The sequence below is a fragment of the Sinomicrobium soli genome (assembly GCF_003285545.1).
Taxonomy (GTDB): Bacteria; Bacteroidota; Bacteroidia; order Flavobacteriales; family Flavobacteriaceae; genus Sinomicrobium.
The window spans coordinates 57,672-115,342 of record NZ_QLNV01000007.1; the positions used below are offsets into that span (position 1 = coordinate 57,672).

A 57,671-nucleotide genomic window follows, 5' to 3' on the forward strand; every position below is an offset into this window, starting at 1 on the left:
GATCCTGCCTTCTATTTTCTCTCTTCCCAGGGCGGCCAGGTCTTCCAGCCCCTGCACTTCCACCACTTTGGCCTTCAGCCCGCCGGCCGGTGTAGCTACCGATCCCCCGAGAGCACATATCGGCACATTATTGGTCATTCCCGGGGAGGTTTCTATATAGGCGACCTCCGGGATACCCCTTACCCATTTGGGCACCATGACCGGTTGCAGCCATACCCTGTCCAGCCCGAGAGAATCCAGCTGTTCACGCATATAGGTCACCGCCCGTTCCGCATTGAGCGACCCGGAAAGTCTCGGGCCGATCTGATTGGACAAATGTTCGAGCCAGTCATATCCCCTGGCATCCAGCAGTGCCTTGTCATAAATCGCCCTGAGCTGTTTTTCATCTTCAGTCTGTCCATAAACACAAAAAGAGAACAGAAGTACGAGAAAGAGTAGTTTTTTCATTCGAATAAATTCAAGTTATTTACAAACAATAAATGTGGTGTTTAATTTTGTTTAAGCCTGTTTTGGTTGGAGTCGGAAATCCGAAGTCCGAAGCCGGAAGTAAAAACAATCTTCGCCTTCGCGTTTCTGATTTCCGGTCAAATATATTCATTAATGCCCGGCATGGCCTTCCTGCTCCAGCTGTTTTTTATAGGTTTCGAGATTGGCCAGGGTTTCCGCATCCGGTTCGGGCTCTTTTACGTCGGCGTACTTCTTCAGTTCATCATACAGTATCCCGGCCAGAATAAGCCTGCAGGCTTTTTTACTATCTGCAGGCAGCACATACCAGGGCGCAGTATCCGTGGAAGTGTGGTTTATGGCTTCCTCGTAGTATTTCTGGTATACATCCCACAGTTTTCTTTCGTCGAGGTCGCCGGCAGAGAATTTCCAGTTCTTGTTCTTCTTGTTCAGCCTCCTGAGAAGCCGTTTCCGCTGTTCTTCTTTTGACAGGTGCAGGAAGAACTTGAAGACGATGGTCCCGTTTTCCACGATATGCCTTTCAAAGTTATTGATTTGTTCAAATCTCCGGTCCCAGAAATCCTTTCCTATGTCATCGGCGGTATGGATACCCGGGATATTCTCGTGCAGTATATATTCGGGGTGCACCCTGGTGACCAGTACATTTTCGTAATGTGTACGGTTGAACACACTGAATTTTCCACGGTCGGGCAGGGCGATATAATGGCGCCAGAGGTAATCGTGGCGAAGTTCGGCAGCAGAAGGGGTCTTAAAACTGTGCACCACTACCCCCCTGGCATTGAGATCCTTAAATACTTCCCTGATCAGGCTGTCTTTCCCGGCGGTATCCATGCCCTGGATACAGATCAACACCCCGTATTTTCCGTGGGCATACATACGATCCTGGAATTCGGCCAGTTTCCTGCGTTCCTTTTCCAATGCTTTTTTCAGGTCCTTCTCAGAAGCTCCGAGGGTATTTAGTGTTGCCCGGTCCTTAAGGGATATATTTCCGGTAACGACATAATCGGAAGTGCTGATCTTTTCCATAAGAATAGTTTACGGTTAAAGATAAAGGAATTTTACCAAATACCCGTATTCACGAGGGAATCCGTATTACTATCCGGCCTGTTTGCAGATTAATTCCTATTTTTGCCCTCACAAATTTACACGTATTCCACTGCGGATTTTTTTAATAAAACAACAAGAGTCATGATCCACATAAAATCACCGGAAGAAATTGCACTCATACGGGAGAGTGCACTGATCGTTTCCAAAACCCTGGGCATGCTGGCCGGCGAGGTAAAACCGGGGGTCACTACCCTGCACCTGGACAAGCTGGCTGAAGCGTTTATCAGGGACCACGGGGCGGAACCGGGTTTTCTCGGGCTTTACGATTTTCCGAACACCCTGTGTATGAGCCCGAATGCACAGGTGGTTCACGGTATTCCCAACGATACCCCTCTGAAAGAAGGAGATATCATCTCGATAGACTGCGGGGCAAAGAAAAACGGTTTTTACGGGGATCACGCCTATACCTTTGAAGTGGGAGAAGTCAGTGATGAAGTGAAGAAGCTGCTCCGTATCACGAAAGAATCACTATACGAAGGCGTCCGGCAGTTCAGGGCCGGGAACAGGGTCGGTGATGTGGGGTATGCCATACAGCAATACTGCGAAAAGGAAGGATACGGAGTAGTTCGCGAACTGGTAGGGCACGGTCTGGGAGCCAAAATGCACGAAGATCCGAAAATGCCCAATTATGGCAAACGTGGAAGGGGAAAGAAATTTTCCGAAGGAATGGTGGTTGCCATAGAACCCATGATCAACATGGGTACGCAACGCATCAGACAGTTGCGTGACGGATGGACGATACTCACGGCAGACGGCAAGCCCAGCGCCCACTTCGAGCACGATGTGGCCATAGTGGACGGCAAGCCCGAACTCTTATCGACCTTTGCCTATATCTACGAGGCCCTGGGTACCCGCAGCGAAGAGGAAAACGAATTCCGCAAGGAGGCCCTGGTATTGTAATACAATCGCCCTTACCTTCTCCTTTCCGGAGAAAGAACGATATGAAAAAACTGTTTAAAACCATATTGCGGATCGTCCCGAGACCTCTGCTTATCAGGGCGAGCTATTGGGTAAAACCGGTGCTGGCCGCGGGAATGCGGGGGAATAATTATACCGATCCCATAGACGGGAAAAGCTATCGCTCCTTTCTGCCCTATGGCTATGAATCTCCCAGGGAAAACGTACTCGCCCCCGGTACCCTGTCGCTGGAAAGGCACCGGTTGCTGTGGCTTTACCTGAAAGAGGAGACCGATTTTTTTTCCGCCCCGAAAAAGGTACTGCACTTCGCGCCGGAACAGGCTTTTTACAGGAGGTTCAGAAAGCAGGATAACCTCGATTATACGACTACGGACCTCGAATCTCCACTGGCCGATATCAAGGCGGATATATGCGACCTTCCTTTTGAAGACAATACCTTTGATGTCATCCTCTGCAATCATGTACTGGAACACATCCCGGACGACACCAGGGCCATGCAGGAATTATACCGGGTCATAAAACCGGGAGGCATGGGCATCTTCCAGGTTCCCCAGGACCTGCACCGGGAAAAGACCTTTGAAGACGACTCCATCACCGACCCCAAAAAACGGGCCCGGATCTTCGGACAGTACGACCATGTGCGTGTGTACGGCCGGGATTATTTTGACAGGCTCCGCAGCATCGGGTTTAAAGTGGATGAAGTAGATTACACCAGAACATTGCCCCAGGAAATGATAACCCGCTATGCCCTGGCCCCGGGAGAAATCATCCCGGTTTGTTACAAGCCTGGGGATTAAGAGGGGGGAGTTTATAGTTTTTTAGTTTGTAGTTCTTAGTTGTTAGTTCGTAGTTTTTAGTTCTTAGTTGCTGGTTGGGCTCATCAAATGTCATTCAGAACGAAGTGAACCCGCCTGTCCGGCAGGCAGGGAATCTACCCCCAGGCACATAAGGAACTTCAACAGCATAACGGAAGCCCCGGAGATTCCTCCTATCGTCGGAATGACAAAGCCCTGTCATTCAGAGACCTAACGTTTGGTCAACCGCATCAATGGAGATGACGTTTTTGTCTTCATAGATCAAATTTGATAAACCTACACATAACTCCTCCCTTCAGATGAAGGGAGGTGGCTCATCTTCGATGAGACGGAGGGTTTTGAAAGCCCGGATCATAAGGATTAATCCCAAACCTTTGGGGATATACGCCAAAGTTCAGGCCGGTCAAAACTCCCCGGCCAGCGTAGCTGCCCACCCCTCTTCGTCTGAAGAGGGGAGTTTTTGAAATGGAGCAACTTACCATAGATACGTCATGGGTAGCGGAGCGCAGCGGAGGGAAGAATCTCCATCCCAGCTCAAAGGAACTTCAACAGCATTACCGAAAAACCGGAGATCCCTCCGCGATGGTCGGGATGACAATCCCCTGTCATTCTGAGCGAAGCCGAAGAATCCCAACCCAGGATCAAACCATCTTCAATCGACCAGAACGTCTTCAAACCCTGCGGTTGTATATTTCTGCATGGTATTATTCTCGTCCAGGTAGAGCATATAGGCCTGTATTTCCGGTTTTTTACGGAGAAATTCCTTTGTCCGTTCCAGTCCCATGACCATGAAGGTGGTCGCATAGGCATCGGCTTCCATACAGGTCTTTGCCAGTACGGTAACACTCAGTACATTGCCCTTTTTGGTATACCCGGTAATGGGATCTACGGTATGTACGTATTGCTCCCCGGTGATGGTGTCGGTAATGGTTTTCCTGTAATTTCCCGAGGTGGCCATTCCGAGATCCTCGAGTTTTATTTTGGCGATAAAACTCCTTTCCACCCCATCGGCGTGCAACGGATCATCTATGGCAATTAGCCAGTTCCGGTCCTGCACCGTATTTCTCCCGTGTGCCGCCAGTTCACCGCCAACTTCCACAACGTAGTCCCCGATCCCCCTGTCCCTTAAAAAATCTCCAATGACATCCACGGTATATCCCTGGGCGATGGAATTAAAATCGAACGTGATCTCCTCCCTGTCCTTATATATCCTGTTTTCCGGGGTAAGCCTTACCTTGTCGAAGCCGCAATACTGCAGGAGGCTGTCTACTTTTGTACTGTCCAGGGCCATGCGCTTGTGATCGGGGCCGAAACCCCAGGCACGTACCAGTTTGCCTATGGTGGGATCAAAACTTCCATCCGATGCTTCCCATATGGTACGGGACATTTCAAAAACGTTCCGGAAGTTATCATCCACCACTACCGTACTGTCTCCGGCATTGATCCTGGAAATATCAGAATCCGGCCGGTATGCCGACATCGACATGTCTATGGCCAGCAGTATGGAATCTACGGCCGGTTTCAGGTCTTCACCACTGCCTGAAACATAGCGTACCGCATAGGTACTTCCCTGTGCCTCCCCGGTGATCACATGGAGCGATGGGGCTCCTTCCCCGTTCCGGCATCCCGGAAAAATTGTCATTACAAAGAACAATATTGTTGCGCCGCTAATCAATTTCCTGTATCCCGTCATAATTTATAATATATTTTTCTCCTCTTATCACCGGTTTTTCATAGTCTTCGGCATTGGCAATGCCGACCCCGGCATAATATGTCCTGGCCTTAAACTTCAGTGCGTGTTCCCTGATGGTTTCCATAAATGAAAGGTCGTATTTTACCGGGTTATCCGGGTACAGCACTGCCTTTACCACTATAAAGTGCAGTTTTTTATTCCTGAGGCAGACAAACTGGGGGTTCACCCCGAGTTTACTGTTTACCCCCAGAAACTCGAAACCGTCGGATTCCAGCTGCTTGCCCACAATATTCATGGCCAGGCGATGTAATTCCTGTTCGTTTAGCATTTCCATAGCTGCAAAGATACTTAATTGTTGGGTTAAAGGGGGAATTAGGTTAATGGGTTATTGAGTATATGTTCCGGAATAATATCCTGACCATTCAATATGTAACCGCAGTTACAGAACGCTTTGAAAGATGTACGTACATTTGTTTTGAATAACCTGATGTATTATGGATTTTATCTTCAAACCTTTTCCCTGGTATGTTTCCGGGGTACTGATAGGAGCAGTAATGCTGCTTCTTATTTACATGGGCAGGAATTTTGGCATGTCGTCCAACCTGCGCACCATGTGCGCTGTTCTGGGAAGCGGAAAATTTGCCGGATTTTTCCGTTTCGACTGGAAAGCCCAGCGCTGGAACCTGGCCGTGGTTCTGGGGGCCATGATCGGAGGGTTTATCACCGTTCATTTCCTGTCTGACGGAAGCGGGGTAGATCTCAACCCGGATACCGTGGCCCAACTGGCCCGGATGAATATCGATGCGCCACAGGGCAGGTTATTGCCCGATGCCCTGTTCGGCATGGAACAGGCTTTAACCCCAAAAGGGTTGCTCATTCTCCTCGGAGGGGGCTTCCTGGTAGGTTTCGGGGCGAGATATGCAGGAGGTTGCACCTCCGGGCATGCCATCAGCGGGATCAGTAACCTGCAGCTCCCCTCGGTTATAGCGGTCATAGGTTTTTTTATCGGCGGACTGCTGATGTCACACCTGATATTACCGCTTATCTTCTGATCGTTATGATTCAAACCTGCAACCCGCTTATAAAATACCTTAATCTAAAATTATTCGCATGAAATATTTCAAATTTCTCCTCACAGGCATATTTTTCGGGATCGTACTTACCAAATCTGAAGCTGTTTCCTGGTACCGGATCTATGAAATGTTCCACTTCCAGTCCTTTCACATGTACGGTATTATCACCGTTGCCATAATTACCGGGCTTATTGGCATTCAGTTTTTCAAACGCAGGAAAGTAAGGGACACTGACGGAAACATCATCGAGATACAGGACAAAGACAAAGGCATTACCCGATATCTTGCCGGGGGTATGCTCTTCGGGTTGGGATGGGCTTTGGCAGGCGCCTGTCCGGGGCCCATGTTTATACTGTTTGGTGCCGGTTTCTGGAGTATGGGAATGGTCATTACAGGCGCCCTGGCCGGAACCTTTGTTTACGGCCTCCTGAAGGATAAATTACCTCATTAGACCGAAACCAAACAGGTCCGTAAAGCATATATTCCATTCAAAAAACTTCAACTTCGGTTTACCATTATATTCCCGAAGCAGGTACCGGAGCAATTTAACTCTCATTTTGGTTTAGCAATCCGAAAGCTCCGGAAAAGGCCATCCCCTGCGGATGGCCCTGCTTTGTGGCTGATGAGACTGTAATGCCGTACGAAGCAGTACTAATGGTTCGGCAAGTGGATGCACGCCATTCCACAAAAAAACCGGTAACACCAAGGGCATACCGGTTTATATCTTAAAATATATGATTCTAATTATCCTCCAAAGTCATCGAAACGGACATTCTCCGCCGGCACTCCGAAATCATCACACATTTTTTCTACGGCCTTATTCATCAATGGCGGTCCGCAGAAATAGAATTCGATATCTTCAGGGGCTTCATGATGTTCCAGATATTTATCGATCACCGCCTGGTGTACAAATCCGAGAAAACCATCTCCTTCTTCATCGTCAACGCCTTTCTTTTCCTTCCAGTTATCTTCCGGAAGGGGTTCTGACAGTACTACATAGAACTTGAAGTTCTCGAATTCCTCTTCCAGTTCCCTGAAGTGTTCCAGGTAGAAAAGTTCTCTCTTAGAACGCCCTCCATACCAGTAACTCACTTTTCTCCCGGTTTTAAGTGTTTTAAAGAGGTGATACAAGTGCGAACGCATAGGGGCCATACCGGCACCTCCACCTACATACAACATTTCAGCTTCCGAAGGGTTAATAAAGAATTCTCCGTAAGGTCCTGAAATCACCACCTTATCACCAGGTTTTTTAGAAAAAATATAAGATGAGGCTATTCCGGGATTTACATCCATCCAGCCATTTTTGGCCCTGTCCCAGGGTGGTGTGGCAATACGGACATTAAGCATGATCTCCCTACCTTCGGCAGGATAAGAGGCCATGGAATACGCCCTCTCCACGGTTTCATCATTCTTCATCACCAGCGGCCAGAGGTTGAACTTGTCCCATTCCATCTTAAATTTCTCCGGTTCTCCCGGATGTTCCTTGGGGTGGGCCGTTATATCGATATCCTTGTATTCCACCAAACATTTGGGGATCTCTATCTGGATATATCCTCCGGGCTGATAGTCCATATCTTCAGGAATTTCAACCACGAATTCCTTGATAAAAGAGGCCACGTTATAATTACGTACCACTACCGCTTCCCATTTCTTTATACCAAATACCTCCTCAGGCACCTCAATGGTCATATCCTGTTTTACCTTTACCTGGCATCCCAGTCGCCATCCTTCTGCAATTTCCCTACGGGTAAAATGAGGTTCTTCGGTAGGCAGAATATTTCCGCCCCCTTCCAGTACCCGGCACTTACACTGGATACAGGTACCCCCACCCCCGCAGGCAGAAGGTAAAAATATCTTATTATTTCCAAGGGTAGACAACAAGCTATTACCCGACGATACTTCCACATCCTTTTCCCCGTTGATATGGAGGGTTACCGGCCCTGAAGGTACCAGTCTGGCCTTGGCCCCCAGAAGGATGGCCACAAGTACCAAGATCAACAGCAGAAATACTACAATACTCGCTATGATTACTGAATAATCCATACTCTAAATATAAAACAATTTATAATGAAATTCCCATAAAACTCATAAACCCTATAGCCATAAGCCCCGTAATGATAAAGGTTATCCCTAATCCACGGAGCGGCGCGGGCACATTGGAGTATGTAATTTTCTCACGAATAGCGGCTATGGCCAATATGGCGAGGAACCAGCCGATCCCGGAACCAACACCGTATATGGCAGACTCTCCGACACCTCCGAAGTCTTTCTGTTGCATAAAGAGTGATCCTCCGAGAATAGCACAGTTTACGGCAATCAGGGGCAGAAATATACCCAGTGCGCCATACAGTGCCGGGGCAAATTTCTCCACGATCATTTCCACCAGCTGAACCATCGAAGCGATAACAGCGATAAACATGATAAAGCTCAAAAAGCTCAGGTCGACATTCTTATAGCTCTCGTCCAGCCAGGAAAGCGCTCCGGGCTTTAAGAGATAATTGTCCAGAAGATAGTTTACCGGAACGGTAATAGCCAGTACGAAAACAACAGCAGCCCCAAGACCAACAGCGGTTTTCACGGTTTTTGATACTGCAAGGTAAGAACACATACCCAGGAAGTAGGCAAAGATCATGTTCTCGATAAATATACTCCTTACAAAAAGATTTACGTAATCCATTTCTACAGGTTTTTCAGAGGAGACCCTCCCTATTCTTTTTCTATTAGTTCTCTGTTCTTAGAGCGCTGTACCCAGATGATAATCCCGACAACGATCAGGGCCATCGGCGGGAACAGCATAAATCCGTTGTTCTCATACCCCAGCGCATAAAGCCCGGTAGACTCGGCAAGGGTTACCCCCTTATGACCGAGCACCTCATAACCGAACAGTTTTCCCGAACCCAGTAATTCGCGGAAAAAAGCCACCAGTATCAGGATAAAACCATAACCTGCGGCATTCCCGATACCGTCGAGAAAAGATTTCCAGGGGCCGTTCCCCAGGGCAAAAGCCTCGAGGCGTCCCATCACGATACAGTTGGTAATGATAAGTCCGACAAAAACAGAAAGCTGTTTACTCACATCATAGGCATAAGCTTTCAGCACCTGGTCTACCAGGATTACCAGGGCAGCCACGATCACCAGTTGTACGATAATACGTATACGGCTGGGAATAAAATTCCGGATCATGGATACGATAACGTTACTGAAAGCCAGTACCGCCATTACGGCGAGGCTCATCACTAATGCCGGCTTTAACTGCACGGTAATAGCCAGGGCCGAACATATACCCAGTACCTGAACGGTAATGGGGTTGTCATCATTTAACGGATCGGTGATCAGTTTCCTGTTCTGTTTGGAAAAAAGAGGTTCCTTTTCCTCGGATACAAACAGGATGATCGGTGATTTTTTTGCTTTTTTACTCATGGCATGCCATTATTATTGCGTTCTTTCCTTTTTAAAATACGGCAGATAATGGGATAAGCGCTCTTTTATCATGGCTGTCACCCCATCTCCGGTAATGGTTGCGCCGGAAATAGCATCTACCGCGTTATCTCCCTTCGTACCGCTGCCCTTGGCAACGGTAACTCCGACAAGTTCATCATTCTCATCAAAGATCTTCTTGCCTTCGAACTGTGCCTGGAACCACGAAGTGGTGATCTCCGCACCAAGCCCCGGTGTTTCACCGGCATGGTCAAAATTGACCCCTTCAATGGTATTGAGGTCTTCCTTAAGGGAAACATACCCCCAGATCGCATTCCACAATCCGGCTCCCCGAAGCGGTACTATATAAAACTTCTCTCCTTCTACCTCCGCAATATATATCGGAAAATGCTGTTCCTCCACCGGTAATTTGAGCTCCCTGTTGAGATCTATCTCAAAGGCTTCCGAATTTTCATCGACACTCCCGTCGGCATTCAGTGAAAGTTCCTCCTTGATATAATCTCCGTACTTCTCTTTGGCAGCATCCCTCTCCACATCTACTCCGATGGTTTTGAGAATGTTCTGCATTTTTTCTTTCTCTACGTTCTCTCCCTGCCTGTCCTTAAGTGAAGTCGAAGCAAATGCCAGCAAAAAGGCGACAATGACGACCATACCTATGGCAAAGATAAATGTATATGAATTGCTCTCTCTGTTCATCATTAGGCAGTTTTAAGTTTTCTGGACGCAGTCAATCTTTTCTTTCTTCTTTTTATATTGGCCTCAATCACATAATGATCTATGGTAGGTGCAAATACGTTCATGAGCAATATGCCGAGCATCACACCCTCCGGGTATGCAGGGTTGAACACCCTGATCATAATACACAGAAAACCGATAAGTATACCGTATATCCATTTCCCCCGGGTAGTCTGGGCCGCCGAAACCGGGTCGGTAGCCATAAACACGATACCAAAGGCAAAACCTCCGATCATCAGGTGTTGATACCAGGGAAAGCTCATCAGGGCATTGGCGCTCCACAGGTTGAACAGGAGCCCCATGATAGCCGCACCTATAACGCCTCCCAGCATGATCCTCCAGCTCCCCACACCCGTGAGTATGAGAATGCCGGCCCCTACCAGTATCCACAGGACGGACGTTTCTCCTATAGATCCGGGAATGGCCCCGCTGAACATGTCAAACATACTGAAGTGAATATCGTGTCCGGCAGCCAGGCTTCCGAGGATGGTTTCTCCCGAAACCCCGTCGACATGGGAAGCTTCGGAAACCCATACCTTATTACCTGACATATATGTCGGATAGGCAAAAAAAGCAAAAGCCCTGGCCAGTAATGCGGGATTCAGTATATTCATCCCCGTTCCGCCAAAGGCTTCCTTTCCTATTAAAACTGCAAAAGCCACAGACAATCCCACCATCCAGAGCGGGATATCCACGGGCATGATCATGGGGACAAGCATTCCGGTAACCAGAAACCCCTCATTGACCTCGTGCCCCCTGTAAACCGCAAAGGCAAACTCTATGGCCAATCCTACCCCGTACGATACCACGATAATGGGCAGCACCTTCCACAACCCGTGCAGAAAGGCATCCATAAAGGCTACTTCTCCACCGCTTACCTGGTACAGGTATTGATATCCCGTATTGTAGATTCCGTATATCAATGCCGGAAGGAGTGCGATCACCACCGTGATCATCGTTCTTTTCAGGTCTACCGCATCGCGTATATGCGCTCCCTTCCTGGTCACGTGATCGGGCACATAGAGAAACGTATCGAGAGCATTGATCGCAGGAGCAAATTTCTCCCACTTTTCCCCTTTTCCAAAGGGCTTTTTCAGCTGGTCTATTTTCGTTCTTAAAAATTTCATATCTTACCGATTAACCTACTTCTTTAATCATTAAATCAAGTCCCTGCCTGATAATATCCTGCGCCTCGATCTTGGAGGTACACGCATAATCCACCAGGGCAAAGTCTTCCGGCGCCACTTCGTAGATCCCCAGATTCTCCATTTTCTCGATATCGTTTGCCATACAGGCTTTCAGCAATTGCATGGGATACACATCCATAGGCAGGACCTTCTCCATTTCCCCGGTAACCACCAGGGCCCTTTCTTCACCGTTCAGGTTGGTATTGACCACATATTTCTTTTTGGGGAACAGCCATGAAAAGGATGTATGGTGCATACTGGGTATGTTGTTGTCCTTAAAAGGCAGCCATCCGAACATCCTGTATTCGTTCCCTTCCGGTATCACCGTTACGGTACTGGAATAAAACCCGATAAAACCACCGGCAGACACCCGGGTCCCGGTAAGTACATCGCCGCTTATAATTCTCACATCAGCAGTAGCATCAGGTACAAGAGCACTTACCGCTGATCCTGTTTTCACCCTGTAATACTGCGGATTTGCAACTTCCGAACCGGTCAGGGCTACCGTACGTGTGACATCGAATTTACCGGTACGCAATACTTTTCCGATAATCGCCACATCTTCCGGGTTGATCACCCATACCCGTTCTCCGGAATTGATAGGGTCTATACGGTGTATCTGTACACCTACGTTCCCCGCAGGATGCGGACCGGAAACACGGTGAAGTTCCACGCCCTCTACAGTATTCAGAAAAGAAGACGATTGTTTGCCAACGGATAAGTGTACCTTACCCCCGGTCAACTTCGATATGGCGTCGATCCCGGCCTGAAAATCTTCTTCCTTTCCTTCCAGCAGAACATCTGTATCTGCCGCCAGGGGTGCCGTGGCATAGGCCGAAATAAAAATAGCCTTGGGAGTATCCTCCGGATTGGCCACAATATCATAAGGACGCTGACGTATAAAAGGCCAGCATCCGCTTTCGAGCAGAAACTCCTTCACCTCTTCCGAAGAGAGCTCCTTCGGATCCCTGGAACCGAATTCCTTATAGGTATCCTGCCCGTCTGCCGCGATGACTACTTCGAGTATACGGCGTTTTGCTCCCCGCCGGATCTCGGAAACCGTACCGCTAACGGGAGACACAAAATTAACCTTCTCACTGTACTTGGAATAAAAAAGCGGGTCGCCCGCTTTTACCTGCGCTCCTTCTTTTACTACCATTTTAGGAGTAACTCCATGAAAATCAGCGGGTTTTAATGCGAAGGTCCTGGAGCGGGGAGCATCGGAAATCTTCTTCTCCGCTTCCCCTTTCAAATTGATATTCAGACCTTTTCTGATGCGAATGTCATTGGACATGTTACAATTGGATTGTTTTGAAAAATACTGCGTTATTCAAAAATTCACGCAAATTTATAAATTTATGGTGTATTTATTACGTTGGATGAAGGACTGTTTTATCTATTTATATCCATTCTAAACAATGGAGAAATACCTGCTCTTATCCCGTAAAATCGGGCTACTTACCCCCTAAACCCGCCTCCTCATCTTTTCCTTAAACAATCCGTTTTTGCCAATTCCGCCTTTTTTCCTGAAAACCATATCACATTCTGTTTATTTTAACGGAAACAGGCCGGGATATGCAAAAGTTCCCATACCCTTCCGTTTTTCTTTTTTATGTATATATTTACCTCATGATTGCCATAAAAAACACAAACGGTATCTGCTTCCTGTTGCTGGGCATTTTTGCACTGGCATGCCCCGCAGCACACGCCCAGGTACTGACAGAAGAAAAGCCTCCCTCCCATATCCGGTCGATCGTTTTTAAAGGTGACGGAGAAAACGGGAATGGCCAGTTCCCGGTGATCCGGGCAGGGGATCTTTTTACGCTCTCGTTTGACGACCTCAATGCCAGTGAGAGCGACTATTATTACCGGATCGTTCACTGTAATTATGACTGGACCCCGTCAGACCTGCTCCGGTCTCAATATCTCAAGGGTATGGACAATCAGCGTATTCTCAATTACAGGAATTCGGTGACCACCTTACAGCCGTATTCCCATTACGAACTTACACTTCCCAATACCCGGACGGGACTAAAACTATCCGGCAATTATGTCCTGAGCATATACAACAACAGGGACGAACTGCAATTTTCAAGGAGGTTTGTGGTCTACAAAGAACAGGTACTGGTAGGAGCAGTGATCAAACGCTCCAGGGAATTGCCGGTTATCGATAAAAAGCAGGTTGTACAGTTCACCATCAGGAACAACGGTACGCCACTGGTAAACCCCCGGCAGGAAGTGAAGGTGGTCATTCTCCAGAATTACAACTGGAACACTGCCATTACCGGGTTAAAACCACAGTTCCATTCCGGCAATGAGCTCATATACAAATACGACAAGGAAACCACCTTTGACGGGGGCAACGAATACAATTACTTCGACAACAAGGAAATCCGGGCCTCTACCAACACCATAGCAGGCACCGAAATGCGCGACCTGTATCACACCCACCTCTTTACCCAGACCGTACAGGAGGGAAAACCTTATACCTACAACCCTGACATCAACGGTGATTTCCGGGTGAGGACCACAGACGGCAACGCGAGAGACAGTGATACCGAAGCCGATTATGCCGACGTTCACTTCAGCCTGGAATACAGCAGCGAGATCGGTCTGAATGAAGTTTATGTTTACGGAAAATTCAACAACTACGAGCTGGATGAAGACAACAGGATGTCCCTGAATGACCGGAACGGCAGGCTCGAAGCAACCATCAGGCTGAAACAGGGGTTTTACAATTACAAGTACGTCATGAAGGGACCCGACGGGGTCGACTATACCTATATTAACGGAAATCACTTCGAAACGGAAAACAACTATCTCATCCTGGTGTATTACCGCAATTTCGGCGATACGTACGACAGCCTGATCGGTATGGGCAGCGCTTCTTCGGTCAATATTTCCAATTAGCTTTGCACCAGGTACATCCCCGTATATAACGCCTTTGGCGATGCTTCTCCCGTGACCTTATTTTTTTATTCGCAAACTGAATATCATTAAATTAATTTTGTATCTTTGTTTGCAGGGGGATTACACACAGTACACAACTGGTCCCTGATTATGGCTAAAAAATTTTAATTTTTCTATGATCACACAAGTAACCAAAGGGATTAAAATTACGGTCATCACCAGTTTTGAAGGTACTTTCTTCAAGAACTACAGGGTGCATTTTGCTTTTGGTTACAGGATTACCATAGAAAACCAGAGCAACGACTCGGTACAGCTCACTTCAAGGCACTGGCAGATCATCGATTCCCTCAACCATCCGGAATATGTAGAAGGAGAAGGTGTTATAGGCAAGAAACCCGTTTTAAAACCCGGAGAGTCCCATACCTACAGTTCAGGATGCCTGCTGACCTCGCCCATTGGGGCCATGAGGGGGCATTACAATATGGTAAACTTTACCACAACACGCAAGTTCCGGGTCTACATCCCTACCTTTAAACTCTGCGCTCCCTTTGCACTCAACTAAACCGCTACAGAAAACGACTTGAAATTTACAGGTTCCGGCAAGCAATGAAATTGCCATTTGGTTACTGGTTATCAGGTTATCAAGCTGTTCAGATAACAACTCAATAACCCAATAACCCAATAACTCAATAACCAGGATTCTGCACGAGTTTATCATTCCTGTTCATTTCATCCCTGTGAATGGAGATAAAATACATCTTGTCCTGCCAGTTACGATTCTCAATACCCGGGTCCAGTGTCTGCGGGGTATACTCATAATCGTAACTCTCCGGATCGTAGTGGTACAACCGCACATCGGCACCCGGTTTGAGTTTTCCGGACACCCTGATGGTCCTTACCTGCTGCCCCAGGGTTTCGGGGGCTATCATCCATCTCCGGGCATCGTGAAAGCGATGTTCTTCGTAAGCGAGCTCTATCCTTCTTTCGTTCCTGTACCGCTCTTTCAGGTCCTCACCCGAATCAGACACGGCAGGCATCCCGGAACGGAAGCGTATCTTGTTAAGCCAGTTACGGGCTTCCTCTTCTTCCCCGAGCGCTATACAGGCTTCCACATAATTCAATACGGCTTCGGTATATTTCAGTACCGGCCAGGGAATCTGCTGCCTGGTGTTCTGGTCTACGATGGCCGGGTCGGGATCTATGAACTTACGCATGGTATACCCGGTATAACTCCCGTTCCAGTCTTCTATCGAACTGTTCCTGGTATCGAGTCCGTAATAAGTGATTTTCTGCCCGGATTCATTGAGGATCTCATAGCTTCCGGCCTGGATCTGGTTGAGTGAGTCTTTTTCCGCCACATCGTCCGTACGCGGTTTCCAGTCGGCCCCGTCGTGGAGTACAGTAGCGTAGAAACGCGGATCGCGGTCGGTATAGGGCGCTGCTGCATGAGCGGTATTATCCCAGTCGAAACGGCTCCCGTCTATCATCTCGTAATCATCTACCAGGTTCTGGGTAGGGGTATTCCCGGACCAGTTGTGGTAACCGTTCGGGCCATTGTTACGCCCTACCCAGGCTCCCCCCTCGTCCTTTTCATCCACAAAGAACCGGCCCATAAGCAATTCTGTTTTGGCAGCCGGGTCTGCCAGGGCACTTCCTCCCCCGAGGGACAGGGCTATATAGTTTTCTTTTCCTTCTTCGGGAGATACGGGCGCCGTAAGGTCCAGTTTATATCCGAGGTCCATATCGACCACCTCTTTTGCCGCAAGCCTGGCTTTTTCCCACCGTTCTGTCCTGCTCCCGGAGGTATACCCCAGGTATTCCGGGTTGGAGTACCCGGCGATCACGGAAGAACTGGCCGCTGCCGCAGCCATATCGTGCAGGTCGCTGGCCGCATAGACCAATACCCTGGCCTTGAGGGCCAGCGCTGCCGCCCTGGTTGCCCTTCCGTCTACCTCCGGATGCCCTTCCAGCAATTGTGCGGCCCTGTCACAATCTGCAACGATAAAATCCACGCATTCTTCAAAGGTATTCCGGGGGATCGTATAATCGTCTTCCCTGAGTTCATAGACCCGGTCTACCAAAGGTACCGCCCCGTAATAGCGCAACAACTGCTGGTACAGGAAGGCTCTCATAAAATGAGCTTCTCCCTTGATCCGCTCTACCAGTTCCGGGTTGTCGAACATGGGTTCCTCCAGGTGCTCCAGCGCCACATTTGCCGCACGGATATACTTATACATATTTTCCCAGCTGTAACTACCGTTGATCCATCCCTGGTCGGAGGGGTTCGAACGGGATTCGTTAATGGTATTGATCCCCCTTCCGGGATGGGTAAACAGGGCCTCATCCGTAAGCGAAGCCTGCATCTGCTCATCCAGTCCGCCCTGTCCGAAGCCGTTGTATATATCGAGGACAAAGCCTTCGGTAAGTGCCTCATCGGTCCAGACATCTTCATCCGGTACCTCATTCAGGGGTTTGGTATCCACAAAATCATCACTGCACGATACCATGACCGACAGCGTGATGACAATATATCCATATATAGTATTTATACTTGTTCTTTTCATTGTGCAGAAATTTAAAAGGTTACCGATACGCCCATGTTCACTATCCGGGATTGCGGATAATACTGTCCTGTGGAATTCAATGCTTCCGGGTCAAGCACCTTGATCTTGCTCCACGTAACCAGGTTGAGCCCGCTCAGATATACCCTGAGATGGGATATCCCGATCTTCTCTCCTATCGCCGAAGGCAGGTTATATCCCAGCTCCACGTTTTTCAGCCTTATATAATTGGTACTTCTCAGCCAATAGGTATTGTCAAAGGAAAAATACTGGTCACTGCGATCGGTGATCCTGGGATGAACACTGCTCTGGTTGTCTACCGTCCACCTGTTGTTATAGAAATCCAGCAGGTAGTTCCCTATGGCCCCCGATTCGTCTGTCCCCACCCGGAGTTCCCCGCCGGTAGCTCCCTGGAACAGTATGGAAAGATCAAAATCCTTGTACTGTGCCCCCAGGTTCAGCCCTCCCTGGAAAGTAGGCTGGTTGTTCCTGTCGCGCCTTATCCGGTCGTCCGGTGTGATCCGTCCGTCGCCGTCGTAATCCTTATACTTCATATCTCCCGGCCTGAGGGTATTGGTGATATCACTGTAATCCAGCGTATTTGCGGCAATATCCTCTTCATCGGCAAAGACCCCGTCGTACAGGTAATACAGTTCGGCATCTATCGGCTTGCCCGTAGAGCGCTGCCAGGCCGGGGCCCCCGGGGCCTCGTCCCAGAACTTTATCTTGTTCTTCGCATAACCGCCGTTCACGCCTATATTATACTGCACCTCCCCTATGGCACCGTTGTACCCTACGTTGAACTCCCAGCCCCGGTTCTCTACCTTACCGATATTTTCTGCGGGCAGGGTCATCCCGGTAGACTGGGGCACCGAAGCATTCCTCCTCCAGAGGATACTGTTTCTCTTGTTCAGGAAAAAGTCCAGTTCGAAATTCACCCTCCCGTTGAACAACTGTCCGTCGAGCCCTATATTGTAGTTATTGGCTTCTTCCCAGGTGATCATGGTGTTCGGCACCCTGCTCTCCAGCAGGGTTTTCATCACTCCTCCGTTGGCGATATACGACCCGAAACCGTAGGTAGAGTAATACTGGTATTCCTGTAGCGTTTTCTCACCGTTTCCGTCGTGGTCGTAATAGATATTGTCGTTCCCCATCTGCCCCCAGGAAGCCCGGAGTTTGAGATAATTCACAAAAGACACATTATCTTTCCAGAAATTTTCTTCCGAGATGCGCCATCCCAGCATTACCCCCGGGAAAAAACCGTAGCGGCTGTCTTTCGGGAACATATACGACCCGTCGTATCTCCAGAGGAATTCGGCCAGGTATTTTTCCTTGTAATTATACCCCACGCGCCCGAAATAGTTAAGGCGGGCACGCTCCCAGGCATCTCCCCCGTTGTCCTTTTCCGCATCTCCCCCGGCAAACATCTGGTCGATCACCGCAGAGATAAAATAGCGGCGGAACGCAAAAAAATTGTCATTCCTGATCGTTTCCCTGTTTACCCCTGCCAGCAGGTTGATCTCGTGATCCCCGAAAGTACGGTCGTAGGTAAGGGTTCCTCCCAGAAGTATATTCAGCTGGTCCTGGTTTTCCTGTCTCAGGTTGGGCTCCGCAGGACCGCGCTTTCCGGCCACCAGTTCAGGAGTGGTCCCGTCCTCTTCGTACTCCCCCTGCAAGGTATATAGAAACCAGGGTGTTTCCCAGCGTTTTTTCTGCTGGATATATTTATCGACCGCTATGGTCCCGGTAAATTTCAGTCCCTCTACCCACGGTATCCTGATGTCCAGCTTGCCGTTGGTCTGGAAATAATACCTTCTGTCACGGTCGTACCCCGTCTGACTGGTAGTGATAACCACCGGGTTCTCCCCGTACTCTATATCAGGGCCGGGCATGCCGTTGGGCCAGAATGCGGGTTCCGTGGGATTACCGCGCATCAGCATCCTGAAAATGGCACTGGCGGGTTTGGTAGGATAGTTACGGTCTTCCTGTCTTCCCAGTATCCCGATCTGGGCATCGATATACTCACTCACCTTGGCATCGAGGTTGACCCGTATATCGTATTGTTCGTATTTCGTGGCAGAATTTTTATAATAGGCATCCTGGTTCTGGTACCCTACGGAAGCCAGGAACTTCATGTTCTCATTTCCGCCATTGAGCTGGAAATTATGGCGCTCCTGTTTTGACCAGTCCTGGAAGGTAGCATCGAACCAGTCAGTATCCGGGTGCCCCCACGGGTCGGAGCCATCGCGGAATTTCTCGAAATCATCCGGCAGAAAGGGTGCAGTTAGCGTTCCTCCCGACGGGCGGGTATAGGTACCGTTTTCCCGAAAGGCCGCAGTGGCATTCCCCCATTCCGACACCGGAAGTTTATACACTTCCAGGTCGTTTCTCATTTCTGCATATTGTACGGCATTGGCCAGGTCGGGGATTACCGTCGGCTGGGCAAAGCCCAGGTTATAGTTATAGGTGAATTTCGGTTTTCCACTGCTTCCCCGTCTGGTTGTGACCAGGATCACCCCGTTGGCTGCACGGGCACCGTAAATGGCTGCAGATGCATCTTTCAATACCGATATGTTCTCGATATCCGCGGGGTTTATCCGTGAAAACCCTCCTTCCCTGGCCGGGATCCCGTCTACCACGACCAGCGGACTGCTATCCCCGAAAGAATTGGTCCCCCTGATCCGTATCTGCGAATCGTCTGCTCCCGGTTCACCGCTTTCCTGTGTGGCTATCACCCCAGGCATTCGCCCCGCGATAGCGTTTGATACGTTTACCGTCGGTGATTTCGCAAGGTCCTTGCTCTGAATGGTCGCTACCGAACCCGTTACGGTTTCCCGCTTCTGCTCTCCGTACCCCACCACCACAACTTCGTCGAGCTGGGCGAGGTCTTCCTGCAGTACCACATTGACAACCTCCTGCCCTCCTACAGCCACCTCCGTGGTTTTGAAGCCTACATACGATACTACCAATACCGCATCCGGCCCGGATACTTCTATGCTGAAATTTCCGTCAAAATCAGCAACGACACCGTTATCCGTACCCTTTTCCTGAATACTCGCCCCTGCCAGGGGCATTCCGTCCGTATTTGCGGTAACCTGGCCCGTAACCTGCAGGAAGAGGTGCTCTCCGGTTATCACGTGTTCCCCGGGGCCCGCCGCACGGGCATACCCCAATGTTCCCATACCACCTAACAAAAAAAGATAGGCCATACTTCGAAATAATGCCCGAAAGGCAATAGATCCGTTTGTTTTCATAAGTTCATGTTTATTCGGGTTGATACATAAAAGGACCTCCGCCATACCATTGCGAAAATCCTTTTTAATACTATATAACTGTAATATAAAAGCGCATATTCCTCCTTTTTTATGTTAAAATCAAATGAAATGTAATTAAAACACTAATATCCGAATTTAATTTTAAATAAAAAAAGGGTTACCAAAATTAAAATACAATAAAAAAATAAACATAAATACACTTAAAAAACAGCGTTGTCGACAACATTTTAAGATATATGAAATTCACATAACATTAAGAAACTTGTCTGGGTATCCCCCCTCGTGAAGTTCGGGGCATCATTTCCGGTTCCTTTGTACATTTAGCTTCCCTCACAGGAAATACGGGTTCCGTCCCGGACTAAATCCCGCCCCCCTTTCAGGCAGGCAGGGAGGCAGTTAACATTAAAATAACGGCATTTTTACAAAATTAAAATATCATCTACACCATATGTAAGAAATTATTCCTATATTTACGTAAGTGTTACAAGGTTAGTTTTGGTTTTATTTAGCACGCCCCCGAAAGGGGGTTTTTTCTTTATCATGTATTGTTTTGGCTATATCCTCCTGAAGATCATCTTTACATATTCTTTTCTCCAGATAAGCAGGGATGCTTCAAGGGTTAACTCATATATTAATTCCGCAAAATTGTTTACCTTGTCCTGCACTAATCTTCAATAAAGTTTGCAGACAAACGGCATACATAATTCTTTTTTTATCCACCAGCTGAAAAAAGGAGAAACAGCAGCTTTCGAGGCATTATTTCATCTTTACTTCGAAAAGCTGCATCACTTTGCTGCCAGCTATATTGAAAATTCGGAAGATGCCCGCGAAATCGTACAGAATACATTCTACAAACTGTGGAAGAAGAGAAGCAGGCTGGCGAGCGATACCAACCTGAATTCCTACCTGTTCTCCATAGTCAAGAACGAATGCCTGGACTATTTCAGGCATCAGAAAATAAAACGCCGGTACCGGGAAGAAGTGGAAAGGGAGCGGGCGGCCATACTCGAGCATTCCCTGCGGGACGACCCGAGCCTGCTGTGTATCGAGCAGGAACTTTCCCGGAAGGTAAACAGGCTTATCGACCAGCTTCCCCCGTCATGCCGGCAGATCTTTATCAAAAGCCGGTTTGAAGGGCTCAAATACGCCGAGATCGCCCATGAGCTTAATATCTCTCCCAAAACCGTTGAAAACCAGATATCAAAAGCCCTCCGTTTTTTGAGGAATGAGCTCGGGGAATACCTCACTTCCCTGCTTTAAAACTGAAAAAACCACTCCACCAATGCGTAAAGGAAACCTGTACGCATAGAAAATTTATCTTGTACACAAGACAATAATCAGTGTATTTTGTCTTGTGTACAAGATAAAAACAGTATCCATATAAAAAAAACAGTTATTTAACATAGGGGTAATTAAATTGTAAATCGTTCTTGATATGTATGGACGAAAAAGAACTTTTACAATTCATAGCCGGGGAAGGCGACCGGGACTCCCGGCTGAAGGTCATTTCATGGATCAGGGACTCCCGGGAAAACCGGCTGTATTTTAACCGCCTGAAAGCGGAACAGGTCGCGCGTTTTCAATCGCAGGACAAAATCGATGTCCCTGTGGAATGGCGCAGGTTTGTGACCCGGACCAAAAGCCGGAAAAGGAGATATTACGGTATTTCGGCGGCGGCAATGATTGCCCTGTTACTGGGCATTACCGGCCTGCTGGTCACTTCAGGGCCGGAAGCAGGCAAACCGTATACCGCGTACAATGCGGGACAGACCGAACAAAAGAACTTCGTACTCCCCGACGGCAGTAAGGTGACCCTGAATTCCGAGAGCAGCCTGGAAATAGTCCCCGGTTTTAATGATGGCACACGTACCGTAAGACTGAACGGTGAGGCATTTTTCGACGTTACCCACGATAAAGACCGGCCGTTTATTGTGGAAACCGGCAAGGGGATCAGCATAAAGGTACTGGGAACGAGTTTTAACATAAAGGCCTACAAGGAGAACACCACGGTAAAGACCACCCTGGTCACCGGGAAAGTGGAACTCTACGAAAAGAACAGTACGGCCCCTTCGGCAGTACTCTCTCCTGAACAACAAGCCGTTTTTGATCCCGAAAACCGGAAAATAAGCGTGGAACAGGTTTCCACCTCCTCGGTAACCTCCTGGAAAGAAGGAGTACTTACCTTTGACAACAGCCCGCTGCGCAATGTTGCAGAAGACATCGGGAGGTGGTACGGGGTATCCGTCCGGATCGCCTCCCCGGAGCTCGAAGACTATTCCTTCTCCGGAAAATTTCTCAGGGAATACAGCATAGAGCAGGTTATGAACATACTGAAAACATCATCACCAATACATTATACTTATGACAAGGAAAAAAACATCATCAGCTTAGAACAACGCAGGTAGGATCTGAAAAAGGGAAGTGCGGCAACACCTCCCTTGAAATAAGGATCCAAATTGCTAAAGGGTATTTAACAATCAAAAATCGCTTAAAGTTATGAAAAAAAAGCAACTCGTCGCACGGCGGGCCACTCCTTCGTGGTTCTGTTCACGCACACTTTTCCGCATTATGAAGATCTATTCCCTCCTTCTCTGTCTCACCATCGTCCGGATATCGGCATGGGCCCCGTCGGCTTACGGGCAACACGTACAACTCGACCACAAGAATATTTCGCTTAAAGAAGTATTGAGTACTATAGAAAAGCAAACGGATTATATCTTTTTCTACAACAACAAGATAGTCGACGAACAACTCAAAATAAATGTTTCTGTCAACAGTGAGGATATCACAAAAGTGCTTCAAACGGTGCTCCACAATACGGATATCAAATTCCGTATTCTCAGCCGGAACATCGTGCTGTACAGGGATATTACGGCAGTTCAGGGTAAAAAAGACGGGCTACCATACAACGACCCCGGCCTGCCGGAAACCGCGCTTGCCGAAACATCCGGGCAGGACCAGCTTACCATTACCGGAACCGTACTGGACGATACGGGTACGCCCCTCCCGGGGGTCAATATCCTTATCCGGGGGACCACCTCGGGGACACAGACCGATTTTGACGGTAATTTCAGTATCAGTGCCGGTGAAGGCGACGTGCTGGAACTCACGTATATCGGTTTTAAAAAAGAAGTCATCGCCATCGACGGGAGCCAGACCGATTTTACCATTCACCTGGAATCCGAAGCCGACCAGCTCAGCGAGGTCATCGTAGTGGCTTACGACAGCCAGAGCAAAGCCTCTTACACCGGGGCCGCGGTAAATGTGGATATCAAAAAACTGGAAGAGTCTCCCCTCCCCTCCTTTCAGGAAAGCCTTCAGGGCAATGTGGCCGGGGTGCAGATGTCTACGCAAAGCGGGCAGCCGGGTGCCGCCCCCAATATCCGTATCCGGGGAATAGGCTCCATAAATGCCGGGTCCGACCCCCTGTATGTCATCGACGGGATCCCGGTAATATCCGGCAACATTGCCGAGATCGCCACCAGTTCCAATACCATTGCAGGGCTCAACCCCAAGGATATCGCTTCAGTAACGGTACTGAAAGATGCTTCGGCCACGGCCATCTATGGTTCACGGGGGGCAAACGGGGTGATCCTGATCACCACCAAAAAAGGCCGGTCGGGAAAGACCACCTTCGATTTCAGCACCCAGTACGGGATCAGCAGCATGATCCTGCCCGACAGGTTAAGGCCCCTGGCCACCGACCAGTTGTCGGAGTTGCTGGTGGAGGCCCGTGTCAATTCCGGCGAAAGCCTGGCCAATGCTGAAGACTATATCTACAGCCGGATCAACAGGGATGTCAATACCGACTGGGTTGATGTCATCACCAGGAACGGGCAGTATAAACAGTACAACCTCAGTGCCACCGGGGGAAACGAAAAAACCACTTTTTACTCCTCCCTCGGCCTGTTTGAACAGGAAGGGGTCATTATCGGCATCGATTATAAAAAACTCAATGCCAAACTCAATGTGACCCACCAGGCGACCGACAAGCTGAAAATCGACTTCGGCGTATCGGCCAGTCATCAGAAACTCCACACCAACAGCGACGCAGGAAGTGCTGCCAACCCGGTAAGGGCGTTGTTCAGGGTCGTACCCTGGGAACCTGTTTACAACGAAGACGGTACGTACAACACCGATATCCTACTTACCTATAACCCGGTGGGAATGGTAAAAGAGAATATCCGCGAGACCAAACTATACGGTATTATCGGGAACCTCGGGCTCACCTACAACTTTACCGACAACCTCAGTTTCGAAAGCAAGGGAAACATCGACTTTAACCTCGCCGACGAATTCCAGTACGACAATCCGTATTTCGGAGCAGGACGGAACGACGGCGGGCGGGGCCAGGCTTACGACAACAAGATCCTCAATTACAATATTACCAACCTGCTCAAGTACCGGTGGCAGATCGACGGAGATCACAACCTGAACTTTATTCTCGGGCAGGAAGCACAGAAAATAACCCGGAGTTCGGTATATGCCTATGCCAGCAATTACGGTGCCCCCGGGCTTACTACACTGGAAAACGCCTCGGTGTACCGGGAAGCCTCCAGCAGTAAGACCGCTTCTTCCATTGCTTCCTATTTTTTCAATATAAACTACGGCTACAAAAACAAGTACATTTTTAATGTCACCGCCCGGAGAGACGGTTCGTCCAGGTTCGGGTCAGACGTGCGCTATGCCAATTTCGGTTCCGTAGGGGTGGCCTGGAACATCAGTTCGGAAGATTTTATGGATGATGTGAGTTTTGTAAACAGCCTCAAGTTCAGGAGCAGCTACGGGATAAACGGCAACCAGGAGATCGGGGATTTCGCTTCCCGGGGCCTCTATGCCACCGGCGAGGATTACGACGGGCAACCCGGCTATGCCTACAGCCAGCAGTCTAACCCCCTGCTCACCTGGGAAAAGAACAAACCCTTTAATATTGGGCTCGATTTCGGCCTGTTCAACCGCCTGAGCGGTACCGTGGAATACTATACCCGTACCACTACCGACCTTCTTTTTGAAGTGCCCATCTCAGCCACCAACGGGCTTACCAGTTACCTGGCGAATATCGGGGAGATGAAAAATTCGGGATGGGAAGTTTCGCTGAACTCCGTCAATATCGAGAACCCGGAAGGTTTCGGGTGGAACACCAATCTCAATTTCACCTCCAACAACAACGAAATCACCAAACTGCAGGACGACAGTGCCATAGTAGACGGGCAGTATATCAGGGAAATCGGCGACGATTTCTACACCTTCTACATGCCCGGATATGCCGGTGTTGATCCTGATAACGGCGATGCCCTGTGGTATATAGACGAGACCAAAACCGCTACCACAAACCGGTATGCCGAAGCACAGCCCTTTAAACAGGGAAGCGCACTCCCGAAATTCTATGCGGGGCTTACCAACAGCTTTACCTATAAGAACTTCGGCCTTTCTTTCCTGCTCTACCTGAATTACGGGAACAAGGTCTATGACAGCTGGGGAAGATACACCAACAGCGACGGTAGTGCAGGCCTGAACGACAGGGGAAACATGACGCAGAACATTTACGACAACAGGTGGCAGCAGCCCGGCGACATTACCGATGTTCCCAAAATGATGTGGGGAAATACCCAGTCGGGAACCTCTACCCAGCACTCTACCCGTTTTCTTTACGACGGTACCTATATGAGGCTGAGAGATGTAACCCTCTCTTACAGCCTTCCGGAAAGTGTTACCCAGACCCTGTCGATCAGCAGCCTCCGGTTTTATATCAAAACCACCAATATGCTCACCTGGGTCAGGGACGATAAAATAGAAATAGATCCCGAGGTAGGTATCGACGGCCAGTCGGATCTCCGCATCCCGATATCCAAACAGTTCCTTTTCGGACTCGATCTCTCATTCTAAAAACTGAAAAACTATGATCTCATATATAAAAAATACCATCTGTTCACTGCTCATCGTACTGGCGGCCAGCTCCTGCGGCAGTGATTTTCTGGACATAGAACCCGAGCAAAATGTTTCGTCGGAACAGGCAATCACCGATATCAACACCCTCCGGACAGCCATTAACGGGGTATACAGCAAGCTGCAGAGCAGTGATTATTACGGACGTAGCATGTACGTTATCCCCGAACTGATGGCGGACAATCTCTACCTGAGTTCCAGGAATACCGGGAGATACCTCGATCACGAAAGTTTTGCGGTCACCGAGGAAGACTCCTATTCGGACGGGTTGTGGAACCTGATGTACGAAGTCATCGTAAATGCCACCAAGGCCATAGACGGGGGAGAAAGCCTGGAAGCCGTGACCGACGGCCAGCAACAGGAAATAGACCAGCTCGTAGGAGAAGCCTATGCACTCCGGGCGCTGGCGCATTTCGACCTGGTCCGTCTCTTCGCACAGCCCTATAACTTCACCGCAGATGCCGGCCATGACGGGGTTCCCGTGATCGCCCGTTCCGAAGACAATGAGATAGCCCCCTCCCGCAATACGGTAAAAGAGGTCTACGACCAGGTAAACAGCGACCTGGAGACCGCAATCCATAAAATGACGGAAGAGCGGAAGAACGGCAGGTTTACCATATACGCGGCAAAAGCACTGGCCGCAAGGGCATATCTCTACCAGGAAAATTACGAAATGGCCATTACCCTCAGTACCGATGTCCTGGAAAACGGGGGGTACACCCTCGTTCCGAACGGCAGCTATCCCGAACTGTGGAGTGAGGCGTTCAATTCCGAATCGATCTTTGAGGTCGTCAATACCGTTGCCGACAATGCCGGGACCAACAGCATAGGGCACTTCTTTGATCCGGCGGGTTATGCCGATGCGCTGGTACCCGAAGAGCTGTATGAACTGTACGACAGTGGCGATGCCCGGCTGGAAGCCATAAACCGGGGGTCCAAGACCGGGGCCGAAGACGATGCGCTTTTTGTCTATAAATTTCCGAACGGAACGTCATGGGACGACAATATGAAGGTCCTCCGCCTGGCAGAACAATACCTTATCAGGGCAGAAGCGTATGCCAAAACCGATAAACCGGACCTGGCGCGGGACGACCTGATGGCCGTGGTCAACCGGGCCGATCCCGGTGCCGCCGGGGTCACCGGAAGCGGACAGGGCCTGGTAGACCGTATCCTCGAGGAACGGAGGAAAGAACTGGCCTTCGAAGGGCACCGGCTGTTCGACCTCAACCGCAATAAAAAAGACGTGCGTATCATACAGAGCGAGAACGTGCTGGAAGTGGCCTATCCCAATGACAAGTTTATCCTGCCGATCCCGCTGAACGAGATCAATGCCAATCCGAACATCAAACCGCAAAACCCGGGGTATTAATGATACAGTTATCATATAAACCCTACACCCTTCTTAAAAAACACGTATTCCGCATTGCCGGCGGAGCCAGGACCAGCACCCCTGCTGTCCTGGTCCGGCTGCGGTTTGAAGGAGCGGAGGGTTTCGGAGAAGCGTCCATGCCCCCGCTTTACGGGGAAAGTATAGCTTCGGCCACCGGTTTTCTCTCGCAGGTCGACCTTTCGGTTTTTAAGGACCCGCTCCGCACGGAAGATATCCTCGGTTATATAGATGATATCGCTCCCGGAAATCCCGCGGTAAAAGCTGCTGTGGACATCGCCCTGCACGACCTTGTCGGAAAGCTGCTCGGGATGCCCGTACACCGGTATTTCGGCCTTTCGGAAAGATCACTGCCCACCAGCAAAACCATCGGGATAGACCGCCCGGACATCATACGGGAAAGGGTCAGGGAAGCTTCCGGGTTCAGGTACCTCAAGATAAAACTGGGCGGGGATAACGACCGCGGGATCATCGAGGCCGTCCGCCGGGAAACGGACAAACCCCTGTATATCGACGCCAACCAGGGCTGGAAGGACCGTGGGGAAGCGCTCGAAAAAATACTGTGGCTCCGGGAAGAGGGAGCCGTTTTCATAGAGCAGCCCATGCCGAAAACAGCCTTTTCGGATATGGAATGGCTGGCCCCGCAATCTCCCCTTCCCCTCGTCGGGGATGAAGGGATACAGCGGATTCCGGATGTAATGACCGCAAAGAATTTTTACCACGGCATCAATATCAAGCTCATGAAATCCACAGGGCTGAGGGAGGCCTTCATCATGGCAATGACTGCCAGAAAAGCCGGGCTCAGGGTCATGCTGGGATGCATGTCGGAAACCTCCTGTGCCATAGCCGCCGCTTCCCAGCTCGGCGCCCTGGCCGACTGGACCGATCTGGACGGTAATCTCGGGATTACCAACGACCCTTTTGACGGGCACCTGCTCAGAGACGGCCTTATCACCCAGAACAAGCGTCCGGGCATAGGCCTGAAAACCCCCGAATGGGAAAAAATCAAAGCTGATGAACAGAAGACTTCTTAACCCAATTGGCAGTATTTGCAGCCTGGTACTGCTCGTTTTCGCCTGTACTCCTGCCCCAAAAGAGAAACCGGCGGCAGCCACAACGGCATACGAACAGCAACTGGACCGTTTTTTTACGACCCTTTATAACCAAAAGATGTTCAACGGCGCAGTTGCCGTTAAAAAAGAGGGCAAGCTCATTTTCAAAAAAGGATACGGTTTCGCCAACCTCAAACAGCAAACACCCTTTACTCCCGGGACAGCGATGGAAATTGCCTCGGTCTCCAAACAGTTTACGGCTGCCGCGGTAATGCTGTTACAACAGCGGCAGCTGCTCGATATCAACCAGCCTGTTCAGGCCTACCTCGGAGAGGATTTTCCGTATCCCGGCATCACGGTTCGCCACCTGCTTACACATACTTCGGGGCTTCCGGACTACGAACCGTATTTCCGGCAGCACTGGGATACCACCCGTATCGCATATAATGCCGATATCACCGCTTATTTCAGCACACAGAAACCACACCTGGAAAGTACTCCCGGTACCCGGTACCACTATTCCAACTCGGGGTATATGTTCCTGGCCGAAGTGGTACACCGGGTGAGCGGGCAGCCCCTGGACCAGTTTCTCAGGGAGCATGTCTTTGAGCGGACCGGAATGGATTCCAGCGGTTTTTACGAACGTGACAGTATCTGGCACCTGGACCATTATGCGCCCGGATACCGGCTGGATACGGAAAACTGCAGCCTTGTAAACCCCGAAACCCTTCCGGGAAAATTCTATTACCATTTTCTCAGTGGCCGCCTGGGGCCCGGAAGACTGTCTTCCAGCGTAGACGACCTTATCAGATGGGACAGTATACTGTATACCGACAAGCTGCTGAATGCGGAAAGCAAAGCCCTGGCATTTACTCCGCATCCCCCCTCCGGAGACGATTCCGACTACGGCTTCGGATGGCATGTGCAAGAGAACGACAGCCTGGGAAAAATCGTATACCACACCGGGAGCTGGGCCGGGAACCTGTCTTATATAAAGCGGTTTACCGCCTCCCGAAGCCTTGTCGTATTGCTCAACAATACCCATGAAACCGCCTATATGAAAGCGGTGCGCACTGCGCTGGACCGGTTTGTAAGCGGAAGCCCCCTGGTACTCCCCAGACCTGAAATATCCGATCTGCTGCAAAAGGAGATCTGTACCCTTAACAGCGATAATATCACCGGGTGGGCAAACCGGCACAGGGATGCGGAATGGGATATGGAAGCGCTTTCCGCGCTGGAAAAAAAATACAGGGATAAAGGGGAAACCTCAAAAGCAGACCTGGTAAAACAGTTACTGCAGCACCGGGAGGAAGCTTCCTCCCCATTGATCACCAACGATGCCGTCACTTTTGGCCTCCTGGTCATTGCACTCGGGCTGATCTTCGTCACATCGTCCAGTGCAAACCCTTACCTGAAGCGGTTTTACAGGATCATTCCCTCCGTACTGCTGTGCTATTTTATCCCGGCACTGATGAACACCTTCGGCCTTATCGACGGGTCGCACAGCAGCCTGTATTTCGTGGCCTCGCGTTACCTGCTCCCGGCCAGCCTGGTACTGCTTACCATCAGTATCAATTTCGGGGAACTCCGCAAGCTGGGAAACAAGGCCATTATCATGTTCCTCGCCGGAACGGCAGGGATTATTATCGGTGCCCCCTTAGCCCTGTTCCTTACGGGAAGCATATTTCCCGATGTGCTCTACAGCAACGGCGAAGAGGTATGGCGCGGGCTCACTACCGTTGCGGGAAGCTGGATCGGTGGCGGGGCCAACCAGACGGCAATGTACGAGATATTCGGGGCCAGTTCGGACCTCTTTGCGCAGATGATTGCTGTAGATGTCCTGGTAGCCAACCTGTGGATGGGGTTTTTACTGTACTGGTCGCAGCGCCCGCAGGTCATAGACCAATGGCTGAAGGCCGATAGCCGCCCCATCTACGAACTCGAAAAAAGGCTGGAACACCAACAGGCCGGGCAGTGGTTGCCGGTAACGGCCAACAGGCTTATGGTGCTCGCAGCCATCGCCTTCGGAATTACCGGGCTGGCGCATTTCCTGGCCGATATCATAGCACCCTTTTTCACAAAGCATTACCCCCAACTGGAAAAATACTCCCTGACCAGCAGTTTTTTCTGGCTTATCGTTCTCGCCACCACTTTCGGGCTGGTATTATCCTTTACAAAAGTGCGGCAGGCAGAGCGGTACGGCGCCTCCAGAACAGGGACGGTATTCCTGTATATCCTCGTGGCAACCATCGGGATGCACATGGACCTCGGTGCGGTACTGGACAACCCGAAATTTTTTCTTATCGGCATCGTATGGATACTGATCCACATTGTGATCATGCTTACCGTAGCCCGGCTGATCAGGGCCCCGTTCTTTTTTATCGCCGTGGGCAGTCAGGCCAATATCGGGGGGGCGGCGTCCGCACCCATCGTGGCAGCTGCGTTCAGCCCCTATCTCGCTCCCGTAGGAGTACTGCTGGCCGTACTCGGTTATGCCGTGGGAACTTACGGAGCATACCTGTGTGGCATTATCCTGTCTGATATATTCGGTATGATGTAACCGGTATACGGTAAAATCTTTGTATTATTGACCGTATTTTATACCGTAACAGTATGCATCCCGGTTTTACCCGTATTGTCCTTATCAGCTGTGCTTTCCTGTTCCTGTCCTGCCGGAAGGATATTCCGCATTCAGTACAGTTCTATTACTGGAAAAGCCATGTGCAGATCGAAGATACCGAAAAAGACTATTTCAGCGCATTGGGGGCAGACCGGCTCTATATGCGTTTCTTCGATGTGGACCTCGTTCAGGGAGCCCCCGCACCGGTATCTGTTGTTGGTGATTTCAACCCGGAGATACTACAGGCTGCCTATATCCCCGTAGTTTTCATAACCAACCGGGTGATGAAAAGTGCCGGGCATCCGGGAGGGAAGTCACTGGCAGAGGATATTAACAGCCTTATCAGGCAGATCGCGGGCGACCACGGACTGGAGGCCTCCGACGAAATACAGATCGATTGCGACTGGACGGAAAGCACCCGGGACACTTATTTCGCTTTCCTGGAGCAGCTCAAAAAGATATCCGGAAAAAAAATAAGCTGTACACTGCGGCTGCATCAGGTAAAATACCGCGACCGTACCGGTATTCCCCCGGCAGACAAGGTGTACCTGATGGCCTACGCCACATCCAGCCCCGTAGAAGATAACGGGAAAAATTCCATTCTCGATACCGGGTTGCTCAAAGACTATCTCAGGACCATTGACACCTACCCCATAAAAATGGATATAGCCCTTCCGCTCTATTCATGGGCCGTGGTAACCAATCACCTCGGCAGGTCGAAACTGATCAACGGCGTTGCCGAAAGCGAACTGCAATCTCCTGACTTCCGCCGAACGGCTCCCCATACCTACGAAGTAACCGAAGATGTTTTCCTGAAAGGGATATACCTCAACAAGGGGTTCCATATGAGAGTAGAAGAAATATCTCCGGAGCTGCTAAAAGAGACAAGACTTTTCCTCGAAGCCAAACTGCAACGCCCCTACGATTATGTGTATTATCACCTGGACAGTCTTTTCCTGCAACGCTTTTCACCGGAGGATCTCCGGTAAAAAGCATAAAATAGTGGAAAGCCGGTATTTTTATTTCCCGATGTTATAGTATCTTTACTCTGCCTTCCCTAAAAAACGAGGCACACCGCATATCCTGTCATTGTCATATTTCAATCGTATCACTATGATCTTCAAACCATACCGGTATTTCACGGCTTGTATAATTTCCTGGATTTTCTGTGTAACCCTTCAAGCCGGCAATCCGCATCAACCCGAAATATCCTTCTGTGCCGGCGGATGGGGCGACGACTACATGTACTACAACCTTTTTGCCCAGGAAAACATGGAAGAACCCCAATACAAGGCTTTCCTGCTGTCTTATGACAACCGGTTCTACGACAGTGAAAAAGACCTTCTGCCCCGGACCGATGAAAATATCGAAGACTGGGAAGATTACCTGCAACTCTCCTACGAAGAAACGGAATACCTGGTACTGAAGGCCGATCGCCAGGACCTGAGGGCACTGGCAAAAGGAAATAGCGTGGAAGACGACAGGCTCGCTTTTGCCGACGGGAATTTTACCAAAAAACACAAGCAGGCCCTGCTTTACCTCGCCTATGCCAAATACCTCGCTCCCTATATGGCGGTAAAGGGAGACCGCAGGTATTCCTGGGGCAATGCTCCCGAACATCATGCGGGCGAACTGGATTACGACGAGGTGATCAACGTACTGGAGAAAAGCTGGCACGCAGAAACCGACAAAAACCTCAGGATACGTTACGGTTATCAACTGGTACGGTTTGCACACTACAGCGGGCACTACCCCGAAGCCATCGGGTATTTTAACGATTATGTGGAGTCGCTGCACCACAAACCTATTATGTACTACTACGCCCTCGACCAGAAAGGCGGGGCCGAAAGGGCACTCGGGAATTTTATGCAGGCACACCATGATTTTTTCCGCTTCTTCACCCATACCAGGAACCGCAAGGAACAGGCATATACCTCCATGCTGGTAACCCGCGACCTCGATTTTGAGAAACTGCTGACAGAGGCCGGGACCACGAACGAAAAAAACGATCTCTATATGCTATTGGGTTATCGCGATTTTAACAATCCCCTCTCCTCCATACGCAAGATCCTGGAAAATGATCCCAATGCCCCGCAGGCCAAGGTGCTTATGGTCCGGGCCGTGAATCAGCTCGAAAGGAACTATTTTCCCGTAAGCTACAACTGCCCGTACAACCATCCGGACTGCCTGAAAGACCGGGATAATTACCGTATTCCCCTGAACAGATACCACAACGACAACACCTTCCTGGAAGAAACGCTACGCATCTCGGAGAGCCAGTCGAAAAACCCGGAGATCAAGGAACAGGAGTTCTGGAAACTCACCACGGCCTGGCTCTATTTTATACAGGGGGATTACGACAGGGCCGGGCTCACCCTCGAAAGTATCACTCCCGGGAATAAGAGGTTTGATGCACAGAAAGACAAACTCTCCATGCTGATCACCATAAGCGAACAGGAAACCATAACACCCGGCTTCGAAAAGCAGCTGATGAAAAGGTTCGGCCATATTTTCCGGGAAGATCCCGAAAAAGATCCCTATAGCCCGGATATGGGCAGTACCGGGAATTTTGTGATCGACATTCTGGCCAACCGCTATTTTCTGCAGGAGGATTATGCCAAGGCTTTTCTGTTGCAGAACGATATCAGTGAACTGGAAGCCTACCCGCAACTTCAGCTGCTGGAAGCGATAGAGAAATTCTATCACAAAAAGAACAAGAATGAGTTCGAACATTTCCTGGCGGAAAACCTGGCCCCGGAGGTCTATGACGACAGCCTGAGAAAAATGGTAAGACAGCGGGATTTTGATATAAAAAGCTATATCGCCAATATGAAAGGGAATATTTACCTGAGGCAGGGGGAACCGGAAAAGGCCGCTCCCTTTTTCGACGAAGTAGACCGTGACTTTTATGGCTTTAAGGGCTTCTCGGGTATCCCGTCGGACGTTTTCGGATATAACCGTATGGAGTGTTTCGAATGCCCCGACAACATGGTGATGCAAACAGATTACCTCGGGGATTTCGATATGATCGGGCCCTCCATGAACAAAAAAGAGCTCAGCCGGGCGCTGATCCGGCTCGAACAAGAAGCCGCAGGCCGGGGCGACAAGGCCGCCAGGGCGGGTTACCTGCTGGGCAATTTCTATTTTAACACCTCCCTGATCGGCTATTACCGGCAGTTCCTTACCTTCAGTAACAGCAATGGCAAGAGCTATAAATTCCATAACTATTTCAGCTGGAACGAACAGTTCGACAGGACAGCCCCTGAATACCTGCTTTATTTCAAGAATTACGGCTGGACATCCTGGTACTACGACGATTTTGAGATTGCGCTGTCTTACCTGGACCGGGCCCTGGAACAGACCGCTGACGAGGAGCTCAAAGCGAGGATTCTCTTTGCCGCTTCCAAATGTGAACAGGGTATTTTTTACAGTACCCGGACCGACAAGGAGCTGAACAACCTGAAAAACGTGGATTACAACAAAAGAAAAGCTGCCAGGATAGACATAAAGACGTCCCGGTACCGGTCTTATTTTAAAAAGCTAAAGGCGTATGAGCATACCGGTTTTTACAGGGAGGTAAAAACGTATTGCAAGTACTTTGATTACTACGTGACCCATTATTAGGGGGCATTTCGGGAACCGGGCGGTTAAAACAGGAAGCTTCCTATTTTACTTTTACGGTCCATTCAAAATTAAAGACAGAAACAATATCTCCCTGCTCATCCTTCCCTACGGACCGCATCCGGAAGGTCTGTCCCTCCCCGGTCTCTACGGTACGTTGCAGGGCATTGCCGATCAGCTTTCCGCCGTTACAGGTAAAGGTGATACGCCCTCTTGCCTTTTTGGTAAAACTTGCGTTGTTATTGGCTACAAGCATGGAGATGCGTTTACCGCTTTTCCGGATCGCGGCCATGACCAGGGCGCCGGTTGAAAGTTCGGCAGCCATACCCTGTACCGCCCAGAACATGGAATTAAAGGGATTCTGGTTGATCCACCTGTGGCGAACGGTTACTATACAGCTTTCCGCATCGAGATGCCTTACCCTTACCCCGCATAACCAGGCTGAAGGCAATTTAAGCATCGTGAAAGTATTCAGTTTCCGGGGCGTTATTTCCATAATCTGAAAATTGATACCACAAGGTATTAAATTATCCGGAACCGGAAGCCCATCCGGTCAAATACTTTCAGGCAGTTCACCTGCCCCTGCCCCATAAAAAACGGTAGAAACACAAGACGATCAGCAAGGCTGTTATTCCCTGTATCAGTAAACTTGCAGGAGCCCCTATATGTTCAGACAGGGTCCCTACGAGCAATCCGCCGAGCGGCATCATACCGAAAGCGGCCATCGCCTGGTAGCTCATGGCCCTGCCGCGCATTTCCGGTTTCGATTTGGTCTGCACCAATATATTGCACACAGTGGTCTGTGCCATGGCCCCGAAACCGATAAGCACGGCAAAGAACAATACAACACTGAGATTATCGATCCGGGAAAACAGTACCAGGGATACGCCGAGGATCACCGTATTTACGGCCAGTATCCTCTTTAGCCTGCTCCCTTCCCTCAGTGATGCCAGGAAAAATGCCCCGGAAATTGCCCCCAATCCTATAAAGCCCATAATATAGCCATAGGTCGTAGCATCGCCCTCAAAGATCACTTTTGCAAATACCGGCAGCAGGGTACTGTATGGCAACACCAGGAGACTTACCAGGGTAAGCATCAGCAGGGGCAATCCTATTTCGGGAGTTTTACAGAGATACCGAAACCCGTCCCGGAGCTCTTTTCCTACCTTCTGCTTCTGAGGCCGTGGCGGTTGCGGCGGGAGTTTCATCAGTGAAAGACAGACAATAATAGCTATAAAACTGACGGTATTTACCAGGAAACAGGTCCCTGCCCCCCATTCAGACAGTACGATCCCTGCCAGTGCAGGTCCGACCATCTTTGCGAGATTGGTCAGCGAGGAATTCAGGGAAAGCGCATTGGGAAGGTCTTCCGGCTCGTTCACCATCTCATGTACCAGGGGCTGCCGGGCCGGAACGTCAAAGGCATTGATGGTGCCCAATACAGCACTGAGCACAAGCAACACCCATACCGAATCGTGCCCCGTATAGGTGACCACCGTAAGGATTACCGCCTGTACCATGGAAAGCGACTGGGTGAGCAGTATCAGCTTATACCGGTCATAACGGTCTGATACTATTCCGCCCAGAGCCGAAAAAAGAAAAGAGGGGAACTGCTCGGCAAAGAGGGTAAGCCCCAGCATGAAAGAGGAATGCGTCATACTGTATACGACCCATATCACCGCCGTACGCTGCATCCACATGCCCATCCGGGAAATGGATTGCCCTGTAAAGAACAAGGCATAATTACGGTTCCGGAAAGCGCGGAATGTAGTGCTCTTTAAAAGCAAGGGCATGATTTCGGATTTACATATTTCATAGCAATCATAACTCCGGGTAGTTACACCACTGCCGGTTCTTTCCTGCCTCCTGCCCTTTTTGAATAATTCCAGGAAATGCAGAACAAGCCTGTAACGACCGGAAAACACTGGCAAAGTTAGGCATATCACGTTAAACAATCCTTTTAAAAAGTTAAAATAAAGTTAATAAACAGTACTATGTTTTGCATAATACCTGTTTTTAGATATATATTTGCATAAGAAAATATCAGGCTATAAAAAAATATCCATCATCATATCATCCATCCATCAAAAAACGAACAGTTAATTAAAGCATTATGAACTCATGAAGATCGAAAACACCAAGGCACAGATGCGTAAGGGAGTTCTGGAATACTGCATTTTGTCCATTCTCAGGGACAAGGACAAATATGCTTCGGAAATCCTGGAAACGCTGAAAGATGCAAAAATGCTTGTGGTAGAGGGTACGATCTATCCTTTGCTCACCAGGCTGAAAAATGCGGGGCTGCTGCAATACCGCTGGGAAGAGTCCACTTCCGGGCCGCCCCGGAAATACTACGCCCTTACCGACACGGGGAAACTGTTTTTAAACGAACTCTCTTCCACCTGGGAAGAACTGCACAACGCTGTAACCATCGTAACACGCCAAAAATCATCAGATCATGAATAAGACAACCAACATAAACCTGGGCGGACTCTTCTTTCACATCGACGAGGATGCCTATACCAGGCTCCGGGACTATCTCGAGGCCATAAAGCGTTCGTTTACCGACTCCCAGGGCCGGGACGAGATCATTGCCGATATCGAGGCCCGGATCGCCGAACTTTTCAGTGAAAAGGTTAATAACGACCGGCAGGTTATCGGGATGACCGAGGTAGACGAGGTGATCGCCATCATGGGAGAGCCGGAAGACTACCTGGTAGACGAAGAGATCTTTGAGGACGAACCGCAAACGCAGGCACCTCCGAAAGACCATCATCAAACCCGGAAACCGCCCAAGAAACTGTTCCGCGATCCGGACGACAAATATATCGGCGGGGTATCTTCCGGGCTCGGGCACTATCTCGGGGTCGATGCCCTGTGGATACGCCTGCTGTGGATATTACTGGTCGTAGCCGGGGTCGGATCGGGGATCATTATCTATATCCTGCTATGGATACTGATCCCGGAAGCTTCCACCACTTCCCAGAAACTGTCCATGAAAGGAGAACCGGTAAACATCAGTAACATAGAAAAGAAGGTGCGCGAAGGCTTCGGCGAGGTATCTGAAAAAGTCAGGAATGTCGATTACCAAAAGGTGGGCAGCAAGGTAAAGTCGGGGACCAGCAGTTTTTTTGACTTTCTCGGCAGGGTCATGACCGCCCTGTTCAATGTCTTTGGCAAGTTTATAGGCCTCCTGCTCGTCTTTATAGCAGGCAGTACCCTTATTGCCCTGTTTACGGGACTTATCGCCGCATGTGTGTCGGCTTTTTCAGACAGCGAATGGGCACACCATATCGAAGTGAGCAATATCTCCGGGATACCGGTGTGGGCAATAGCGCTCATGATACTGTTTGCCGCAGGCATTCCGTTTTTCCTGTTGTTCCGTCTCGGAATGAAGATACTGGTAGACGACCTGAGGCCGATAGGCAGCACGACAAAGTACGTCCTGCTGGGGCTCTGGATACTTTCTACCGTAGCGCTGATCACTTTTGGGGTCCGCCAGGGCACGGCACAGATCTACGAGGGGAGCATTTCCGAAAAACAGGTACTCTCGGCCACCGTACCGGATACCCTGTACTTTAAAAACGAGATCTCCGGGATTCCCGACAATCGCTACTACAACGACCGTATCGACAAGATTGTCCTCGACGGCAGCCGGAAACTCTATATAGAGGATGTGGTTTACGACTTTGTCCCTTCGGAAGATTCCCTCGCTTTTCTCGATATCGAAAAAAAGGCCGAAAGCAGCAGCTTTCGCAAGGCAAGGGAGGAAGCATCCAGGATAGACTACGGTTTCAGTACCTCGGGGAATACCGTTTTCCTCCGCAATTACGTACTTACCGACTACGGGAACAAATACCGGGACCAGGAGGCCTATGTACGCGTATCCCTGCCGGAGGGCACGGTATTCTTTATAGACCATCACTCCGACATCCGCATCGGGCACAGTACCCATGAACAGGCCAGGCTTTACCATGCCGACCTCAAAGGGCACTTCTGGAAAATGGAAGAGGGAAAACTCCGGTGCCTGGACTGTGAGGAGCGCATGGATGCCGATACCGAAACAGTGGAACCGCACGACGTAAAGATCGATTCGGAAGGTATCGATATCGACGTACAGGATGAGAACGGCGAAAATGTAAAAGTAGAGATCAACAGAAACGGGATCCGGGTAAAAACCGGGTCCTGACCCTGCGTTTCATCCGTCTAAAACAACAATCCGGTCACAAATTATGTGACCGTAACATCAAATCTTACAACTTTGCTGCACTACTTCGACAACAGTATTGGCGAAGTCATTAACAAACCATCATCCATCAAAAAAAACACTACTGTTATGACAACCCTGGTAAAACTACTCGTTACCGCCATTTTATCTGCCCTGCTATCCTCCTGCGATTTCGGGGATATTCCGCAGTCTCCGGCAATACATGCCGGCAGTGACCACAGCAGGAGCGCCCAGACACTTTTTTTAGTTCAGAGTCCGGAGTTCAGAATTCAGAATTCGGGAGTTGTCATTCAGAACAAAGTGAACCTGCCTGCCGGCCAGGATCAAAGGAATTTCAACAGCATAACGGAAGCCCCGGAGATTCCTCCCCGACTAAAGGTCGGGACAGGCACTATCGTCGGAATGACACACCTATGAACTAACAACTAAGAACTAAACAACTAAACCCCTTTTTTCCTCCCGATACCGTACAACACCAACAGGCCGGCCACCAGGACGGAGATACGGGCAATCAGGTCGCCATAGCGTACATAAAAGGTCTGTTCCTCATTCAATACTACCTTGCCCTTAAGTGCCCCTTCCGAAGCATACGCCAGGGTCTGCAACACATCTCCCCTGGGGTTGATAAAGGCCGATATCCCCGTATTGGCAGACCGCGCCACACTTCTCCTGGTTTCTATGGCGCGCAGGCGGGCGTAACTGAGATGCTGTTTATGTCCCTGCGAATTGCTCCACCAGCCGTCGTTGGTGATCACCGTCAGAAAATCGGCCCCTTTTCGCACATACCCGGCAACGTATTCCCCGTAAATCGACTCATAACAGATAATGGGGGCCGCTTTCCCCGCCTTCCCGGTAAACACCGAAGGCTCCGGTTGTGTGGCACGGGAAACTACGGTGCCCCCCAGGTCGATCATGATATTTCCCAGGAGGGGTTCCAGTACAGCCTTAAAAGGAAGGTTCTCGACTCCCACCACCAGTTTTGATTTGATATAGAACTGCAAATTATCGGTATTGTCGATCTGTACCGCTGCATTATAAGCATCATACCATCCTCCCCCGATCCTGTTTGCCGTAGGGGTCGGCTTTCCGGGTCCGGGATATTTCCTGTAAAAATCGCCCCCCACAATAACATCCAGTCCCGGATACCTCCTGGGCAGTTCCTGCAACAGGTACCTGGCCCTCGACCGGGCAAACCCATCGATATCCGCCCCCGACGACAGGGCTGTTTCCGGCGCTATCACGTAGTCCGTATGCCCATCGGCATATCCCGAAGCCAGTTCGACCAGCCTGGCGGCCATTGCGGCATTGTCGATCTCATATTTTTCACTGTACGGGTCTATATTGGGTTGCAGTACCACCACTTCCATGCTCTTTTCCGGCATTTCGTAGCGGTGATACATCAACAGCGAAACGATGACGGGAAGTGCCACCAGGAGCACATTTTTACCTACTCCCCTCGCCAGGCGGCTTTTATGACCGCTTTCCCGGAACGACCATACCGCCGCAAACAACCCGATATTTACCATCCATATCCACAGACTGCCCCCGAAAGTGCCGGTATATTCGTACCACTGTATCCAGGCGGGGTATTCCGAAAAGGCATTTCCCAGGTTCAGCCAGGGCCAGGAAAAATCCCAGTTGAGGTGAAATTTCTCAAAAGAAATCCACAGTGCCGGCAGGAAGACGAGGTGAATTTTGGGCGGCAGCTTACGGGCCAGCAGGTGATATCCCCAGAAGACCAGGGTCATCAGCAGGGTATTGACCAGTATGGCAAAAAACATCCCGAAAGCCGTGGAATACCATATCCACCAGGTGGTTACCGCGTTCCATATAAGGAATGTGAGATAGGCATGCCCGAAGACCTTAAGCCCCTTTCTCCCGGTACCGGACAGCCGTATGTTCCGCTCTGCCAGCAGCAGCGGTACAAAGGCTACAAAGAGTAAAAGGGGAATACCGTACACCGGCCACCCGGCCGCAAGTAACAGCCCCGAGGACAGGGCCAGGATTAAATTGTTTCTTGTCATTCTTACCGTATTTCCGACCTGCTACGGGTCGTTTGCTATCGTATACCAACGGGCAAGTTACCAAAGTTTGGTGAAATTTATACTAAAGTACCATTAATCTTGTATTTTTACCGGGACTTAGTTTATTAGTTGGTTAGTTCGTAGTTATTAGTTTGCCCAGACTACGAACTAACAACTAAGAACTAACAACTAAAACACCATGAAAAAATATATTCCCAATATCCTCACGCTTCTCAACCTGTTCTGCGGTACTGTTGCCGTATTATATGCCGTTCTCGGACATCACCAGGTCGCGGCATTTTTTGTTTTCGCAGGGATCTTTTTCGATTTTTTCGACGGTTTTGCCGCCAGGAAGCTGAACGTACAGAGTGAGATCGGGCTTCAGCTGGATTCCCTGGCCGACATGGTTACCAGCGGTGTGGTTCCCGGCATGGTCATGTATCACCTGTTACAGCTCAGCCTGAACCCGGGATCGTGGGATACCGGTATCCGCATCGACCTGTCGCAGCCACAGGGGCTTATCCCGTTTACCGGACTGCTTATCCCCCTGGCATCGGCCTACCGCCTGGCCAAATTCAATGTAGACGACGACCAGCAGACTTCCTTTACCGGGCTCCCCACCCCCGCCAATGCCCTGTTTATACTATCCCTGCCGCTTATTCTCAGCTACCAGGACAGTGAGCTGGCTGTTTCCGTGATCGGGAACACCTGGTTCCTGGTCGCCGTTACCCTGGCCAGCAGCTATATACTCAATTCCCGCATAAAGCTCTTTGCCCTTAAATTCAAAACCTGGGGATTGCGGGAAAATGCCGTAAAATACGGTTTCCTGCTGTTGTGCCTGGCCTTACTGGCTGTGCTGAAATTTGCGGCGGTTCCGCTGATCATCGTCCTCTACATTCTCATTTCGGTGGTGACCCCGCAAAAGTATCTCTGATCAGCGGGCATAACGGCGTTTTCTCAGCAAAGAGAACAGCAGCCCGAATACCGCAAGCAATACCAGGGGTACTGCAAGATTGACCACCTTCCACAATGCCTGCCCGGCAGCCACTTTTTCCTTGTCGAGGAAAGGAATGGAGACTTCCTTGCTCCTGATATAGATCAGTCCGTTCCGGTCCAGCAGGTAATTGACACAGTTCCTGAGAAACTCCTTATTGCCGTAGAAATTATTGGTCCATTTATCGTACCCCAGTTCCAGGGGGCTCCCCTGGTTCAGCTGGTTCTTAATCAGGTCGCCATCGGAGACCACGATCATTCCGGAAGGTGCCCCTACCTCCTTATTATCGTCGAGGTCCAAAGGTTTTACCCGGTTGCGGTATACCGAATTAAAGCGTCCTTCGAGCAACACCGCCAGGGGCTGATTGCCGTTGTTATAGGTTTCCCGGTCGGGTTCTTCCCCGATAATGTCCAGGCTGATCTCTACCGGGGTCCCTACCGTTTTTGACAGGGGGGAGCTGCGCAGCAATACGGTCTTCCGCACCGTATTCTTCAGCGTGTCCATAGCCCCGGCAAAATCGAACCGGAGGGCTTCCAGGTTATTGGTTACGGGATGATCGTTCTTCGAAAACACCATAGGCGCATAAAACCACGGATAAGGTTCGTAGCGGGAAGCATTCCCCTCTCCCGTAGCCAGGACGATCTGGGTAAAGTACAGGTCATTGACCAGCACCGGGTTGATACGCACCCCGTATGAAAAGAACATATCGTTGAGATTGAGGTCTCTCGGCATGGCATACGTCTTTCCCGCCTCGTTGTAGAGGCTGTCCCTTTCCGCATGTACGGGATCTACCAGCCACAGCGATTTCCCGCCGTGCATCACATACTGGTCGAGCACCGCTTTTTCCCCGTCGGTAAAAGGCTCCGTAGGTTTGGCCACCAGTATCATATCGAACTTCCGGAGTTCGTCCAGGGTACGCTGCGGGGCGGTAGCCACCGAGTCCATTGTAAAAGGGGCCAGGTTGTAATAATCGCGCAATGTGCCCAGGAAATCGGCAATGTAGATATCGTCCAGTTCACCATTGCCCTTGAGCACGGCTATATTCTGCTTATCGGTTATCGCCAGCCTGGCAAAGGCATCGGCAAAGACGTATTCCAGTTGTTGAATGGAATTATTCACCCTTTCTTCATCGCTCGCCCCCAGCTTGTTTTTGAGCAGGGATATCCTTACACTCTTCTCCCCCGAGTTGGCCATAGCCCACGGAAAGATCATCTCCTGCGAGGTTTTCCCGCCTTCTTCCACCGAATACCGGAGCGGGGTAAGTCCGACAGACTGCATCTCCCGGATGATGTTTTCCGAATGTCCGCTTTCTTCAAGCGGATCGATAAAATTAAAGCTAATACGATTGTTGCGCGCGGCAAACTCTTCCAGCATCTGCCGGGTTTCCTCCCTCAGTTTGCGGAATTCGGCCGGTAGCTGCCCGCCCAGGAACACATCTACAAAAACAGGTTCGTCTACGTTTTCCAGTGGCTTGAGGGAGGCTTCGGAGAGGGTGTACCTCTTATCCCGGGTAAGGTCGAACCGCCCGTAGAAATTTTCGGAAAGGATGTTGCAGATCACGAGCAGTACCAAAACGCCCGCCACGCCGAACAGGGGATGTCTTTTCAGTTTATCTGCCATCGGGTCTGTTTTTGAGCCTGACCACGGTCAGGTAAAGGAAAAAGAAGGCCACGGAGAGAAAATAGACGATATCCCGGGTATCCAGCACCCCCCGGCCTACACTGTCGAAATGCGCCTTCATGCCCAGTGCGGAGATCCAGGCCGTATTGCCCAGCAGGGAAAGTCCTTCAAAACCGTAATAAAAAAAGAAACATATCAGCACCGATATGAGGAAGGCCACGATCTGGTTGTCTGACCATATCGAGGTAAAGACCCCTATGGCCGAATACGAAAGTACCAGGAAGCACAAACCGAAGTACGATCCCAGGGTACTGCCTGTATCCAGGTTTCCTTCGGGGTTCCCGAGTTTCCATACGGTAAGTACGTACAACAGGGTAGGCAACAGGGCCATGAGTACGAGGACAAAAGCGGCGGCGTATTTTCCCAGAACGATCTGCCAGTAACTTACCGGGCGTGTAAGGAGCAGTTCGAGGGTTCCCAGTTTCCTTTCGTCGGAAAAGCTTTTCATGGTCACCGCCGGGATAAGGAACAGGAGTATCCAGGGCGCCAACCTGAAAAAGGCAGTGAGATCGGCAAAGCCCGATTGCAGTATGTTGTATTCCCCGTCAAAAACCCACAGGAAAAGTCCGTTGAGCACCAGGAAAACAGCGATCACCAGGTATCCTACCGGGGAGGCAAAAAAGGCATTTATTTCTTTTTTCAGTATTGCAAGCATATATAACTTCTCACTCTCTGCAGATTATCATTATAAAAACCTGACCGTAACGACATCCCTATAACTGAGCCCGAGCAGGCTGGAAGCCCCTCCGACGGTATCGCGGTTGCTGCGGTACATGGCCAGTTCTATATACCCTGCCGAATTAAAAACGGCAAGCCGTTTTCCGTCGTCGTCCCGCAGCGGTTTTTCTATGGAAAAATTGACGATATCACTGTATTTGGCATGTATTTTCTCAAACCTGTAATTGCGGGCATAGAGCTCGAACTTTCTCCCTCTCCGCACGTTCTCGAAAAGCTGCCGCGATATATTGGTCACCACATTGCCGTAATTATCCACATACACCACATGACCCGTCACCGTATCCTGCTCGGTGTTGAGCAGGGGGGTAAATGCCTTCAGGGATTTCAGTTCCCCTATCGGTTTTCCGACGACTTCCAGTTTCCCTCCCCTTGCGATATGGCAGGCCACCCTGACAAAAACGTCTTTACAGGGAAAAATCGTATCCATATCGTTGTAAAGATTGATCTCTACCATTTTTTCGGGGGTCCCCTCACCTATGATAAGCGACATTACGCCATTGTCGGCCCCTACAAAATAATGCCCGTCGAAACAAACCGCTATATGCCGTGTATCCGGGTTGCGTTCGGAGTCTACACCGTACACATGAATACTGCCTTCGGGGAAGTCCCTGTAGGCATTTCCGAGAATATAGGCCGCCTCCTCTACGTTAAACGGGCTTACCTGGTGCGATATATCCACGATACGCACCTCTTCTGCCTCCCGGTACACCGCCCCCTTGACCGCCCCTACAAAGTGGTCTTTCTCTCCGAAATCCGTAGTTAAACTTATTATAGCCATAAAACAGTACCGAAGCTTTTTTTGTGTAAATTAGCCAGAAAATACAATCCTTCTGTTTATTTCCTTCAGGGGTATACAAACCACAAACGTACTAAAAAACGAGGGGATAAACTATAGGAAAAAGTACAGTTTTTTATCGTACTTTTAATGAAGAGTTAATGACCGTGTCCGCCGAAGGTCCGCTGACTTTTTCCCCTGCTGCGGGGTGTGAGACCGGTGCGGGAACGGGTAATAGGAATAAACAAACCCGATAGCTTTTGAACGAGATAGTAGTAGAACTTACCGAGATCAGCCCGCGAGAATTTTTCGGCGAGCAGAACATCAACATCGAACTCCTTAAAAAATATTTCCCGAAACTGAAGATCGTAGCGCGGGGCAACAAGATAAAGGCCTATGGAGACGAAGAGATCCTGGAAGAATTTGACAAGCGTATGGACAAGCTGGTCATGTATTTCGGGAAGTATAACAAACTGGACGAAAACACCATAGAACGCATTCTTACGAGCGACGCTGACGAGGCCTTTGAAACCCCGGCCCTGGCCAATGCCCGGGTATTGCTTCACGGGGTCAACGGCAGGCTGATCAAGGCCCAGACGGCCAACCAGCAGCTACTGGTAGACATGATGATGAAAAACGACATGGTCTTTGCCATAGGCCCGGCTGGTACCGGGAAAACCTATACGGGAGTGGCCCTGGCGGTAAAAGCCCTGAAAGAAAAACAGGTAAAACGCATTATCCTGACCCGCCCCGCCGTGGAAGCCGGGGAAAATCTCGGGTTCCTTCCCGGCGACCTCAAGGAAAAGCTGGACCCGTATATGCAACCGCTTTACGACGCCCTTCGCGACATGATCCCTGCAGAAAAACTTCAGAATTATATCGAAACCGGCATCATACAAATTGCCCCCATGGCCTTTATGCGGGGACGTACGCTGGACAATGCCTTTGTAATTCTCGACGAAGCCCAGAACACCACCCACGCCCAGATGAAAATGTTCCTGACCCGTATGGGGAAAAACGCCAAATTCATGATCACCGGCGACCCCGGGCAGATCGATCTCCCGCGAAGGGTGATCTCCGGGCTGAAAGAAGCCCTGCTGGTACTCAAGGACGTTAAGGGTATCGGGATGGTATACCTCAACGACAAGGATGTGATACGCCACCGGCTGGTAAAAAGTATAATCGATGCTTATAAGGATATCGAGCACAACAGCAACTCATAAGCTTTTCCCGTATATTTGCGACAAAATCACGATGTTCATCACATGAGTAATACAATAACAGCTACCAATTACAATTTTCCCGGACAGAAAACAGTCTATAAAGGCAAGGTCCGTGAAGTTTATACCTTAGACAACGACCTGCTGGTCATGATCGCTACCGACAGGCTTTCGGCTTTCGACGTGGTCATGCCCAGGGGAATACCTTACAAGGGGCAGATCCTGAACCAGATCGCTACCAAAATGATGAAGGCTACCGAAGATATCGTGCCCAACTGGCTGATCGCTACCCCCGACCCGAATGTGGCTGTGGGGCACCGGTGTACGCCCTTTAAGGTGGAAATGGTAATACGGGGATACCTGTCCGGCCATGCCGCAAGGGAATACCATGCCGGGAAACGGCTGTTATGCGGTGTGCCCATGCCGGAAGGGATGAAGGAAAATGACAGATTCCCCGAGCCGGTCATCACCCCGTCCACAAAAGCCGACAACGGCGAACACGATGAAGATATTTCCAGGGAAGACATCCTGAAAAAAGGGATTGTTTCCGAAGAAGATTATACACAGCTGGAAGCCTATACCCGGGCTCTTTTTCAGCGCGGAACGGAAATTGCCGCCAGACAGGGACTTATTCTTGTCGACACCAAATACGAATTCGGGAAAACGGCAGACGGTAAGATCGTGCTTATCGATGAGATCCATACGCCGGACTCTTCACGCTATTTCTATGCCAGCGGGTACCAGGAACGCCAGGACAAGGGAAAAAAGCAAAAACAATTGTCCAAGGAGTTTGTTCGCCAATGGCTGATCGAAAACGGGTTCCAGGGAAAAGAAGGACAACAGATCCCGGAGATGACCGATGCCTATATCCATTCCGTATCCGAACGCTATATCGAACTCTATGAGCAGATTACCGGGGAAACTTTCCAGCGTGCCAATATCAGTAATATCGAAACGCGTATCGAGAAAAACGTACTGGATTACTTGAATACGGCCGGTTAATCTACTGTTAAAGAACACAATACTTTCAAAAAGCGTCCCGGCTGTCTATCCTCGACAACCGGGACGCTTTTATATTGATATATGGTTTTATGATTTCCTACATCTCTGCCCTTTTCCTTTTCTCCGAAGGCAGGAATACGGTAAGTAATCCCAGCAAAGGCAGGAAAGAGCACATTTTAAATACGTACTCTATACTCGTGGCGTCTGCAATATCGCCGAGTATGGCGGAACCAATGCCTGCTATCCCGAAAGCAAAGCCGAAAAACAGCCCGGATACCATCCCTACTTTTCCCGGGATCAGCTCCTGGGCATATACCAGGATAGCGGAGAAAGCCGAGGATAATATCAGTCCGATAAGCACGGTCAGTGTCCCCGTCCAGAACAGGTTTACATAAGGCAGGATAAGGGTAAAAGGTGCGATACCCAGGATACTGAACCAGATTACATACTTACGCCCGAAACGGTCGCCCAAAGGTCCGCCGAAAAACGTACCGGCCGCTATGGCAAACAGGAATACGAAAAGATAGACCTGCGATGCCTGTACGGATACGTCAAATTTGTCCATCAGGTAAAAGGTATAATAACTGGTAAGGCTGGTCATGTAGATATACTTGGAGAAAATCAGAAAAAGCAGTACGACAATAGACCAGATTACCTGTGTCCGGGACAAGCGATGCCCCAGGGCATGGTCGTACGTCTTTTTCTTTCTGGCCGGTGCGCGGTGCAGGTTGTTCTTATACCATTGTCCTACGCGCGACAGTACGATAATGGCCAGTAAAGCCGCCAGTGAGAACCAGATCACCGAAAACTGCCCGAACGGCACAATGATCATGGCTGCCAGCAACGGCCCCATAGAACTACCGGCATTCCCTCCTACCTGGAAAAGAGACTGGGCCATACCATGTCGTCCTCCCGAGGCCATATGAGCAATACGTGAGGCTTCCGGATGAAACACAGACGATCCCATCCCGATCAGCCCTACGGAAAACAGGACCATCCCGAAATCAGGTGCCATGGATAAAACCACCAGCCCTATCAGCGTAAATCCCATGCCGATCGCCAGGGAATACGGTTTGGGATATTTGTCCGTATACAACCCGACCAGGGGCTGTAACAGTGAAGCGGTAAGCTGAAAGGTCAGGGTTATAAGCCCTACCTGCGCAAAACTCAGCTTAAAGGATTCCTTCACCAGGGGATAGATCGAAGGGATAAGTGATTGTAAGGTGTCGTTCATCATATGAGAAAAACTCAGCGCGAACAATACCGGGAAAACCGTCTTCTCTGCCGTGATACCCGATCCGGCGGAAACCGATGTATTTTTGTGCATGGTAAAAGGATTTTAATACCCTGCAAATTTAAAGTGCCCTCCGTTATCTCATACACAATAGTCATCCTTTTTACGATGCCCAGATCACAAAAAACACACGCTGGCCATTTGCCCGATTTTAAATACTTTTGCATCAAAGAAAAAGTCATGCTGCCAAACGATACGATCATAGCCTTAGCCACTCCGAGCGGCGCAGGAGCCATTGCCGTTATCCGGCTGTCCGGAAAAGAGGCCATCCGCATTGCAGGAGAAAAGTTCCGTTCGGTCAAAGGAAAAGAACTGTCGGCACAAAAAAGCCATACCATTCACCTGGGGCATATCGTCGACGGTCCGAAAGTCCTGGACGAGGTTCTGATCAGTATTTTTAAAAATCCGCATTCCTATACCGGGGAAGATGTTATCGAAATTTCCTGCCACGGTTCCCCTTATATTCAACGCGAAATACTTCAGCTTTTTTTGCGTAACGGCTGCCGCATGGCCAACGCCGGCGAGTTTACCCTTCGTGCCTTTCTCAACGGCAAGCTCGACCTCAGCCAGGCCGAAGCCGTGGCCGACCTTATCGCTTCCGACAACGAGGCTTCACACCAGGTAGCCATTCAGCAAATGCGGGGTGGTTTCTCCGGAGAGATCGAAAAACTACGGCAGGAACTGCTCGACTTCGCTTCACTTATCGAACTCGAACTCGACTTTGCCGAGGAAGATGTCGAATTTGCCGACCGCAGCCGCTTCGAAGAACTCCTGCAACGCATAGAGCTTGTGCTCAAACGCCTTATCGATTCGTTTGCTGTGGGTAATGTGATCAAAAACGGTATTCCCGTAGCCATTGTCGGAGCGCCCAATGTAGGCAAGTCTACCCTGCTCAATGCCCTGCTCAACGAAGAACGGGCTATCGTAAGCGATATCGCCGGAACCACCCGCGATACTATCGAAGACGAAATCGTGATTAACGGTATCGCCTTCCGCTTTATAGACACTGCCGGGATCCGGGAAACCGAAGATGTCGTAGAGAGTATCGGGATTAAAAAGACTTTCGAAAAAATCACCCAGGCACAGGTAGTCATTTACCTTTTCGACGCCTCCCATTTTGCAGCGAACAGCGAAACGATTACCGTTGAAATCGAAAAAATAAAAAACCGGTTCCCGCAAAAACCACTGCTTATCCTCGCCAATAAAACCGACCTGGCCGATAAAGAAGAAATTGCAAAAGGACTGGAATACGACAACCTCCTGTTTATCTCCGCCAGGCAAAACGAAGGCATAGAAACACTCAAGGAAAAACTGCTCGAATTCGTCAACACCGGCGCCCTGCGTAACAACGAAACCATCGTCACCAACAGCCGTCATTACGATGCCCTGCTCAAAGCCCTGGAAGAAATTCAGAAGGTGCAGCACGGCCTTCAAACGGGTATCTCCGGAGACCTCCTCGCCATCGACATCCGCGAAGCCCTGTACCACTTCGGGGAAATCACCGGTCAGGTAACCAATGATGAATTGCTGGGGAATATTTTTGCTAATTTTTGTATCGGTAAATAAATTTATCAAACAACACCAAAAAACATATAACCAAAACAAACAAAATCAATACATTACAAAAAATATTTTGGGTTTAGGTTTCTTTTATAAAGTTAATTTTTGTACCTTTTTTGCACCAAATTTACACCTCTACGATAATTTTTGATAACGGGGTGTAAAAATTTACACCTTGCAATATGAAAATTACTTTAAAAAGGAAAAAACTCAAGAGTGGTAAAATCAGCTTGTATCTGGAATATTACAAAGGCTATTTTATCGACAAAGACGGTATTCAGAAAAACAATCGTGATTTTGAATATCTCAAACTTTATCTACATCAAGACCCAAAAACTCCCGGAGAAAAAAGACACAATCAGGAAACCCTTGATCTGGCCAATCAGATTCTTACGCTTAGAAAGGCAGATTATATCCAGGGCAAATTCAACATTAAAAACACCAAGAAGTCTAAGACCAACTTCCTGGAATATTATGACAGATTAAAGGAGGAACGATACGAAAGCAAGGGGAACTACGATAATTGGGATGCAGCTCTAAAGCATATCGAAAAATACTGCCCTCCAGCTATCACCTTTGAGGATATAGACGAAAATTTTGTCAAAGGTTTTAAAAAGTATTTAAACACCAAAGCCAAAACAAAAGGCGGCACTCCCCTATCGCAGAATTCCAAATACACTTATTTCAATAAGTTCAAAGCCTGCCTGCGTACTGCTTTTGAAGAAGATTATCTCGATAAAAATATCATCAAGAGCGTTAAAGGTTTTGAGCAGGGAGAATCTCAGAGGGAATACCTTACCTATTCCGAATTACAGGCTTTAACCAGGGCAAAATGTAAATACCCTGTTTTGAAATCAGCATTTATTTTTAGCTGCCTTACCGGGCTAAGGTGGAGTGACATCAATAAATTAACCTGGTCCGAAATCCGGGATGAAGATGACAGCTCCCGAATTGTGTTCAGGCAGAAAAAAACCGAAGGTTTGGAGTATCTTTATATCTCCGACCAGGCAAGAGACCTGCTCGGTAAGCGTGGAAATGGAAGTGAGCGGGTATTTACAGGCCTTAAATACGGTGCTCATTTTAATGCGGAAATATTACGCTGGTGTATGCGGGCCGGTATTACCAAACATATTACTTTCCATAGCGCCCGGCATACCTGTGCCGTACTGCTCCTGGAACACGGTGCAGACATATACACCGTATCCAAAATTCTCGGTCACCGGGAATTGAGAACTACAGAAATCTACGCCAAGATTGTTGACACCAAAATGAAGGAGGCGGCGAATATTATACCTGAACTTAAAATTTAATAGTGTGTTTAATTCCTTTTATGAAAAAATACACCGGATAGAGAAAAGGATGAATTCCGTTTCAGGCAGAAGGGCTAAACAGTTCGTAGTTATTTGGATTATATCAGCTCTAATTCTTCTGGGTTATAGTGTTTTTAACCTGGATTTTATGTCTGTTTGGTTAAGAACTATTGTTTTACTTGTCTTATTGCTTTTCGTCTTTAGCTATTTTATCATATTAGGCTATAAGCAATACAAAAGGAAACACGCTAAAGAAGCAGTAAACCTCCCCGATACCTCCGATACTACTTTGAATATAAACCAGACGGAAATCCTGATAAACTTCCTCAAAAAATGGTTTAGTTCACCAAAGGGTTCTGATGCCCTGGAAAACGACCTGAAAAATCTTTTAGAATTAAACCTGGCGAATATAGAAGACGGCGGCCTGATCTCCGAGGCCAACAAGAAAATAGACATCGGGAGAATTCTTTTTCAAATTGCCCATATCGGGATTTGGGATGAAGAAGACATAAAAAAGATTTACAGCAAGAGTATCATTTCCCATAACCGGAGCATCAATGCTTTTAAGGACAATACTTTCAACGATCATAAAAACAGCTTAAAAGAGAAGAAAAAGCTCTATACTAAAGATAGTATTGATATTCCCAAAATATTAAGTATCGAGAGGCCCCCGCTTTGATCTAATTGTTTTTACTTGTTTATTTTGGTTTTTGATCCTCCCTGTTATTTCATGCTATAATTTTGTTTTCAGGAATTCTACGAAAAGAAAACAAAGGCCTTTGTTCATTAGTAATTTAAAACTTTACGATAATGAACAATCTCGAATTAGAAGAGCGCCTGGAAAGAATTGAAAAACTTCTTGCGTTCAACAAACGTGTCCTGACTTTCGATGAAGCCTGTGACTATACAGGCATTTCAAAAAGCTATCTCTATAAGCTAACTTCAGAGAACAGAATCCCTTTTTCCAAACCCAATGGTAAAGTGATTTTCTTTGAAAGGGAAAAGCTCGAAAACTGGCTGTTGAGAAACCACAGGAGATCCCGACAGGAAACAAAGGATGAAGCACTGTCCCATGTCCTGAAGAACAAAAAAGTCTGAAATCCACTCCCTACCCTCTTAGACTTTATTATTCAATTTTTAGCTTGAACCAAAACTGTAAAAAATACGGTTTTTAAATCCACTGATATGGATAAGATACCCTATAGACGCATCGGCACTACCTATTGGAAGGATATTGAACGTCCCCTCATTTCAGGGGACTTCATATCCATCATGGTTCGGTGGAACAAGGAAACAATTATTGCAGATCACGGGAAAACCTATCTATCAAAGGTTCCGAAGTTTGACGGGTTTTGTTGCATTCCTGAACACATTAATCATCGACAGATCATTGGCAATTCATATAATACCTATCACGAATTACCGGTACAGCCCCAACAGGGGAAATGCCCGGTATCGTTGAGTTTTATAGCACATATTTTCGGGGAACAGGCCGAACTGGGACTGGACTATCTAAAGATCATCTACGAGAAGCCTTCACAGATACTCCCGATCCTATGCCTGGTAAGCAAAGAACGAGGTACAGGGAAAAGCACCTTTATCAAATGGCTTAAAGCCATATTCGGTCAGAATATGACCTACATCAAGGGAGATAGTTTTTCATCCCAGTTCAATGCTGATTGGGTTTCGAAAGTCATTGTAGCAGTTGACGAGGTTTTCTTTGATAAAAAGGAGATCACGGAACGATTAAAATATTTGAGTACGACCGACAAGGACAAAATAGAAGCCAAAGGTAAGGATCGCGAGGAAATTGAGTTTTTTGGCAAGTTTATCCTTTGCAGCAACAACGAAGACACCTTTATTCTCATTGATTCCGACGAAATACGCTTTTGGGTACGGAAAGTTCCACCTTTTGAAACGGAAGACACCGAATATTTACACAAACTCATCAAAGAAATACCGGCTTTTTTGCAACACCTTATCGACCGGCCCTATGCTACTAAAAAGAAAACCCGAATGTGGTTTACCCCGGAACAGATCAAGACCAGGGCACTTCAAAAACTGGTTTGGTTAAACAACAATGCGATAGAAAGGGAAATGGTGCTCCTACTCTATGAAATGTTTGAGGCCACCGGGACTGACGAACTGAAAATCACGCCAAGGGAGATCGTGTCAAACCTGAGTAAAGTCAGGCGTAAAAACTTTGAACCCAACGACATCAGGAAAATCCTGAAAAACAAATGGGAACTGACACCTTCGGACAACTCAAATTCCTACCCGGGGTATGAGTTTACCAGTTACGGTGAGTTCGCCCAAATCAGTCGTGTGGGCCGATATTTTACTGTTGAAAGAAAAAAGATTTACAGAATTTTTGATGAAATGATGAATTAAAGACTTAACAAAATGAAAATCAGAAAAATAACTCTTCATCAAAGTTTCATCAAACGTTCATCAAAATGGAAACCCGATCAAAAATGATGAAGATTTAAAATTGAGTTTGATGAATGATGAAAAAATGATAAAGCCTGAAACACCTGTAAAATCAACAGCTCCGAAAGGATTTTCATCATTTCATCAAAATTTTCACCACATAAAACCCGACACATGAAAAAGCAACAATTAACCTGTGAAAGCGCCCGGAATTTTTCCTGTCTGGAAGCCTTGCGCAATCTCGGGCACTTTCCCGTACGGAAAACGGAGAAAGAAGCCTGGTTCCTGAGTCCGCTCAGGTCAGAAACCCAGGCCTCTTTAAAAGTGTCTCTACCATTAAACAGATGGTACGATCACGGTGCCGGTATTGGCGGTAACGTGATCGATCTCGTTTGCCTTATCAACCAATGTTCAGTCAAGGAAGCTCTGGCCATACTGGATCGGGAGAATATTTCTTTTTCTTTTCAGCAACCGGCATCTCCGGAAAAAGATCACGGAATTGCAATTATCCAAACCAAACGTATTAGCCATCCTGCTTTACTTCAATATCTGAAATCAAGGAGTATTAAGTACCAAACAGCTCACCATTATTGTGACGAAGTACATTACGCCCTTAACGGAAAAAGGTATTTTGCTATGGGCCTTAAAAATATTTCCGGCGGTTATGAGCTGAGAAATAAGTTCTATAAAAACAGTTCTTCACCAAAAGACATCACCCTAATCAAGTATAATCAAACAAACCTGGTCATTTGTGAAGGTATGTTTGATATGCTTTCCCTATTAAGTTACAATCCTTCTATCCGGGAAAAAGCTAATGTGTTGGTTTTAAATTCTATTTCATTTGCCGGAAAAATTGAAAAATACCTGCAATCCTACACCTGTATTGAACTTTATTTGGATCGTGATGCCGCAGGTATAAAAACGACTGAATTTTTATTAAAACAAAATCCAAAGTGTATTGATATGTCCCTGTTGTATAAAGGATTTACTGATGTCAACGAATGGTGGGTGACTCAACAGCAACTATCCGGCTGAGTAGGAATTTCGAGATGTGTTTTTGTTGCCACAAAAACAATCTCGCTTTGCTCCCGAAGGTCGCAAAGAGGGTTTCTGCCTGCGGCATTCCGTTTGCAAAAATGTTTAAAGCCCGAATTTCATTTCGACAGGATTATACTTAAAGGTGAAAAGAAAAAGCAAACATAATAAAACCACCTATATTAAATTTCGCTGCACACAGTACGAAAAAAAGCTGCTGCGTATCAAAGCCAAAAGAGCCGGTTTGAGTATAAGTGCTTATTGCCGTATGGCCGTTATGGAAGACCGGATTGTGGAACGATTAACCGAAGAACAACTGGAGGCCTATAAAATGCTGGTACAGTACCACAACAATTTTAAACGCATTAGTAATATGTTCCGCAAACGAAACCCCAGACTGGCCGATGAAGTGCTCCGGTTGGCCCAGGAGATAAAAACACACCTCTATAATTTTAAAAAATGATCGGTAAAGGACAGGCCATAGCACATACGCAGGCTTCCATACAATACGGATGGAACCAGGAAAAGAATGCCGAAATCGTCTATACCCAAAACCTTTGTGGAGATAACCCAAAGGAGGTGACCAAAGAATTTCAAATGATACAGCAGATGAATGTACGTTGTGAAAAAAACACCCTGAGTTTTGTGCTTAGTCCTACTATTGAAGATGGCCAAACGTTAAGCCGGGAAGATCTGGAAGAACTTACCGATACTTTTATGAAAGAAATGGAATTAGGCGAACGGCAGGCTATTGCCTTTGTGCACCGGGATAAAGCCCATACCCATATTCATTTATATGTGAATCGAATTGATTTCCAGGGCAAGGCTTATAAGGATAATTATATCGGCAAGCGAAGCCAGCAGGCCGCCGAACGAACAGCCCGACAATTACAACTCACCACGGTGCGGGAAGTACAGGAAGAAAAGACCATGGCTTTAAAACCTATCCGACAGGAGATCAAAACCATCCATGAAATGGTAATGCGGGAACAGCGTCCCCGGGACTTTGACCAGTATATCCAACTCATGCAACAAAACCGGGTCAAAGTAACCCCTTATATCAATAAATCCGACCAGTTACAGGGGTTCCGATTTCAGTACAAATCTTATAACCTGAAGGGAAGCGAAGTGCACCGGGATATGTCCGGAGGAAAACTGGCCATGGCCATTTCCCAGAACCAACGGTTCGGCCAAAAACTGATACAGAACAACCAGGTAAAACTCATGGGTAAAGCTGTGGAACTAAGCAGTAATATTACGGTCAAAATTGCTAAAGAGCTGGCAAAACAAGTCGCCAAAAGGGCTATGGATACAGGTTTCGGAATGGGATATTAAAAACAAACGTTATGGGAAAATTAGAAGAAATCGCAGAACTATTAACCGAAGAAATCCACGGGTTTAATGTGTCCATTGATCGACTGGAAGAGCTGTCGGAATATCTCGGAGATATCAAAGTCAAGGCGGATGCTACGGAAGTGGAACACCTATTAAAAGAGCACCTCAATAAACACCAAGAATTACAATCGCGTCATGACGAGAATTTAACCGAGGTGTATAAAGCGGTAAAGGGTACTTACCGGCTTCCCCGTTGGCTGGTGATTTCTTTTATTGTAGTACATGCACTTACGTTAGCCTCTATAATTTATAGTGTACATCTTCATAACAAAAAAAAGTACTGGGAGGAAAAATATGAAGGTATCAGAGGGCATTATCATTATTTTATGGAAGACAACCCGGAAGTGAGAACACAGTATGAAAAATGGATACGAGAAGAAAAATAACCGCGCAACATAGGTTAGTTCGGTAAGGATTTGGGGGCTTTTTGGATAGGGCCTTCCCTATGACCTGGGCAAAAAAGCTATCTATGGGACATTCCCTTTGTTTATCGAGGGTGTAAACTGAACTCTGTCTGAATAGATTTTAATTGTTAATTTTATTCAGACAATAATTATGAGCAACAAAGCACAATCAGATTTAGAGAAAAAGATCCTTGAACAGTTTATGTCGGGGAAGAACCTCTTCGGGGAAGGCGGCGCCTTAGCCCCGATGTTAAAGAACGTGATCGAGAAGGCCCTGGAAGCCGAGATGGATGCCCATCTTGATGATCAGGAGCGCACCAAAGGCAATAAGCGCAATGGTAAGGGTAAAAAGACCCTTAAGAGCCGTTTTGGTAGTTTTGATATTGATACCCCCGAAGATCGGCAAAGTAGCTTTGAGCCTGTCCTTGTGAAGAAGCGTCAGACCATTCTTGCCGATCAGCTCTCCGATAAGATCATCGGGCTTTACGGCCTCGGAATGAGTTACCGGGACATCTCTGCCCACATCAAAGAGATGTACGATACCGATATCTCTCATACGGTATTAAGCCAAATTACCGATAGGATCATACCGGAGGTTAAAGCCTGGCAAAACCGCCCTTTAGAGCCCCTGTATTGCATCGTATGGTTAGATGCCATGCACTACAAGGTTAAGGTAGATGGACGCATCGAGCACAAGGCATTATACAATATCCTTGGAGTCAACAAAGAAGGTTATAAAGAAGTGCTGGGGATGTATATCTCCGAGAGTGAAGGGGCCA

At 48.6% G+C, this 57,671-nt stretch carries 49 protein-coding genes (2 of these 49 cut by a window edge); 30 read left to right on the forward strand and 19 right to left on the reverse strand.

Annotated elements, in window-relative coordinates; translation table 11 throughout:
* On the reverse strand, positions 1–447 hold the 5' end (the start) of the coding sequence (locus tag DN748_RS10685) for a M20/M25/M40 family metallo-hydrolase (RefSeq protein WP_112371810.1). Its footprint begins 921 nt before the window's first position; only the first 447 of its 1,368 coding nucleotides appear in the window; its start codon is at positions 445–447; the stop codon falls past the left edge of the window.
* 150 nt (positions 448–597) lie between these two features.
* On the reverse strand, positions 598–1,491 hold the full coding sequence (locus DN748_RS10690; RefSeq protein WP_112371811.1) for a PPK2 family polyphosphate kinase: 894 nt from the start codon (positions 1,489–1,491) through the stop codon (positions 598–600).
* A 162-nt stretch (positions 1,492–1,653) separates the two neighbouring features.
* Between DN748_RS10690 and map the strand changes: the two genes are divergently transcribed.
* Together map and DN748_RS10700 are read left to right on the forward strand one after the other, a co-directional pair.
* Positions 1,654–2,472, forward strand: a complete 819-nt coding sequence (map, locus tag DN748_RS10695) for a type I methionyl aminopeptidase (protein WP_112371813.1) — start codon at positions 1,654–1,656, stop codon at positions 2,470–2,472.
* 41 nt (positions 2,473–2,513) lie between these two features.
* Positions 2,514–3,287, forward strand: a complete 774-nt coding sequence (locus DN748_RS10700) for a class I SAM-dependent methyltransferase (protein ID WP_112371814.1) — start codon at positions 2,514–2,516, stop codon at positions 3,285–3,287.
* A 670-nt stretch (positions 3,288–3,957) separates the two neighbouring features.
* On the opposite strand, the gene DN748_RS10705 is transcribed toward DN748_RS10700, so the two are convergent.
* Positions 3,958–4,947 carry an FAD:protein FMN transferase gene (locus tag DN748_RS10705; RefSeq protein ID WP_112371815.1) on the reverse strand — a complete coding sequence of 330 codons (990 nt, stop codon included), beginning with the start codon at positions 4,945–4,947 and terminating at the stop codon, positions 3,958–3,960.
* Between the two features lie 25 nt (positions 4,948–4,972).
* Positions 4,973–5,332 (reverse strand): Na(+)-translocating NADH-quinone reductase subunit F, encoded by a 360-nt coding sequence (locus DN748_RS10710; RefSeq protein ID WP_112371817.1) that lies wholly within the window; start codon positions 5,330–5,332, stop codon positions 4,973–4,975.
* Between the two features lie 160 nt (positions 5,333–5,492).
* Here DN748_RS10710 and DN748_RS10715 point away from each other — a divergent pair, with 160 nt between their 5' ends.
* Entirely contained in the window at positions 5,493–6,050 is a 558-nt protein-coding gene (locus DN748_RS10715; RefSeq protein WP_112371818.1) for a YeeE/YedE family protein, read from the forward strand.
* A 58-nt stretch (positions 6,051–6,108) separates the two neighbouring features.
* Positions 6,109–6,522, forward strand: a complete 414-nt coding sequence (locus DN748_RS10720; protein ID WP_112371820.1) for a DUF6691 family protein — start codon at positions 6,109–6,111, stop codon at positions 6,520–6,522.
* Between the two features lie 293 nt (positions 6,523–6,815).
* On the opposite strand, the gene nqrF is transcribed toward DN748_RS10720, so the two are convergent.
* From nqrF to DN748_RS10750, 6 genes are read right to left on the reverse strand one after another with little or no spacing between them, the layout of a single operon-like run.
* Positions 6,816–8,114: an NADH:ubiquinone reductase (Na(+)-transporting) subunit F gene (gene nqrF, locus DN748_RS10725; protein WP_112371821.1), complete on the reverse strand. Its 1,299-nt coding sequence runs from the start codon at positions 8,112–8,114 to the stop codon at positions 6,816–6,818.
* Positions 8,115–8,133: 19 nt separating this feature from the next.
* Positions 8,134–8,748 (reverse strand): NADH:ubiquinone reductase (Na(+)-transporting) subunit E, encoded by a 615-nt coding sequence (gene nqrE / locus DN748_RS10730; RefSeq protein ID WP_112371823.1) that lies wholly within the window; start codon positions 8,746–8,748, stop codon positions 8,134–8,136.
* Positions 8,749–8,777: 29 nt separating this feature from the next.
* Positions 8,778–9,491: an NADH:ubiquinone reductase (Na(+)-transporting) subunit D gene (locus DN748_RS10735; RefSeq protein ID WP_112371824.1), complete on the reverse strand. Its 714-nt coding sequence runs from the start codon at positions 9,489–9,491 to the stop codon at positions 8,778–8,780.
* A gap of 12 nt (positions 9,492–9,503) precedes the next feature.
* Positions 9,504–10,205 carry an NADH:ubiquinone reductase (Na(+)-transporting) subunit C gene (nqrC, locus tag DN748_RS10740; RefSeq protein WP_112371825.1) on the reverse strand — a complete coding sequence of 234 codons (702 nt, stop codon included), beginning with the start codon at positions 10,203–10,205 and terminating at the stop codon, positions 9,504–9,506.
* Positions 10,206–10,207: 2 nt separating this feature from the next.
* Positions 10,208–11,371 (reverse strand): NADH:ubiquinone reductase (Na(+)-transporting) subunit B, encoded by a 1,164-nt coding sequence (locus DN748_RS10745; RefSeq protein WP_112371826.1) that lies wholly within the window; start codon positions 11,369–11,371, stop codon positions 10,208–10,210.
* A 10-nt stretch (positions 11,372–11,381) separates the two neighbouring features.
* Positions 11,382–12,725: a Na(+)-translocating NADH-quinone reductase subunit A gene (locus DN748_RS10750; protein ID WP_112371828.1), complete on the reverse strand. Its 1,344-nt coding sequence runs from the start codon at positions 12,723–12,725 to the stop codon at positions 11,382–11,384.
* 335 nt (positions 12,726–13,060) lie between these two features.
* Here DN748_RS10750 and DN748_RS10755 point away from each other — a divergent pair, with 335 nt between their 5' ends.
* Complete coding sequence (locus tag DN748_RS10755; protein ID WP_112371979.1) at positions 13,061–14,341, forward strand: type IX secretion system plug protein; 1,281 nt, start codon at positions 13,061–13,063, stop codon at positions 14,339–14,341.
* Positions 14,342–14,516: 175 nt separating this feature from the next.
* Entirely contained in the window at positions 14,517–14,903 is a 387-nt protein-coding gene (apaG, locus tag DN748_RS10760) for a Co2+/Mg2+ efflux protein ApaG (RefSeq protein WP_112371830.1), read from the forward strand.
* A 124-nt stretch (positions 14,904–15,027) separates the two neighbouring features.
* Here the strand turns inward: apaG and DN748_RS10765 are convergent, their stop codons facing one another.
* Positions 15,028–16,905, reverse strand: a complete 1,878-nt coding sequence (locus tag DN748_RS10765) for a RagB/SusD family nutrient uptake outer membrane protein (protein ID WP_112371831.1) — start codon at positions 16,903–16,905, stop codon at positions 15,028–15,030.
* A gap of 11 nt (positions 16,906–16,916) precedes the next feature.
* The gene (locus tag DN748_RS10770) at positions 16,917–20,156 is read right to left on the reverse strand and encodes a SusC/RagA family TonB-linked outer membrane protein (protein WP_236636840.1); all 3,240 of its coding nucleotides are present in this window, start codon (positions 20,154–20,156) and stop codon (positions 16,917–16,919) included.
* A 702-nt stretch (positions 20,157–20,858) separates the two neighbouring features.
* Here DN748_RS10770 and DN748_RS10775 point away from each other — a divergent pair.
* The 8 genes from DN748_RS10775 (at position 20,859) to DN748_RS10810 (ending at position 34,806) form a co-directional block, all read left to right on the forward strand.
* Positions 20,859–21,437, forward strand: a complete 579-nt coding sequence (locus tag DN748_RS10775) for an RNA polymerase sigma-70 factor (RefSeq protein WP_112371832.1) — start codon at positions 20,859–20,861, stop codon at positions 21,435–21,437.
* A 179-nt stretch (positions 21,438–21,616) separates the two neighbouring features.
* The gene (locus tag DN748_RS10780) at positions 21,617–22,582 is read left to right on the forward strand and encodes a FecR family protein (RefSeq protein WP_112371834.1); all 966 of its coding nucleotides are present in this window, start codon (positions 21,617–21,619) and stop codon (positions 22,580–22,582) included.
* Positions 22,583–22,673: 91 nt separating this feature from the next.
* The gene (locus DN748_RS10785) at positions 22,674–26,063 is read left to right on the forward strand and encodes a SusC/RagA family TonB-linked outer membrane protein (protein WP_112371836.1); all 3,390 of its coding nucleotides are present in this window, start codon (positions 22,674–22,676) and stop codon (positions 26,061–26,063) included.
* A 13-nt stretch (positions 26,064–26,076) separates the two neighbouring features.
* Positions 26,077–27,492: a RagB/SusD family nutrient uptake outer membrane protein gene (locus DN748_RS10790; RefSeq protein WP_112371837.1), complete on the forward strand. Its 1,416-nt coding sequence runs from the start codon at positions 26,077–26,079 to the stop codon at positions 27,490–27,492.
* Positions 27,492–28,544, forward strand: coding sequence for a dipeptide epimerase (locus DN748_RS10795; RefSeq protein WP_112371839.1), 1,053 nt, complete (start codon positions 27,492–27,494; stop codon positions 28,542–28,544). Before DN748_RS10790 ends, DN748_RS10795 begins: the two co-directional genes overlap by 1 nt.
* Positions 28,525–31,122 carry a DUF819 family protein gene (locus tag DN748_RS19395; RefSeq protein WP_112371841.1) on the forward strand — a complete coding sequence of 866 codons (2,598 nt, stop codon included), beginning with the start codon at positions 28,525–28,527 and terminating at the stop codon, positions 31,120–31,122. Before DN748_RS10795 ends, DN748_RS19395 begins: the two co-directional genes overlap by 20 nt.
* A gap of 53 nt (positions 31,123–31,175) precedes the next feature.
* Positions 31,176–32,171, forward strand: coding sequence for a hypothetical protein (locus DN748_RS10805; protein WP_112371843.1), 996 nt, complete (start codon positions 31,176–31,178; stop codon positions 32,169–32,171).
* 124 nt (positions 32,172–32,295) lie between these two features.
* The gene (locus DN748_RS10810; RefSeq protein ID WP_112371845.1) at positions 32,296–34,806 is read left to right on the forward strand and encodes a hypothetical protein; all 2,511 of its coding nucleotides are present in this window, start codon (positions 32,296–32,298) and stop codon (positions 34,804–34,806) included.
* 40 nt (positions 34,807–34,846) lie between these two features.
* On the opposite strand, the gene DN748_RS10815 is transcribed toward DN748_RS10810, so the two are convergent.
* The gene (locus DN748_RS10815) at positions 34,847–35,299 is read right to left on the reverse strand and encodes a DUF4442 domain-containing protein (protein ID WP_112371847.1); all 453 of its coding nucleotides are present in this window, start codon (positions 35,297–35,299) and stop codon (positions 34,847–34,849) included.
* 76 nt (positions 35,300–35,375) lie between these two features.
* Positions 35,376–36,596, reverse strand: a complete 1,221-nt coding sequence (locus DN748_RS10820) for an MFS transporter (RefSeq protein ID WP_201741467.1) — start codon at positions 36,594–36,596, stop codon at positions 35,376–35,378.
* Between the two features lie 328 nt (positions 36,597–36,924).
* On the opposite strand from DN748_RS10820, the gene DN748_RS10825 reads away from it, so the two are divergent.
* The 3 genes from DN748_RS10825 (at position 36,925) to DN748_RS10835 (ending at position 39,448) form a co-directional block, all read left to right on the forward strand.
* The gene (locus tag DN748_RS10825) at positions 36,925–37,269 is read left to right on the forward strand and encodes a PadR family transcriptional regulator (RefSeq protein ID WP_112371848.1); all 345 of its coding nucleotides are present in this window, start codon (positions 36,925–36,927) and stop codon (positions 37,267–37,269) included.
* Positions 37,262–38,992, forward strand: a complete 1,731-nt coding sequence (locus DN748_RS10830) for a PspC domain-containing protein (RefSeq protein ID WP_112371850.1) — start codon at positions 37,262–37,264, stop codon at positions 38,990–38,992. The genes DN748_RS10825 and DN748_RS10830 overlap by 8 nt, the downstream gene beginning before the upstream one ends.
* A 147-nt stretch (positions 38,993–39,139) precedes the next feature.
* The gene (locus tag DN748_RS10835; RefSeq protein WP_112371852.1) at positions 39,140–39,448 is read left to right on the forward strand and encodes a hypothetical protein; all 309 of its coding nucleotides are present in this window, start codon (positions 39,140–39,142) and stop codon (positions 39,446–39,448) included.
* A gap of 23 nt (positions 39,449–39,471) precedes the next feature.
* Here the strand turns inward: DN748_RS10835 and lnt are convergent, their stop codons facing one another.
* Positions 39,472–41,055, reverse strand: coding sequence for an apolipoprotein N-acyltransferase (lnt, locus tag DN748_RS10840; protein ID WP_112371853.1), 1,584 nt, complete (start codon positions 41,053–41,055; stop codon positions 39,472–39,474).
* 199 nt (positions 41,056–41,254) lie between these two features.
* Here lnt and DN748_RS10845 point away from each other — a divergent pair, with 199 nt between their 5' ends.
* Complete coding sequence (locus DN748_RS10845) at positions 41,255–41,989, forward strand: CDP-alcohol phosphatidyltransferase family protein (RefSeq protein ID WP_112371854.1); 735 nt, start codon at positions 41,255–41,257, stop codon at positions 41,987–41,989.
* Here the strand turns inward: DN748_RS10845 and gldG are convergent, their stop codons facing one another.
* Genes gldG through DN748_RS10860 form a run of 3 tightly spaced genes read right to left on the reverse strand, consistent with a single transcriptional unit; the run spans position 41,990 to position 45,245 of the window.
* Entirely contained in the window at positions 41,990–43,669 is a 1,680-nt protein-coding gene (gene gldG / locus DN748_RS10850) for a gliding motility-associated ABC transporter substrate-binding protein GldG (RefSeq protein ID WP_112371855.1), read from the reverse strand.
* Positions 43,659–44,384, reverse strand: coding sequence for a gliding motility-associated ABC transporter permease subunit GldF (gldF, locus tag DN748_RS10855; RefSeq protein ID WP_112371856.1), 726 nt, complete (start codon positions 44,382–44,384; stop codon positions 43,659–43,661). Before gldF ends, gldG begins: the two co-directional genes overlap by 11 nt.
* A 30-nt stretch (positions 44,385–44,414) precedes the next feature.
* Positions 44,415–45,245 carry an SAM hydrolase/SAM-dependent halogenase family protein gene (locus DN748_RS10860; RefSeq protein WP_112371857.1) on the reverse strand — a complete coding sequence of 277 codons (831 nt, stop codon included), beginning with the start codon at positions 45,243–45,245 and terminating at the stop codon, positions 44,415–44,417.
* 257 nt (positions 45,246–45,502) lie between these two features.
* On the opposite strand from DN748_RS10860, the gene DN748_RS10865 reads away from it, so the two are divergent.
* Both DN748_RS10865 and DN748_RS10870 read left to right on the forward strand, forming a co-directional pair.
* Positions 45,503–46,465, forward strand: a complete 963-nt coding sequence (locus tag DN748_RS10865; protein ID WP_112371858.1) for a PhoH family protein — start codon at positions 45,503–45,505, stop codon at positions 46,463–46,465.
* A 42-nt stretch (positions 46,466–46,507) separates the two neighbouring features.
* A complete protein-coding gene (locus tag DN748_RS10870) occupies positions 46,508–47,464 on the forward strand; it encodes a phosphoribosylaminoimidazolesuccinocarboxamide synthase (RefSeq protein ID WP_112371859.1) in 957 nt (318 codons plus the stop codon).
* A gap of 97 nt (positions 47,465–47,561) precedes the next feature.
* Here the strand turns inward: DN748_RS10870 and DN748_RS10875 are convergent, their stop codons facing one another.
* Positions 47,562–48,791, reverse strand: coding sequence for an MFS transporter (locus tag DN748_RS10875; protein WP_112371860.1), 1,230 nt, complete (start codon positions 48,789–48,791; stop codon positions 47,562–47,564).
* A gap of 147 nt (positions 48,792–48,938) precedes the next feature.
* Between DN748_RS10875 and mnmE the strand changes: the two genes are divergently transcribed.
* The 10 genes from mnmE to DN748_RS10925 all read left to right on the forward strand — a co-directional run.
* Positions 48,939–50,324, forward strand: a complete 1,386-nt coding sequence (gene mnmE / locus DN748_RS10880; protein ID WP_112371982.1) for a tRNA uridine-5-carboxymethylaminomethyl(34) synthesis GTPase MnmE — start codon at positions 48,939–48,941, stop codon at positions 50,322–50,324.
* Positions 50,325–50,500: 176 nt separating this feature from the next.
* Positions 50,501–51,628, forward strand: coding sequence for a site-specific integrase (locus DN748_RS10885; protein ID WP_112371861.1), 1,128 nt, complete (start codon positions 50,501–50,503; stop codon positions 51,626–51,628).
* A 148-nt stretch (positions 51,629–51,776) separates the two neighbouring features.
* Positions 51,777–52,307, forward strand: coding sequence for a hypothetical protein (locus DN748_RS10890; protein WP_146746596.1), 531 nt, complete (start codon positions 51,777–51,779; stop codon positions 52,305–52,307).
* A gap of 131 nt (positions 52,308–52,438) precedes the next feature.
* Complete coding sequence (locus DN748_RS10895; protein WP_112371863.1) at positions 52,439–52,726, forward strand: helix-turn-helix transcriptional regulator; 288 nt, start codon at positions 52,439–52,441, stop codon at positions 52,724–52,726.
* An 87-nt stretch (positions 52,727–52,813) separates the two neighbouring features.
* On the forward strand, positions 52,814–54,019 hold the full coding sequence (locus tag DN748_RS10900; RefSeq protein ID WP_112371864.1) for a primase-helicase family protein: 1,206 nt from the start codon (positions 52,814–52,816) through the stop codon (positions 54,017–54,019).
* Between the two features lie 213 nt (positions 54,020–54,232).
* Entirely contained in the window at positions 54,233–55,093 is an 861-nt protein-coding gene (locus tag DN748_RS10905) for a toprim domain-containing protein (protein ID WP_112371865.1), read from the forward strand.
* A 145-nt stretch (positions 55,094–55,238) separates the two neighbouring features.
* A complete protein-coding gene (mbpA, locus tag DN748_RS10910; RefSeq protein WP_112371866.1) occupies positions 55,239–55,556 on the forward strand; it encodes a mobilization protein MbpA in 318 nt (105 codons plus the stop codon).
* Positions 55,553–56,428, forward strand: coding sequence for a relaxase/mobilization nuclease domain-containing protein (locus tag DN748_RS10915; RefSeq protein WP_112371867.1), 876 nt, complete (start codon positions 55,553–55,555; stop codon positions 56,426–56,428). Before mbpA ends, DN748_RS10915 begins: the two co-directional genes overlap by 4 nt.
* A gap of 11 nt (positions 56,429–56,439) precedes the next feature.
* The gene (locus tag DN748_RS10920; protein ID WP_112371868.1) at positions 56,440–56,874 is read left to right on the forward strand and encodes a DUF6730 family protein; all 435 of its coding nucleotides are present in this window, start codon (positions 56,440–56,442) and stop codon (positions 56,872–56,874) included.
* Between the two features lie 169 nt (positions 56,875–57,043).
* Positions 57,044–57,671, forward strand: the 5' portion of a protein-coding gene (locus DN748_RS10925) for an IS256 family transposase (protein ID WP_112371869.1). It continues 638 nt past the right edge of the window; the window shows 628 of its 1,266 coding nt (coding positions 1–628); it begins with the start codon at positions 57,044–57,046; its stop codon lies beyond the right edge, outside the window.

Bases quoted from the DNA above. Each gene is read 5' to 3' on its own strand.
- DN748_RS10895 (WP_112371863.1), top strand. From the start codon at position 52,439: ATGAACAATCTCGAATTAGAAGAGCGCCTGGAAAGAATTGAAAAACTT.
- DN748_RS10690 (WP_112371811.1), bottom strand. From the start codon at position 1,491: ATGGAAAAGATCAGCACTTCCGATTATGTCGTTACCGGAAATATATCC.
- lnt (WP_112371853.1), bottom strand. From the start codon at position 41,055: ATGACAAGAAACAATTTAATCCTGGCCCTGTCCTCGGGGCTGTTACTT.
- DN748_RS10825 (WP_112371848.1), top strand. From the start codon at position 36,925: ATGAAGATCGAAAACACCAAGGCACAGATGCGTAAGGGAGTTCTGGAA.
- DN748_RS10915 (WP_112371867.1), top strand. From the start codon at position 55,553: ATGATCGGTAAAGGACAGGCCATAGCACATACGCAGGCTTCCATACAA.
- DN748_RS10720 (WP_112371820.1), top strand. From the start codon at position 6,109: ATGAAATATTTCAAATTTCTCCTCACAGGCATATTTTTCGGGATCGTA.
- DN748_RS10845 (WP_112371854.1), top strand. From the start codon at position 41,255: ATGAAAAAATATATTCCCAATATCCTCACGCTTCTCAACCTGTTCTGC.
- DN748_RS10860 (WP_112371857.1), bottom strand. From the start codon at position 45,245: ATGGCTATAATAAGTTTAACTACGGATTTCGGAGAGAAAGACCACTTT.
- nqrC (WP_112371825.1), bottom strand. From the start codon at position 10,205: ATGAACAGAGAGAGCAATTCATATACATTTATCTTTGCCATAGGTATG.
- gldG (WP_112371855.1), bottom strand. From the start codon at position 43,669: ATGGCAGATAAACTGAAAAGACATCCCCTGTTCGGCGTGGCGGGCGTT.
- DN748_RS10715 (WP_112371818.1), top strand. From the start codon at position 5,493: ATGGATTTTATCTTCAAACCTTTTCCCTGGTATGTTTCCGGGGTACTG.
- DN748_RS10790 (WP_112371837.1), top strand. From the start codon at position 26,077: ATGATCTCATATATAAAAAATACCATCTGTTCACTGCTCATCGTACTG.
- DN748_RS10795 (WP_112371839.1), top strand. From the start codon at position 27,492: ATGATACAGTTATCATATAAACCCTACACCCTTCTTAAAAAACACGTA.
- DN748_RS10785 (WP_112371836.1), top strand. From the start codon at position 22,674: ATGAAAAAAAAGCAACTCGTCGCACGGCGGGCCACTCCTTCGTGGTTC.
- apaG (WP_112371830.1), top strand. From the start codon at position 14,517: ATGATCACACAAGTAACCAAAGGGATTAAAATTACGGTCATCACCAGT.
- nqrF (WP_112371821.1), bottom strand. From the start codon at position 8,114: ATGGATTATTCAGTAATCATAGCGAGTATTGTAGTATTTCTGCTGTTG.
- DN748_RS10920 (WP_112371868.1), top strand. From the start codon at position 56,440: ATGGGAAAATTAGAAGAAATCGCAGAACTATTAACCGAAGAAATCCAC.
- nqrE (WP_112371823.1), bottom strand. From the start codon at position 8,748: ATGGATTACGTAAATCTTTTTGTAAGGAGTATATTTATCGAGAACATG.
- DN748_RS10820 (WP_201741467.1), bottom strand. From the start codon at position 36,596: ATGCCCTTGCTTTTAAAGAGCACTACATTCCGCGCTTTCCGGAACCGT.
- DN748_RS10890 (WP_146746596.1), top strand. From the start codon at position 51,777: ATGTCTGTTTGGTTAAGAACTATTGTTTTACTTGTCTTATTGCTTTTC.
- mnmE (WP_112371982.1), top strand. From the start codon at position 48,939: ATGCTGCCAAACGATACGATCATAGCCTTAGCCACTCCGAGCGGCGCA.
- DN748_RS10835 (WP_112371852.1), top strand. From the start codon at position 39,140: ATGACAACCCTGGTAAAACTACTCGTTACCGCCATTTTATCTGCCCTG.
- DN748_RS10905 (WP_112371865.1), top strand. From the start codon at position 54,233: ATGAAAAAGCAACAATTAACCTGTGAAAGCGCCCGGAATTTTTCCTGT.
- DN748_RS10875 (WP_112371860.1), bottom strand. From the start codon at position 48,791: ATGCACAAAAATACATCGGTTTCCGCCGGATCGGGTATCACGGCAGAG.
- DN748_RS10710 (WP_112371817.1), bottom strand. From the start codon at position 5,332: ATGGAAATGCTAAACGAACAGGAATTACATCGCCTGGCCATGAATATT.
- DN748_RS10900 (WP_112371864.1), top strand. From the start codon at position 52,814: ATGGATAAGATACCCTATAGACGCATCGGCACTACCTATTGGAAGGAT.
- DN748_RS10870 (WP_112371859.1), top strand. From the start codon at position 46,508: ATGAGTAATACAATAACAGCTACCAATTACAATTTTCCCGGACAGAAA.
- DN748_RS10705 (WP_112371815.1), bottom strand. From the start codon at position 4,947: ATGACAATTTTTCCGGGATGCCGGAACGGGGAAGGAGCCCCATCGCTC.
- DN748_RS10805 (WP_112371843.1), top strand. From the start codon at position 31,176: ATGCATCCCGGTTTTACCCGTATTGTCCTTATCAGCTGTGCTTTCCTG.
- DN748_RS10770 (WP_236636840.1), bottom strand. From the start codon at position 20,156: ATGAAAACAAACGGATCTATTGCCTTTCGGGCATTATTTCGAAGTATG.
- DN748_RS10780 (WP_112371834.1), top strand. From the start codon at position 21,617: ATGGACGAAAAAGAACTTTTACAATTCATAGCCGGGGAAGGCGACCGG.
- DN748_RS10885 (WP_112371861.1), top strand. From the start codon at position 50,501: ATGAAAATTACTTTAAAAAGGAAAAAACTCAAGAGTGGTAAAATCAGC.
- DN748_RS10765 (WP_112371831.1), bottom strand. From the start codon at position 16,905: ATGAAAAGAACAAGTATAAATACTATATATGGATATATTGTCATCACG.
- DN748_RS10815 (WP_112371847.1), bottom strand. From the start codon at position 35,299: ATGGAAATAACGCCCCGGAAACTGAATACTTTCACGATGCTTAAATTG.
- DN748_RS10755 (WP_112371979.1), top strand. From the start codon at position 13,061: ATGATTGCCATAAAAAACACAAACGGTATCTGCTTCCTGTTGCTGGGC.
- DN748_RS10810 (WP_112371845.1), top strand. From the start codon at position 32,296: ATGATCTTCAAACCATACCGGTATTTCACGGCTTGTATAATTTCCTGG.
- DN748_RS10700 (WP_112371814.1), top strand. From the start codon at position 2,514: ATGAAAAAACTGTTTAAAACCATATTGCGGATCGTCCCGAGACCTCTG.
- DN748_RS10745 (WP_112371826.1), bottom strand. From the start codon at position 11,371: ATGAAATTTTTAAGAACGAAAATAGACCAGCTGAAAAAGCCCTTTGGA.
- DN748_RS19395 (WP_112371841.1), top strand. From the start codon at position 28,525: ATGAACAGAAGACTTCTTAACCCAATTGGCAGTATTTGCAGCCTGGTA.
- DN748_RS10830 (WP_112371850.1), top strand. From the start codon at position 37,262: ATGAATAAGACAACCAACATAAACCTGGGCGGACTCTTCTTTCACATC.
- DN748_RS10735 (WP_112371824.1), bottom strand. From the start codon at position 9,491: ATGAGTAAAAAAGCAAAAAAATCACCGATCATCCTGTTTGTATCCGAG.
- map (WP_112371813.1), top strand. From the start codon at position 1,654: ATGATCCACATAAAATCACCGGAAGAAATTGCACTCATACGGGAGAGT.
- gldF (WP_112371856.1), bottom strand. From the start codon at position 44,384: ATGCTTGCAATACTGAAAAAAGAAATAAATGCCTTTTTTGCCTCCCCG.
- DN748_RS10750 (WP_112371828.1), bottom strand. From the start codon at position 12,725: ATGTCCAATGACATTCGCATCAGAAAAGGTCTGAATATCAATTTGAAA.